General features: G+C 53.7%; 37 protein-coding genes and 1 other annotated feature (2 of these 38 running past the window's edge). Of the genes, 28 read left to right on the top strand and 9 right to left on the bottom strand.

All coding sequences use genetic code 11. The annotated features are described in order from the left end of the window. Window positions 1-354, top strand: partial view of a lipoyl synthase gene (gene lipA, locus FRY98_RS07595; RefSeq protein ID WP_148451080.1) — the 3' portion only. The gene continues 546 nt to the left of window position 1, outside the view; the window shows 354 of its 900 coding nt (coding positions 547-900); its start codon lies off the left edge, out of view; it ends in the stop codon at window positions 352-354. Window positions 355-375: 21 nt separating this feature from the next. Continuing rightward, a complete protein-coding gene (locus FRY98_RS07590) occupies window positions 376-714 on the top strand; it encodes a YutD family protein (protein ID WP_148451079.1) in 339 nt (112 codons plus the stop codon). A gap of 51 nt (window positions 715-765) precedes the next feature. Here FRY98_RS07590 and FRY98_RS07585 read toward each other — a convergent pair whose 3' ends face one another. The 3 genes from FRY98_RS07585 to ylbJ all read right to left on the bottom strand — a co-directional run bounded on the left by FRY98_RS07585 (window position 766) and on the right by ylbJ (window position 4390). Beyond that, window positions 766-2235, bottom strand: a complete 1470-nt coding sequence (locus FRY98_RS07585) for a S41 family peptidase (RefSeq protein WP_148451078.1) — start codon at window positions 2233-2235, stop codon at window positions 766-768. Between the two features lie 24 nt (window positions 2236-2259). After that, complete coding sequence (locus FRY98_RS07580) at window positions 2260-3063, bottom strand: NAD kinase (RefSeq protein ID WP_148451077.1); 804 nt, start codon at window positions 3061-3063, stop codon at window positions 2260-2262. 67 nt (window positions 3064-3130) lie between these two features. Then, window positions 3131-4390 carry a sporulation integral membrane protein YlbJ gene (ylbJ, locus tag FRY98_RS07575; RefSeq protein ID WP_148451076.1) on the bottom strand — a complete coding sequence of 420 codons (1260 nt, stop codon included), beginning with the start codon at window positions 4388-4390 and terminating at the stop codon, window positions 3131-3133. A gap of 375 nt (window positions 4391-4765) precedes the next feature. Between ylbJ and FRY98_RS07570 the strand changes: the two genes are divergently transcribed. Together FRY98_RS07570 and FRY98_RS07565 are read left to right on the top strand one after the other, a co-directional pair. Further along, window positions 4766-5149 carry a globin domain-containing protein gene (locus FRY98_RS07570; RefSeq protein ID WP_148451075.1) on the top strand — a complete coding sequence of 128 codons (384 nt, stop codon included), beginning with the start codon at window positions 4766-4768 and terminating at the stop codon, window positions 5147-5149. A 46-nt stretch (window positions 5150-5195) separates the two neighbouring features. Further along, entirely contained in the window at window positions 5196-5894 is a 699-nt protein-coding gene (locus FRY98_RS07565) for a DUF2225 domain-containing protein (protein WP_148451242.1), read from the top strand. Window positions 5895-5927: 33 nt separating this feature from the next. Here FRY98_RS07565 and FRY98_RS07560 read toward each other — a convergent pair whose 3' ends face one another. Both FRY98_RS07560 and FRY98_RS07555 read right to left on the bottom strand, forming a co-directional pair. After that, a complete protein-coding gene (locus FRY98_RS07560) occupies window positions 5928-6164 on the bottom strand; it encodes a hypothetical protein (RefSeq protein WP_148451074.1) in 237 nt (78 codons plus the stop codon). Then, window positions 6161-6334, bottom strand: coding sequence for a YycC family protein (locus FRY98_RS07555; protein WP_148451073.1), 174 nt, complete (start codon window positions 6332-6334; stop codon window positions 6161-6163). Before FRY98_RS07555 ends, FRY98_RS07560 begins: the two co-directional genes overlap by 4 nt. 135 nt (window positions 6335-6469) lie before the next feature. Between FRY98_RS07555 and FRY98_RS07550 the strand changes: the two genes are divergently transcribed. The 3 genes from FRY98_RS07550 (at window position 6470) to FRY98_RS07540 (ending at window position 10548) form a co-directional block, all read left to right on the top strand. Beyond that, window positions 6470-8272 (top strand): M3 family oligoendopeptidase, encoded by a 1803-nt coding sequence (locus FRY98_RS07550; protein ID WP_148451072.1) that lies wholly within the window; start codon window positions 6470-6472, stop codon window positions 8270-8272. A gap of 165 nt (window positions 8273-8437) precedes the next feature. Then, window positions 8438-9451 (top strand): copper amine oxidase N-terminal domain-containing protein, encoded by a 1014-nt coding sequence (locus FRY98_RS07545; protein WP_148451071.1) that lies wholly within the window; start codon window positions 8438-8440, stop codon window positions 9449-9451. 671 nt (window positions 9452-10122) lie between these two features. After that, window positions 10123-10548 (top strand): O-methyltransferase, encoded by a 426-nt coding sequence (locus FRY98_RS07540; protein ID WP_148451069.1) that lies wholly within the window; start codon window positions 10123-10125, stop codon window positions 10546-10548. A 68-nt stretch (window positions 10549-10616) separates the two neighbouring features. Here FRY98_RS07540 and FRY98_RS07535 read toward each other — a convergent pair whose 3' ends face one another. Together FRY98_RS07535 and FRY98_RS07530 are read right to left on the bottom strand one after the other, a co-directional pair. Next, on the bottom strand, window positions 10617-10844 hold the full coding sequence (locus FRY98_RS07535; protein ID WP_148451067.1) for an alpha/beta-type small acid-soluble spore protein: 228 nt from the start codon (window positions 10842-10844) through the stop codon (window positions 10617-10619). 159 nt (window positions 10845-11003) lie between these two features. Continuing rightward, the gene (locus FRY98_RS07530; protein WP_148451066.1) at window positions 11004-11981 is read right to left on the bottom strand and encodes an aldose 1-epimerase; all 978 of its coding nucleotides are present in this window, start codon (window positions 11979-11981) and stop codon (window positions 11004-11006) included. A gap of 139 nt (window positions 11982-12120) precedes the next feature. Next, window positions 12121-12358, top strand: a binding site (T-box leader). Between the two features lie 85 nt (window positions 12359-12443). Here FRY98_RS07530 and trpS point away from each other — a divergent pair. The 3 genes from trpS to FRY98_RS07515 all read left to right on the top strand — a co-directional run bounded on the left by trpS (window position 12444) and on the right by FRY98_RS07515 (window position 15209). Further along, window positions 12444-13433: a tryptophan--tRNA ligase gene (gene trpS / locus FRY98_RS07525; protein ID WP_249043347.1), complete on the top strand. Its 990-nt coding sequence runs from the start codon at window positions 12444-12446 to the stop codon at window positions 13431-13433. Between the two features lie 215 nt (window positions 13434-13648). Beyond that, window positions 13649-14596, top strand: a complete 948-nt coding sequence (cyoE, locus tag FRY98_RS07520; RefSeq protein WP_148451065.1) for a heme o synthase — start codon at window positions 13649-13651, stop codon at window positions 14594-14596. Window positions 14597-14609: 13 nt separating this feature from the next. After that, window positions 14610-15209: an SCO family protein gene (locus tag FRY98_RS07515; protein WP_148451064.1), complete on the top strand. Its 600-nt coding sequence runs from the start codon at window positions 14610-14612 to the stop codon at window positions 15207-15209. An 18-nt stretch (window positions 15210-15227) separates the two neighbouring features. Here the strand turns inward: FRY98_RS07515 and FRY98_RS07510 are convergent, their stop codons facing one another. Together FRY98_RS07510 and FRY98_RS07505 are read right to left on the bottom strand one after the other, a co-directional pair. Beyond that, window positions 15228-15575 (bottom strand): toprim domain-containing protein, encoded by a 348-nt coding sequence (locus FRY98_RS07510; protein WP_148451240.1) that lies wholly within the window; start codon window positions 15573-15575, stop codon window positions 15228-15230. A gap of 394 nt (window positions 15576-15969) precedes the next feature. Then, on the bottom strand, window positions 15970-17142 hold the full coding sequence (locus FRY98_RS07505; RefSeq protein WP_148451063.1) for an MFS transporter: 1173 nt from the start codon (window positions 17140-17142) through the stop codon (window positions 15970-15972). Window positions 17143-17365: 223 nt separating this feature from the next. Between FRY98_RS07505 and FRY98_RS07500 the strand changes: the two genes are divergently transcribed. From FRY98_RS07500 to FRY98_RS07415, 18 genes are all read left to right on the top strand, one after another. Continuing rightward, window positions 17366-17806, top strand: a complete 441-nt coding sequence (locus FRY98_RS07500; RefSeq protein WP_148451239.1) for a hypothetical protein — start codon at window positions 17366-17368, stop codon at window positions 17804-17806. Between the two features lie 28 nt (window positions 17807-17834). Beyond that, a complete protein-coding gene (locus tag FRY98_RS07495) occupies window positions 17835-18992 on the top strand; it encodes a transglutaminase domain-containing protein (protein ID WP_148451061.1) in 1158 nt (385 codons plus the stop codon). A gap of 101 nt (window positions 18993-19093) precedes the next feature. After that, window positions 19094-21133, top strand: a complete 2040-nt coding sequence (locus FRY98_RS07490) for a peptidoglycan D,D-transpeptidase FtsI family protein (RefSeq protein WP_148451059.1) — start codon at window positions 19094-19096, stop codon at window positions 21131-21133. 198 nt (window positions 21134-21331) lie between these two features. After that, entirely contained in the window at window positions 21332-22306 is a 975-nt protein-coding gene (locus tag FRY98_RS07485; RefSeq protein WP_148451057.1) for a metal ABC transporter solute-binding protein, Zn/Mn family, read from the top strand. A gap of 39 nt (window positions 22307-22345) precedes the next feature. After that, complete coding sequence (locus FRY98_RS07480; protein WP_148451055.1) at window positions 22346-23104, top strand: metal ABC transporter ATP-binding protein; 759 nt, start codon at window positions 22346-22348, stop codon at window positions 23102-23104. A 5-nt stretch (window positions 23105-23109) separates the two neighbouring features. Further along, window positions 23110-24078, top strand: coding sequence for a metal ABC transporter permease (locus FRY98_RS07475; protein WP_148451053.1), 969 nt, complete (start codon window positions 23110-23112; stop codon window positions 24076-24078). Further along, window positions 24078-24959: a metal ABC transporter permease gene (locus FRY98_RS07470; protein WP_148451051.1), complete on the top strand. Its 882-nt coding sequence runs from the start codon at window positions 24078-24080 to the stop codon at window positions 24957-24959. The genes FRY98_RS07475 and FRY98_RS07470 overlap by 1 nt, the downstream gene beginning before the upstream one ends. 462 nt (window positions 24960-25421) lie before the next feature. Beyond that, entirely contained in the window at window positions 25422-26474 is a 1053-nt protein-coding gene (locus FRY98_RS07465) for a DUF5050 domain-containing protein (protein WP_148451050.1), read from the top strand. A gap of 71 nt (window positions 26475-26545) precedes the next feature. Next, window positions 26546-27370 carry a thioesterase II family protein gene (locus FRY98_RS07460; protein WP_148451049.1) on the top strand — a complete coding sequence of 275 codons (825 nt, stop codon included), beginning with the start codon at window positions 26546-26548 and terminating at the stop codon, window positions 27368-27370. Continuing rightward, a complete protein-coding gene (locus tag FRY98_RS07455; RefSeq protein ID WP_148451047.1) occupies window positions 27364-28071 on the top strand; it encodes a 4'-phosphopantetheinyl transferase family protein in 708 nt (235 codons plus the stop codon). Before FRY98_RS07460 ends, FRY98_RS07455 begins: the two co-directional genes overlap by 7 nt. A 101-nt stretch (window positions 28072-28172) precedes the next feature. Continuing rightward, on the top strand, window positions 28173-28490 hold the full coding sequence (locus FRY98_RS07450; RefSeq protein WP_148451045.1) for a PadR family transcriptional regulator: 318 nt from the start codon (window positions 28173-28175) through the stop codon (window positions 28488-28490). Next, window positions 28487-29029 carry an HAAS signaling domain-containing protein gene (locus FRY98_RS07445; RefSeq protein WP_148451044.1) on the top strand — a complete coding sequence of 181 codons (543 nt, stop codon included), beginning with the start codon at window positions 28487-28489 and terminating at the stop codon, window positions 29027-29029. The genes FRY98_RS07450 and FRY98_RS07445 overlap by 4 nt, the downstream gene beginning before the upstream one ends. A 6-nt stretch (window positions 29030-29035) precedes the next feature. Beyond that, window positions 29036-29812 carry a DUF4097 family beta strand repeat-containing protein gene (locus tag FRY98_RS07440; RefSeq protein ID WP_148451042.1) on the top strand — a complete coding sequence of 259 codons (777 nt, stop codon included), beginning with the start codon at window positions 29036-29038 and terminating at the stop codon, window positions 29810-29812. Window positions 29813-29843: 31 nt separating this feature from the next. Continuing rightward, window positions 29844-30620, top strand: a complete 777-nt coding sequence (locus tag FRY98_RS07435) for an ABC transporter ATP-binding protein (RefSeq protein WP_148451040.1) — start codon at window positions 29844-29846, stop codon at window positions 30618-30620. Window positions 30621-30623: 3 nt separating this feature from the next. After that, window positions 30624-33035 (top strand): ABC transporter permease, encoded by a 2412-nt coding sequence (locus FRY98_RS07430; RefSeq protein WP_148451038.1) that lies wholly within the window; start codon window positions 30624-30626, stop codon window positions 33033-33035. Window positions 33036-33384: 349 nt separating this feature from the next. After that, complete coding sequence (gene fabD / locus FRY98_RS07425; protein WP_148451037.1) at window positions 33385-34632, top strand: ACP S-malonyltransferase; 1248 nt, start codon at window positions 33385-33387, stop codon at window positions 34630-34632. A 27-nt stretch (window positions 34633-34659) separates the two neighbouring features. Further along, window positions 34660-50508, top strand: coding sequence for a non-ribosomal peptide synthetase (locus tag FRY98_RS07420; RefSeq protein WP_148451035.1), 15849 nt, complete (start codon window positions 34660-34662; stop codon window positions 50506-50508). A gap of 76 nt (window positions 50509-50584) precedes the next feature. Beyond that, on the top strand, window positions 50585-57671 hold the 5' portion of the coding sequence (locus FRY98_RS07415) for a non-ribosomal peptide synthetase (RefSeq protein WP_148451034.1). It continues 689 nt past the right edge of the window; 7087 of the gene's 7776 nt are visible here — the first part of the coding sequence; it begins with the start codon at window positions 50585-50587; its stop codon lies off the right edge, out of view.

The following is a 57671-nucleotide window of genomic DNA, read 5'->3' as shown; positions in this document are numbered from 1 at the left end:
CGCTCGCTAGAACTTTTGCAACGCGCCAAATCCATGAATCCCGACATTCCAACCAAGTCCAGCATCATGCTCGGTGTTGGGGAGAATTGGGACGAGATCCTGCAGGCGATGGATGATCTTCGGGCCGTGGACTGCGATATCCTGACGATCGGTCAGTATTTGCAGCCGTCTCCGCAGCATTTGCATGTGGAGAAATACTATACGCCCGAGCAGTTCGCGGAGTTGAAACAGGAGGGTTTGAAGCGCGGCTTCAGCCATGTGGAATCGGGTCCGCTGGTGCGCAGTTCCTATCATGCCCATGAGCAGGTGAAATCGGCGAAGAGCCGTAAAGAAGGTGTGCCCGCTTCCAGTTAAGCGGTGAAGGAGGGAAAGCCATTGATTCAAATCGGCGGCAGAACATACGAATTAATTCAGAACTACAAGGATGCCTGGGACCCCGAGGCGTTTAAGCAAAGGTACAGCGAAGTGCTGGACCGATATGATTACATTATCGGGGACTGGGGCTATGAGAAGCTGCGGTTGAAGGGCTTCCTGCGGGACAATCATCCGAAGGCCAACAAGGACACGGCTTTTTCCGGAATTACGGATTATATCAACGAGTACTGCAACTTCGGATGCAAATATTTTGTGCTCCAGAAAGTCAAGGATCCTCAAAAAGAACAGGCGCACGGCAAAGCCGCGCCGAGCGAAGAAAAAACGGTTCCCGAGTCGTAAGGGAACCGTTTTTTCTTTATAGATAAAATATAAGTTCGGGAAGCGAGGGTTCTACTTGCAAGATAAGCGAATGTTGCCTTGTTGATAGGACCAGGTGAGGCCCGGAAACTTGTTCGCCACTTGATGGATTTCCACATAGGTTTCGCCGTTCACCAGCTTCACGCTCTTTGCTCCGATCGAGAATCCGGCCGTTTTTCCGTTACCGTCCGTGACGGTCAGCTTTTGGCCGTTGGCGGTCCAGGCGACATTTCCTTTTAACAGCGCGCCTATCATGCGCGAGGGCACATAGATGTTGTTTCCGTCTTTCAAGGTATCGATATATCCGCGGAAAGGAACGCCGTTTACGCTCAACGCGGCGGGACTCCCGCTGATATCCAGGGTCCTTGCCCCTCCTTTGTACAAGCCGGTGATCAGTTGGGCGACGGCGTTATTCTTCACCTCGATATCCGGCTTGAGGCCGACATGGTTGAAGTCTTCGCGGTTCGGCGTAAGGTACCGCTGAACCGTCAGCTTCAGGGAACTGCCGTTGGACAAGTTGAACACATTCTGGATGCGGGCTTTGCCGTAGGTCCTCGTCCCGACCACCGACGCGATTCCGTTGTCCCGGAGGGCCCCGGTCAATATCTCGGATGCGCTCGCCGTCAGCTCGTTGGTCAAAATGACCACCGGCATGCCGATGTCCTGTCCGTCCGAGATCGTAACGGCCTCCAGCTCGTTGTTCTGGCCGGAGGTATACATCAGGGTTCCGCTTTTCATAAAATACTTGGCGATATTCGCCGCCGTTTCCACATATCCGCCGAGATTATCCCGCAGATCCAGAACGAGCGACCTCATCCCCATGCCGCGGAGCTTGTCCAGTTCGGCCGCGAATTCCCGATCCCCTTGTTCGGAAAAAGAGGAGATCGCGATATATCCGATCCGGCCCGAGGGCAAGTAACTTCCGGTTACGGCCGGAATCGAGACGGGATTGCGGGTGACGGTGATGCTCTGGGCTTTGCCCCCGCGGGTGATGCCGAGGACCACTTTGGTATTCTCCTCTCCCTGAATCCGCAGTATATCCTCGTTTCCGGTGACGGGTTGACCGTCGATTTTGGCGATAACGTCGCCTTTTTGAAGCCCGGAAGCCAGGGCCGGCGAGCCGGGAAGAACTTCGGTTACGAACAGCTTGTTTCCCGAGAAGCGAAGCGTTACCCCAATCCCGACAAACTCCTGGTTGACGCTGTTCTCAAATTCTTTCAGTTCCTCGGCGGTAAAATAATCGCTGTAGGGATCATCCAGGGAATAAACCATTCCACGAATGGCGTTCTCGAGCAATTCCTCCCTCTTTACTCCCTCGATGTTATAAGCATCCAGGTAGTCCAAAACCTCCTGAATCACTTGCAGTTCCGAAGCCTCCGCGCCGGTTTCCGTACCCGCCTGATCTTCCGCGGCCCCGGCCGTATGCGGGAGAGCCAGGAGCGGAAAGGCGAGCAGGGGCACCAGCGCTCTTCGGCATAATTTGTTGAGCTTATTCCATTTCATAGTAACAAAGTCCTTTGCAGTGGATTATCCCAGGAACGCGTTGCGGACCCGTTCCCAGAAAGGGAAGGGGCGGTAACGCACGAAGCTGATCTTCTGCGCGGCCACTTGGCAGCGGACGGAGATCAGATCGTTCATGGGAAGGTTAATGTGATCGACGGTAAGCAGCAGGTTTTGCTCCTTCCGTGAGTAAATGTCGCAATGATGATGTTTGGGCAGCACAAGGGCCGAGCCCATCGTCCGGAATACGCGGTTATTGATCGAAGCGATCTCCGAAATTTGCAGCGCTTCGATGGAAGGGTGAATCATCGCCCCGCCAAGGCTCTTGTTGTACGCCGTACTACCTGAGGGCGTCGACACGCAGATCCCGTCACCGCGAAACATTTCAAACATGCGATCGTTTATATCAACCTGGGCGACGACGGTGCCGTCGACGCTTTTGAGAGTAAACTCGTTGAGGCAGATATAGGAAGTCGTTCCCGATTTCTTGCGGATTTCCAGCTCCAATAGCGGATACCGCACGATGCGCGGGGCCAATTTCCCTTCCTCCCGATGATTGCTCATCATCCGTACCAGCTCCGGGATCTCGTCCGCTTTCCAATCGGCATAGAAGCCGAGATGGCCGGTATGTACGCCAACGAACGCAATGGAGGGAATCCGGTCGATAAAGGTGTGAAAAGCGTGAAGCATAGTGCCGTCGCCGCCGATCGATACGACGATATCCGGGGATTCGGCATCCAGTTGCAAGCCTTGCGCCGCCGCTAATTTATGAAAGGATTCGCTTAAGTCGACGGACAGTTGATCTCCTCGGTCCAGAACGTAATATCTCAAGATGAAAGGCTCCTTTATTTTTCCTTTTGTAACGATCATAATCAATTCCGAAACAGAACACAATCTTTCATTTTCCCTTCTTGGCGCCCGTTCCCGGGGGGATGCGGCGGAGCCATGCGGTCAACAGCGATATGATGATCAACGAGGTGAGGATTACCGCCGCTATCAGCAGGCTGTCCCGAAGCGAGCTCCAACCCGAAAGACCGGAACCTCCGGCGATCGCCAAGGGCAGCAGGACCGGAGCCGTACCCATGAGCGGTTTCCAGAACAGGATGGCCAAAATGGCGGCCAAGACGGCGTGGATCAGCCTGGCGACGAGGAACGGGAGGTAGCGGAGGTCCGCTCCGTTGAGAATGCTGGCCACCTGGGCGTGTACCGACAAGCCCCCCCAGGAGAGGATAAAGGCGGCGGCAGCGGCTTTGAACATCGAGGGGACGCCCTCAGGGGAAGCGGCGGCCTTGGCGCCGAGCGTCACTTCAAAGAGGCCGCCGACCAGGGGTTCCGCGAGTTCTACGGGCAAGCCGGTCACCGGCAGCAGCGCCCGGACGCCGGCGTAAAAGGCGCTCATCACGTCGGAGACCGTCAGCACCTCCAAAATAACGGAGAAAAACACAACCAGTCCGCCCACAACGGTCATCAACTGAAGCGAGGAGGCCACGGCCTGGCGCAGCAGTTCACCGAGGCTTCGCCCGTCTTGCAGGCGGGCTTCATGCATCGCCCGCAGCGCGGCCGGCAGGCTGAAACGGTTGACGGCGGCCGGCTGAGCCGCGATCCCCGAGGTAGTCGTGGCGTCCGTGGGATGCGCCCCCTCCCTGGCTCCATAGAAGCGCATCAGCAATCCGACCATCAGGGCACTGCCGTAGTGGGCCGCCGCGAGGAGTCCGGCGAGCTTGGGATCGCCGAAAAAGCCGATCGAGACGGCGCCGATCAAAAAGATCGGATCGGACGAAGTGGTAAAGGAAACGAGGCGTTCCCCTTCGACGCGGCTCACCAACCGCTGCTCCCGCAGCTTGGTCGCGAGTTTGGCGCTCACCGGATATCCGGAGGCGAACCCCATCGCCGCAACGAAACCGCCGCTGCCGGGAATACGGAACAGAGGCCTCATCAGCGGGTCCAGCAGTTTTCCGAGAAAGTGGACGATGCCAAAGCCCAGCATCAATTCCGAGATGACGAAGAAAGGGAACAGGGACGGAAACAGCACGTCCCACCAAATGGCAAGCCCGCGGACGCCCGCTTCCCAGGAAGCGCGCGGATAGGATACCATCATGATCGCCAGAATAAATGCCATAAATAACAGGAGCGGAGCGCTCCAACGCTTTAGACTCATATATAACGCCCCCATAAAGATCATAGTGAATTGTATGAGTCCAGCGGGACAAACAGCACAAAAAAACAAAGAAAGCGATTACAAATGGGGCTGTATTTTTTGCATCTTTATGATAAAATGTGACTATAAATCGATAATGGATGGAGTGTTGAATATGAGTTTTGTCGCTGGTGTTCTCGTATGCGCCTTCGTATACGTCATTCGCGCCTCTCTCGTCCATTCCGGTGAAGAGGATTGGCGCAGCTATTAAACATCCTCTTTGTTGAAGAGGTCACCTTATACGTAGAAGCTCCTTTCGGAGCTTTTATTTTTTTTTGACCTGAATTTGGTATAATTAGAGTGCAGTTTAAATTAAGTGAAAGATGGAGATCGCCCGTGAATCCAAGTTTAAGCATCTACGACAATTTAGGGGGAGCCGAAACGGTCCGTAAGCTGGTCGAGGCGTTTTACCCGAAAGTTCAAGCCGATCCCCTGCTGGGGCCGCTGTTCCCCGAGGACATCACCCCTGTCATGGAGAAGCAGTACATGTTTTTGAGCCAGTTTTTCGGCGGTCCTTCGCTGTATTCGGATGCCTTCGGACATCCGATGATGCGGGCGCGCCATCTTCCGTTTCCCGTGACACCGGAACGGGCCGAAGCCTGGCTTGCCTGCATGTCCGCCGCCCTGGAGGAAATCGGCGTGGAGAAGCAGCTTTGTGACTTCGTGCTTCAGCGCCTGTCCGGACCCGCATTTCATTTTGTCAACACCACGGAAGAGTAAATTTTTTAATAGTCGGATATGAAAGGATGTTAGTCCTGTGGAGCCAGTGGAGTTAGAACCGCTTTACCAGATCAAGGTGGTATGTATCAATTGTGAAGCCAATTTTTCGACCTCTCGCGTGCGTCCGAGTTTTAAGCGGGCGGTACGTACCGATACTGACTTTTGCGGATATTACCGCAACGAGAATCCGGATTATTATGTAGTTCGCATTTGCCCCTCCTGCGGATTCGCTTCGACGGAGAACTTCAATCCGAGGCTTACGGAACAGCAGCGCGCCAAGTTTAAAGAGCAGATCGGCAAACGGATGAATCACCGTAACTACGGGGGAGCCCGCGACTGGGATGCGGCTCTTGAAGCGTACAAGCTGGGGCTGTTATGCGCTCAGACCATCGGGGAGAAGGATCGCATTATCGCGAGCCTATTGCATCATATCGCCTGGTTATACCGTTATAAGGGGAATGAGGAACAAGAGCAGCGGTTTTTGAAATACTCCTTGGACTCTTATATCCGTGTTTTTGAGAATGAAGATACGCAAGGAAGCGATGCCCGTCTGATGTATCTCATCGGTGAGCTTCACCGCCGCACGGGAAATAATAACGATGCGGTCAAATGGTTCTCCCGCGTCATTAACGACAAACGGATTATGGATGCCGCGATGATCCGGGCCTGCCGGGAACAGTGGAACCTGCTTCGTGAGGAAATGCTGAATAAAGGCCAGGAACTGCCGGAGGAAATGCGGGGTTGATGGACCCCGCGATTCCGGCTTGGCCGGTAAGTTTTAGGACCGGCGGAGTACGGTATCCGTGAGCAGATAGTCGGCATCGCTGTCCAAAATGGTAACCTTGTTGCCGCAGCAGGGAAATACGAGCAGCTTTTTCTTTCCCTCGCGCGCATGCTGGATATCCCGAGGTTTGATGGGAAGCAGGACATTACTGCTGTTGCAGTAAGGACATTCATGTACATAAACATCTCCCATGATGATATCGTAGGGCAGCGTTTTTTCGAAAGGAATCATGTCGGTTGGCCCGGCTCGTTGTTTTTATTCGTATCGGCGTCCCGCTTCGCCAGCTCCGCGATTTTTTGCAGTAATATATGTTGGGGCATATGCATAAGATGCTCGATCGGCACCTTAAGCTCGGCAGCCAGTTTGACCGCGGTATCCGGTGAAATTTGCAGCGGCTTCATGGAAATACCTCCTAGAATTTTTTTACCCTATGGTATTGAGTATTGAACAAACTTGGATCAGGGCGAACTTGTACTTATAGTTATACACTTTTAATCCACCCCGTATCAATAAGGCGGGAGGAAAGGACGAGATTTATGGAACAATTGAAGAATCCGGTTAATCCGACATGGGAGCTTGATTCCGTTTTTCCGGGAGGATCGGCTTCCGCGGAGTTTCAGCATTTTCTCCATCAATTGGGCGAGGACTTGAAGACTTTGCATGAACGGCTGATAAGCATGAGCGCTCCAGCCGATGTAGAGGAAACCAAGGCTTTCGACGAGGTGATCGAGGGACTGCAAAGCGCCAACGCGCGCATTACGGAAGCGGACAGCTTTGTCGGCTGTTTGGCTGCCCAGGATCAGCATGACAAGAAAGCGGTTCAGCTTGCCGCTAAAGTGACCGGCCTGCGGGCGGCGTATGAAAACGCGATGACCCAGTTTCAAAGCGTGCTGCGAATGACGGAAGATCCGGTATGGGAAGCCTGGATGGGGCGGGCGGAAATTTCACCGATCTCGTTCGTTCTTTCCGAGAAGCGGCAGGCCGCCCGGGAGAAGCTCGCGCCCGAATTGGAGAGCCTGGCCGCCGAATTGGCGGTTGACGGCTATCACGGCTGGGGGCAGCACTACGATACGATCGTCGCCAAAGTCGGCGTTCCGTTTACGGATGCGCAGGGAGAGACCGCGCTCCTGTCCGTGGGGCAGGCTGCCAACAAGCTGAACGATCCGGACCGCGATGTCCGCGAAACCACGTTCGCCAAGTGGGAAGAGGCCTGGAGCCAGGTAGCCGATTACTGCGCGGATACGTTGAACCGGTTGGCGGGTTTCCGTCTGAAGATGTACGAGAAACGCGGATGGGACGATATTTTGAAGGAGCCGCTGAACATTAACCGGATGTCGCGGGAGACGCTGGATACGATGTGGCAGGTTATTCAGGAAGCGAAGCCGACATTGGTGTCTTATCTGGAACGGAAAGCGAAGCTGCTCGGCGTGGATCGATTGAACTGGAGCGACGTGGATGCCCCTTTGGGCGAGGTGACCGGTAAAATTACTTACGATGAAGCGGCGGCGGAAATCGTAAAGCAATTCCGGAAATTCAGTCCCAAGCTGGCGGATTTTTCGGTCACGGCGTTTAATCGGCGCTGGGTGGAAGCGGAGGACCGCTCCGGCAAACGGCCCGGCGGGTTCTGTACCTCTTTGCCGGTCAGCCGGGAAACCCGCATATTCATGACCTTTGGAGGGACCGTTTCGAACATGGCGACACTGGCCCACGAGCTCGGGCATGCCTACCATCAGTATTTGATGGATGAGCTGCCGCAGTTCAACCAGGAATATGCGATGAACGTGGCCGAAACCGCCTCGACTTTCGCCGAGATGATCGTTGGCGATGCGCTGGTCAAAAACGCGGCGGGCGAGCAAGAGAAGATCGCGCTGCTGGCGGACAAAATCAATAACGGCGTTGCTTTCTTCATGAATATTCACGCCCGCTTCCTGTTCGAAACGCGGTTTTACGAGAAGCGTAAGCAGGGAATGCTGGAACCGGAGCAGCTCTGCGCCTTGATGGAGGAGGCGCAGCGTGAAGCGTACATGGACGCTTTGGGCAACTATCACCCGCATTTCTGGGCATCCAAGCTGCATTTCTACATTACGGACGTTCCGTTTTACAACTTTCCGTACACATTCGGTTATTTGTTCAGCACCGGCATTTATGCTCTGGCTTCGCGCGAAGGGGAAGACTTTGCCGTGAAATATGACGCGCTGCTGATGGATACTGGGCGGATGACGGTGGAAGAGCTGGCGGCCAAACATTTGAACGTCGATTTGAAGAAGCCGGATTTCTGGCGGGAAGCCGTCAATGTTGTCGTCGAAGACGTCAAGCTGTTCCTGAAGCTGACCGAGTAGGCCGTAATAAATCAAAGGCTGTCCCTAATCATCATAAAAGATGATGGGGGCGGCCTTTTTTTATTTAATGCTTCCGAGCTTGCTGCTCCTGTAAGGAATTGGCTCTGAAATCGGAATAAATACCATCCGATATATAGATTAACATCCCTTAAGGAGGCATACAGCATGAGAAGAAAATGGTTAGTCGCACTCTCCTGTGTTTTGGCGATCAGCCTGGTGAGTGCCGCATCCGCATCCGCCAAACCCGGAAACGGCAAAGGTCCGGACAAAGCGAATACGGCCGCCGAGCCAAGCAAGAACGAGACGAAAAAGGAGAGTACGTCGGAAAGCAAGGCGCAGGGCAAACCGGAGTCATCGCCTTTAAATTCCACCGAGGAGAAATCCAAAGGAAAGTCCGACTCCCCGTCCCAAAGCAACTCCAAAGGCAACTCCGAAAAAAATAAGGAACAGGGTAAGGATAAGCAACAGAATGCCAAACCGGCTTCGGTCACCGATGATACATATAAAAACAGAGGTCCGCAGGGGTACAGAGGGCTTTTGCACGCGATTGAAAACGTCAAGGATAAACCGGCGGGAGCGGTCCTCGCGGATCTTCTGCTGACAAAGTATGAAGCGCAGCTTGATGATGAAACGAAAGCCAAGCTCGAAACGATCGTTAAAGCGGACGACGCGTTGTCCGAAGCGGCGGACCTTTTGGATCGTCAGGGCAGCGTGACCGATGCGGTTTATGTACAGAAGGAAGCGATTTTGGCCGATTGGACGAACCTGAATTCCTACAAAAAGCTCGGCAAACTTTATGAGAAGTTGGGTAAGCGGGGCCTCAAGCTTTATGTAAATGGTGAAGAGCCGGCTTCGCAAGTGGCTCCGGTTGTGCGAAACGGAAATACGCTCGTACCGTTCAGAGTCATCGCCGAGTCGCTCGAGGCGGAAGTGACCTGGAGCGCGAAAGATCAGACGATCACGGTAACGAAGGACGGGGTGACCGTCAAGCTTGTCGTCGGCGCTAAAAATGCGACGGTCAATGGCAAAAAGCAAACCCTGGAAGTGCCTGCCCAAGTGGACTCGGGGAGTACGCTGGTGCCGGCGCGATTTGTAAGCGAGTCGCTTGGGGCCGTCGTGAAATGGGAGGCGGAATCCCAATCCGTCGTGGTGTACGAAGATCAAGACAAGAAGGAATAAGTGCCAGCAAAACAATCAACAAGCGGACCGGTGTTATGGCGCCGGTTCTTTTTATTACGGTTTTAGCCAGCTGAGTTCGCGAAGCGTGCGAAACAAAAAAACACCCGCGGGTGGTGTAGTGATGCTTATAGCAAAAAAACAGCTAATGTTTGGGGCGTTATCATAGGAGTGTTCAAGCCACTGTGTATAACGAAAAGGTGGCTTAATGGCTGATCGAAGGGATATATCACATCCAAAGGAGGCGCCTGTGTGCTTCCAAACGTCCAACTCCAAAAAGATGCAAATCTGCAGGTATTTTAGGAAGATTCCCGAGGGAATGCGAAAAAAGATGCAAATCTGCAGGCATTTCCAGTGATTTTAAAGAAACGAGCCGGTTTCGTCGAAAATTCCTGCAGATTTGCAGGAATTTTGAAATTTTTGGCCCCAAACAAGAAAAAACATGCACATGTGCAGGAATTTTATGTTATCAAGGTTGGCTGACGGGTGGTTTGCTTTAAAGTGTAATCGGGAGAGTTAAAGGGAAATCTACATATGGACTGGACCGGAATCCAATCAACAAGTAATATTTAACCAAATATGTTGTTTATTGTTGAATGATATATAAGGATGACATATAATGAGACATAAGTCCTATTACCCAATAGGCCATTTTATAGGAAGGGAGGGTGAATATGCTGAACGCCGATCAGCTTTCACTCGCTAGACAGGTGGATCTTGTTTTTAAGGAACTGGAGACCGAGTTGGGGGGAATGACATCGGGGACCGTATTCATCCAAATCCGCAATAACGTCATCGGGAAATTCGGGATCCGGCATAATCCGATCGCGGGTCGGAACGGCAAGTTGACGGAGGAGGAGAAAGGGCTCTCCGCAAGCCAGTGGCAAGCTTTCCGGACGATGGCGATCGAAGCTCTGAAGTTCAAGAAGTACTGGACTCATGGTGAAATCAGCTATGAATTTGCGCTTAGGCAAGATACCGTGGTTGTGGACGCCGTATTGGAGTCGAATTACAACATGGCTAATCTGATGATTCAGCGTTATCCGCGCAAGAATACCGCTAATACATACCAAGATATGCGCACTGATTTGTCTTCATAAAACATCACAGGCGACCTGCTTATTGCAGATCGCCTGTCTCCCTACTGGTCAATAGGGATATTTACGGATTACAGGTTCGAACGACCCGACAATTGCTGCTCTGCCAATTGTACCAGACGTTTGGTGATGTAACCCCCAAGAGAACCGGTTTCACGGGAAGTGTAGTTTCCATAGTAACCGTCTTGCGGGATCGTCACGCCCAATTCTTGAGCTGCCTCGAATTTCAATTGTTGCAATGCAGCATTTGCTTGAGGAACGATAAGGTTGTTACGGCTGCCGCCGCGTCCTTGTGCCATGTTTGTCACCTCCTTCGGGCTTTGTGATGTTAGTATGGTTTTCGGAACGTAAAATATGCGGTAAAACTCTAAACTAGAGCAGTGGAAATTATTGCATTTCTCCTTAGCAAACACAAAAAAGCCGCCCGTGCCATCACGAGTCGGCTCTTTGGATCCATATCAAGATTCTTCGGTAGGATAGATCATATCCAGATGCACGTTCAGCTCCAGTTGCTGCCCCGGCTGGAGATCGATCAATCCGGTTTCGGAAGGGGCAAGGCCCGTATTCGGTGCATCCGGCAACCAGGTATAGGGCTCAATGCAGAGGAATTGATTCGCTTCACCTTTGGTATAAAGAACCCAATGCTTGAAATATTCAGCATCGGCGGAATAACGAAGTCCATATCCGTCACCGCGAATTAAGTCGGCTTCCACCGGTTTGCCTCCGATGTGCAGGAGGGTGTCGAAATTTGTCCCTTTTAGGTTCAACCCTTCGTTCAACGCTTCGAGATCGCCGAGCGGAGCGGTCTTCCCGGTCGGAATTAATTCCTGATCGGAAGTGTAGATTCCCGAGACCGGAAGCTTGAGCTTCCATTGTTCCGGCTCGCCGTCCAACAGAAACCAGGTATGCAGCCCCAAACCGAACGGGGCGGGCCGATCACCCAGATGGCTCACTTTAAACGTTTGCTTTAGAGAGGAGCCCTGAAGCCGGAGCGTCATTTCCAGCTTGAGCGGAACAGGGAACTGCCTCATCCAGTTCGCGTCGTCGCTGGTGATGAATTCGGTCGTAATCGCACAGCCTTCATCGTCCTCGTCAATATCGCTCACGCGCCAAGCTTGCGTACGGTGCAATCCATGGATATGGTTGTCGTTTGCGGTATTGCGGTCAAATTGGTATTCCTCGCCGGCATACGTAAAATGCCCTCGGCGGATACGGCCGGGCGGAATCAGCAGCGGAATTCCAAAGTGATAGGGTTTTTGCAAATAGAAATCAAGATCGCTTTCTTCCGGGCGCCGCAGCACATCGCGCTGTTGAATGTGGTCCCATATGCGAATGACATTATTGCCGAGTCGGGGTAGCAGTGTGACTTCAAGTTCACGGCTATGTAAGATATACGTATCGTAACCGTTCCATTGCCCTTTGGTCACTTTTTTCATATCGTTGCTCCTTTTCCCACATAATAATCGTATCCCTAAGCTTAGACTAATAATAACACTTTTTCTTTGGGACGAAAAATGGATTTGACATGGCACTTTGCCGGGCATTATGATGATCTTATATCAAAGCGTGAATATTGTAAATGCGATGACAGGGACAAGTAAGTATGGTTCTGCTTCCTTCAGAAAGCCGGTGGTTGATGCGAACCGGTGAAGATGCCATGCCGAATGGACCCTGGAGCGCCGTGCAGAACGCGGATGAATTGTCCCCAGTATGCCGGCCGTTTATTCCACGTTACGGAAATCGAAAGGCCGCGGAATAGGATCATCATATGTCCCGGCGAATAAGGGTGGCACCACGGTCTCACGTCCCTTGCGGATGTGGGGCTTTTTTGCGTTTATATACGCGGTTCTTACTTTTTCAGTAAGGTTTCATTATTAATGGGTAACGGAGGCTGATCGATGATGAAGAAAAGAGTACTTTCCGGCATTCAGCCCAGCGGCAAACTGACCTTGGGCAATTATATCGGGGCGTTGAAGAACTTTGTAACCTTGCAGGACGAATACGACTGCAACTTTATGGTGGTGGATCTCCACGCTATCACCGTTCCGCAAGACCCGGCCGATTTACGGGAGCAGTCGGAATCGGTGGCCGCTTTGTATTTGGCCGCGGGGATCGACCCGAATAAAGCGAACGTATATATGCAATCCCACGTGCGCCAACACGCCCAGTTGGGATGGCTGTTGACGACGCTCACCTATATGGGGGAGCTCGAGCGGATGACGCAGTTCAAAGATAAGTCGGAGGGTAAGGAATCCGTAGGAGCGGGCTTGTTCGTATATCCGGCTCTGATGGCCGCGGATATTCTCATTTACAACGCCGATCTGATCCCGGTGGGGGAAGACCAGAAGCAGCACCTGGAGCTGACCCGGGATTTGGCCGGCCGTTTCAATCACCGTTACGGGGAGTATTTTACGATTCCGGAACCTTATATTCCGAAGGTTGGAGCCCGAATCATGTCGCTGGACGACGCGTCGAAAAAAATGAGCAAAAGCAATCCGAACGCGGGCAGCTATATCGGTATGCTGGATGAGCCGGACGTGATTCGCAAGAAGATCAGCCGGGCGACAACGGATTCCGGCCGGGAAGTGAAGTTCAATCCCGCGGAAAAGCCCGAAGTCAGCAACCTCATTTCGATTTACAGCCAGTGCTCGGGCCTCAGCATTTCGGAAGTCGAGCAGCGCTACGAGGGGCAAATGTATGGGCCGTTCAAAAAAGATTTGGCCGAAGTGGTCGTCGGCACGCTCGAACCGATCCAACAGCGTTATCGGGACATCCGGGAATCCGGGGAAATCCGCAATATTTTACGCCAAGGGGCCGAGCGGGCCGCGGAGATGGCGGAGAAGACGCTGCGTGATGTGCAGGAGCGAATGGGTTTTTTGGCGGAATAAACATCTAATAACGGGGATCCATCCGGACAGAGTTCTGTCCGGATTTTTTTATGTCACTGAATTGTCATAAAATCAAGCAAAGATCAAACGATTGTCAAACACTTTCGCATTTTGATATGATAAAGTTTATAGCGAAGGGAAGATTTCATGAATTTTTGAATGATTTTATATAGATGTAACCTCTATCTCAATCATTTAGGAGGCATAATTTTAAAGTGGATAAACAAATCAGTTACCATGCACCTGCGGATTCTGCGGCGCTGTCCGTGAGCGACAGGCCACCCGGAGAAGCGGCAACATGGAAGGATTTTGTTGCGCTGACCAAGCCGGGAATTCTGCGCTCCAACCTGATCGCGGTGTTTGCCGGGTTTTGGCTTGCATCGCAGTGGCAATTGGACTATTTGAAGCTGGTTTTGACCTTGGTCGGAACCGTTTTGATCATGGCGTCATCCTGCGTTTTTAACAACTATTTCGACCGGGATTTGGATACCAAGATGGCACGGACGAAAAATCGCGCTCTGCCGATCGGCAAGCTGTCGCCGAGAACCGTACTCTGGTATGCGGTGATATTAGGGATCACCGGAGCGGCGGTGCTGTTTTCCTTTTCCGGGGGTTTGGCCGGAATTTTCGGACTCGTCGGTATGTTTGTTTACGTTATCATCTACACGTTGTGGCTTAAACGGACTTCCACCTGGAGCACATCGATCGGCGCCATCTCGGGAGCTATGCCGCCTGTGATCGGCTATGTGGCCGCTTCGGGAAATATAGATTTGGGCGCGTTACTGATCTTCGCCCTGCTCTTTTTGTGGCAGCCTCCTCATTTCTGGGCACTGGGCATTCGCCGGGTTGAGGAATATCGGGCTGCGGGCTTCCCGCTGCTCCCCGTTGTGAAAGGCATCCCGAGAACCAAGCTGCAAATGATTCCTTATCTGGTTTTGCTGATCCCGATCCCGATCTTGATGTATGTATTCGACTATACCGGGATATGGTTTTTGGTGATCGGCACGGCATTGTCGGCGGCCTGGCTGTTGATGGCGCTGAAGGGGATTTCCTCCAAAGAGGAGGAAGCCAATGAGATCTGGGCCAAGAAAGTGTTTCTGTTCTCGGTAAACTACCTGACCATCGCTTTGATTGTGATGATTCTGGATACTGTACGGCTATAATGGAGGATCGATCATGACCCTTTTGAAGAAATACAAATGGACCTGGATTCTACTGGCGATCTGCGTCGTTTTGGCGGGGTATCTTCTTTGGGATTCGTTTGCCAAACCGAAGCTGCCGGTGATCCGGCCGGTGGAACATTTCAGCATGGAAAATGTCGACGGGAAGACCGTAACACTGGAGGATACCAATGGCAAGGTGAGGCTGTTTTACTTTTTCTTCGCCAATTGCCCCGATGTATGCCCTATAACCACTTTCCGGCTCAGTCAGGTGCAGGATGAGTTGAAGGAGAAAGGGCTGTTCGGTAAGGACGCCTCCATCGTTTCTATCACCTTCGACCCCGAGAGAGATTCGCTTGAGAATATCAAGGCTTTCGGGGACAAATTCAAAGCGGATTACTCCGGCTGGTATTTCTTGCGAGGGGATCAGCAGAAAACGATCGATCTCGCCATGAACTCATTTAAAATTTTAATCAACAAGGACCAGGACGGAAATTTCGTCCATATGGACCTGATCGGATTGGTCGACCGGGACGGCAATCTGCGTGAAATCTACCGCCCCGAGGCGACGGCGGCCGAAATCGCCCAAGGTGTGGCGGATCTGGCCAAAGAATAAAAGTAACGGGTTGTCGGTTTAGTAAAGGCTGGCCGGGGGATATAGGATGTATTCCTCCAGGCCGGCCTTTTCCAATTGGGCGATGACATACTCGTCAGGGGTTCCTTCTACCCCGGCATAACCCCGGCGGGTATATATCTGTTCCGCGTCCGGGAAAGCATCCCGCAAAACGCCGCGAATTTTTTTGCCGGAAGCGTCGTTATCCATGAACAGATAAACTTCGTCATCCTTTACCTTTTTCCGCAGCGCCTCCAGTTTAAGGGAGTTGAGCGTTCCGAAGGTGCAATAGATCCGGACGTCTTCGCTCAAAAGCCGACGCAGCTTGCTCCGGTCGTTTTTTCCTTCAACGATAACACAGATGGACAACATCATCACTCCAACATGTTCACATAGCAATCAAGATGAAATTTCTCCGTATATGTAGTGTATACCCCGAAGGAGGCTTCATGCAAAACGAGATTGCGACATATTTCCCGGGAAAAGGTAAAGGTCCGCCTTTTGCGGACCTTGGTTGAAGCGGTTTAGCAGTAAAAAAAGGGAGAGCGCAAGATGATCACCAGCAAAATATACAGCACGAGAATGGTTCCGGTCGAGGTCCATATCCCTCCAACAGCCGGTCCCTTTCCGCAAGCATCGATTTGACCCATAGGTTCACCCCGCTTTCGAAGTCGTTGAGTAGTTTCTACACGATATCCTATGTGGGGGGATACCCTATGCCCTGTACTGCTGCCTATAGCCGAAAAAAAGTCCATGCTGCCGCTTACAGGTGGTGCGTGCCGATATTTGCGGGAGATGCGGGCGTTTCCGTAGGTCTCCGCTGCGGGGCAAACAACAGGGCGATCATCAGCAGCAAAAAAGCAAGGAAATAAGGCGAATAGACGCCATGGATCATCCCGGCCGAGATGGGGCCGATAAAGGAGCCGATCGACATCGCGATCGATTGCAGGGAGAAGACGGTCCCGAGCCGTTTTCCGCCGCTTAGATCGATAAAGACGGAAGCGATGGCCGGGAAGGTTACCCCTTTAGCCATCCCAAGCGCAAAGAGCGAGACGGACAGCGGGATGAATTCCAGTGCCGCCAGCGCGAAAAAGGAAAGGGCGATGCCCAAAATACCCGCGATCGCCCGGAGGTAAGGGGAGTAGCGGTTCAGGAAGAGCATCGACAGCGTCGCAAGCGCCCCTAGGCTGATGAGGGAGAAATACAGGCCGGTATGCAAAATGCCGGATGTCCCTCCCGCCTGCAAGGGGAGCTCAAAAAACAGGATTCCTTGCGAACAGGCTACCGCCAGCGGAAGAATATAGTATCTGAGCGGGATGACATTGAGTTTGACGGGAACACCGGCTGGGGAAACCCGGCCCGGCCCGGAGCCGCCGGAAAGGGCGTTCTTGGGCTCGTGAATCGTAAAAATGGCGATGATGCCGGTCGCGATTAAAAGCCAGCCCAGCGATTGAAACGTAAGCGTGTAGCCTGTATTGGCGACAAGAAACGCTCCGGCCGCGGGCGAAACGACAGAGGCGAGCGTATGCATCACCCCGTGGCCGGCCATCAGCTTTCCTTGCTGTACGGCGTTTTTGCCGAGGGAAGCGAGCATCGCCAGGCACGCCGGGGACAAGAAGGCGAGGACGAAGCCGCTGATGGAGCGAAGCACCAGCAACTGCCACGGCTGCGTGACATGCGCCTGCAGCAGCAGGATGGCCCCCGCCCCCAAAAGGCTGAAAACCATGTAGCCTTTGCTTCCGTGCCGGTCCACGCCTTGCCCCGCCAGCAGATTTCCGGGCAGATGCGTCAAGGCGTAGATGCCCATCATCCAGCCGATAAAGGCGGGGGCGGCTCCGATCGAGAGCGCAAAAGGCGTCAGGATCGGGTACTGGGCGTGAAGGTCAAAGAAAGCGAGGAACATAAAAAAATAAAGCCAAAACGCTGCCATCTTCATTGCCTTGCCTCCCCTGGGAAAGTCTTTATGCTCTACTTGTACGTTTTAAGGGACGAACTTATTACCCCGGAATGATTTTATGTCCTTTATTTCACCGTCTTTTCCCGGGAAAAGGGGTTAAGCTGACACTGCCCCTGGCCATCATGTATAATGGGGAAAGTGCATGTATGTTGAACAAGTTGTGACGAAAACGGATGGTAGGAGTGTATAAGTAATGTTCGATTTGAATCTAGAGGTATGGACGGAGTTTTTAAAGCAGAATTGGCTGGTGATCGTCGTTGCGCTGGTCGTGCTGTTCCTGATTCTGAATTTCGTGAAGACGCTTGTCAAATGGGCGCTTGTGCTAGTCATCGCGGCGTTTGTCATTATTTATAGCGGAATTTCGCTGAAGGATATCGGGGACGCCATCACCACGGTAAAAGATCAGGCGGTGGACATCAGCCGCAGTGAAGCCATGAATATGATGAAGAAGGAAGCGGCCGAGGCGAAGATGAAGCGTAATCCGGACGGCACATTCACGATCACTACCCCTAACCTGGAAGTCAGCGGTAAAGAGGGGGAAGATAAAGTCAAAGTGATGTTCCATGGCGTCTCCTTGGGCGAATGGAAAGTGAGCGATACGCTGCAAGCGTTTATTCAGCAAGCGAAACAAAACACCCCTTAACTAAAGGCATCGAGAATGGAGGGTGACGATGACGGAGAGTTGGCTGCAGAGCTTGTTCGATTTGAATCTGGTTTCCGCCTTGTTGTTGGTCATCCTGCTGTTTTCCATTGTGCAGGGTTTGCTTCGAGGGGCTTCGCGCAGCGCGGGCAGACTGGTGTCGCTGGTCAGCGGCGGCGTTCTGTCGGTGCTCGGTTTGCTGGCTTCGATCCCCCTCACAGTTTGGCTGTCGCCGATCGTACAGAGATGGCTGGCCGGCATCGCGCTTCCCGAACGGGAACTCTCCCGGTGGGAGCAGGTTTATTATACGCTTCTGTCGGCGGTGCGGGATTTTCCGCTTATGCGGTTCGCCGTGCTGTTTATGATCAGCTACTGGCTGATTCGCACGGTGCTCGGGCTTGCTTCGGCGTTTGCGCTGGGAGGCAAGAACAGTTCGTTCTTGGGGCGGCTGATCTTCGGCGGAGAGCGCCCGGCTTCCCTGCTTAGCCGTGTCGCGGGTGCGGGGATCGGTGCGGTCATAGGCCTGGCGCGGTGTTTGATGGTGATCGCCGTCTTGTTTATTGCCGTAACGCTGTTCCCGGATAGCGGGTTTAGCCGGTACGTCCAGGCTTCCCCGGTTTATCAGCATGGAGCGCGGACGGTTATTGAGCCGCTGTCGGGCAACTTGATCAAAGAGAAACTGCCCGTATTCACCCGCAGCGTCGAAGAGGAACTGAACGGCATTCTTCAGCAGAGGTACGAGGTCATCGACGCCAATATCCCGCAGGATATCGAACTGGCGGCGGCAGAAATCACGAAGAAGGCCGGGAGCGATGAAGAGAAGGCCCGGATTCTGTATGATTGGGTCGGTTCCCGCGTGACTTATGATTATGACAAGGTCCGTGACTATGAGGACAATGGCCATTGGCGGGAACAGACGCCGCAGATGACCTTCGACACCAAGCGGGGGGTATGCATCGACTATTCCCGCTTGTACGCGGTGATGGCCCGTTCCCAAGGGCTGGATGTCAAAGTGGTAACCGGCCTCGGTTACGACGGCCGCGGCGGCTACGGCCCGCACGCCTGGAACGAGGTGTATCTGAAAGAGCAGAAGAAATGGGTTCCGCTCGACGCGACTTGGGCGAGCAGCGGGGATTGGTTCAATCCGCCCGCTTTTGAGGAGACGCATATTCCCGACAAATTGGTTTAAAACCTGGGAAACGCTGTAACTTCACCATACCCTTTTTCGTTATGTTAATATAAGAGTTACGGAGTTTTTAGAATCAAAAGGGGTAAAGAGGGGAAACGGAAATGAAAAGTGTGTACTCTGACGATCCGCGCGAACAAGAAGCTGCGATGCAGCGTCATTTTAATATCCGCTTGAATTTGTTTTTCTTCAGCGCGTTTGCGATTTTTACCGTCATTATCGTTCGCCTGGCGATCCTGCAGTTTGTCGAAGGGCCTACGTTATCCAAGCAGGAAACGGCCATGCGGATTAAAGACGTGCCTATGCCGCCTACCCGGGGAACGATCTATGCGGCCGGCGGCGAGAAGTTGGCTTATTCCACGCCGGTGCAATCGTTGTATATTACCTTGCAAAAGAATTACAGCTTAAGCAGCGGTCAGAAGAACCGCCCCGAAGCGATGGCTCTGGTCGACAAGCTGAAAGAGGTCTTCGACAAATACGGCGATCCCAAAGCCGAGAAGATGACCAAGGAAGACATCATTAAAGCGATGGACCTGGAGTACAAGAAGAACGGAGGCTTCAGTCCCCGCCGGATCAAAATGGGGCTGACCCCTCAGGAAGTGGCTTATTTCCTCGAGCGGAAGAACCAGTTTCCGGGGATTGAAATCGTCGAGGAGAGCATTCGTCATTACGATAAAGATACGGTGGCGGTTCAGGCGATTGGGTATTTAAAAAAATTCAGTTCTACGGAAGATGTTAAGTTTTATGATCCCATCCGGGAAGCTCAAGGTAAGGATCCGGCACTTGAATATACGCCGGAGGAGTTTGTCGGCTACGACGGACTGGAAATGTACTACCAAGCGGAGCTTCGCGGCAAAAACGGCTATAAGAGCGTGCCGATCGACCCGCGCAACATGGCGAACGGAATTCCGGAAGTGACCCCGCCGGTCAAAGGGTATGATCTGCATACCTCCATCAACAAGAAGGTCCAAATGGTCGCCGAGCAGGCGATTATGGACCAGATCAATTGGGTCCACCGCAATGCCGTGTCGGGCCGGACGCATCCGTATGCCAAAACCGGTTATGCGGTTGCCATGGAAGTGGATACCGGCAATGTGGTGGCGATGGCCAGCATGCCGGATTACGATACGAATCTGTGGCAATCGGGAAGCATGCCGACGGAAGTATGGAACAAGATTATGACGAACTATCAGAACGGCACGATTACCCCGTTCAGTTCGGGGCGCTCGGGGCATGATTTCGACTCCGCCGTTCTCCTTGGTTCCACGATCAAGCCGCTGTCGGTTTTAATCGGGTTGAATGAAAATCTGTTTACAACCCGTTCGACTTATACGGACCGGGGGATCGCTTATTTCGGCAGAAACGACTCCTCCAGCGTACGCAACTCGGGCAGTCATGCTTACGGTCCTCTGTATCCGTCAACGGCCATCTACAAGTCCTCCAATACCTTTATGGTCAAAATGGTCGGCGAGAAGCTATACAAGAAGTATGGCGACGATGGGATTGATGTATGGGACCGATATATGAAGAAGTTTGGACTGGGCGTTTCTACGGGCATTGATCTGCCGAAGGAATATCTGGGGAAACTGAGTTATACCGATAAAAAAGAAACCGCTCTTGCCCGGCTCGTATACGCCTCCTTCGGGCAGCAAGGCGGGTATACGGCGATGCAGCTGGCCCAATACACGACGACGCTGGCCACCCGCGGGAAGCGGATGCAGCCGCATCTGGTCACCAAGATTACGGATGCACAAGGGAATATCGTTAAGAAATTCGAGCCGACCGTACTCAACGAAGTGAAGTTCAAGGACGAATACTGGGATGAAGTGCTAAAGGGAATGAGAACCGACGTAACCGCGTTTTCCGGTTTCCCGTATGATTTCGCCCGGAAAACGGGAACTTCCGAACAATGGGGGGCCGGGGCTACTCGGGATAACGGCGTATTTATCGCCTTTGCGCCGCGGGAGAAACCGAAGCTCGCGGTGGCCGTCATTATCCCGGAAGGCGGCTTCGGGGCGCAGAGCGCGGCTCCCGTGGCCCGCAAAATCTTCGATGCGTACGATCAGGAGTATGGGCTGGACGGCGTACCTAAGAAATCTTTGAACCAGCAAAACGGACAGAACAACGGGAATAAACAGGATTAAGGCGCTATTCCAAAATCAAAATATACGGCATCCGCAAAGCAAGAGGAAAATTCCTCTTGCTTTTTTGTATGTTTATCCCTTAAAATTTGCCTTAGGGAAACATTTTTATATGACACTAAAAATTAAGATATAGGGAAACAAGTATTTACTTGTACAACAAATGGGCGTTAACGCCGAAATTGTGGGAGGAGAGAACAAATGAACGAAATTAAAGTGAAGAAAAGCCCGTTTCAGCGGGCAAAAATGACGCTGGGCGTATTGGCCCTGATCGTGTTGGCGGCCTGCTCCAAGGTGGAAGGAGGCGCGGATCAGGCGAAGAGGCCGGCCGATGACGACAAAATTCAAGTCGTGGCGACGATCGGTATGATTACGGACGTCGTGCAGGTAATCGGCGGCGATGAAGTGGAGGTTCACGGGCTCATGGGACCCGGTGTAGATCCGCATTTATACAAGGCATCCCAGGGAGATATCCAGAAGCTCGACGATGCGGAAATGATTTTTTACGGGGGGCTGCATCTGGAAGGAAAGATGACGGAGATTCTGGAAAAGCTGGAGAAACATAAACCGACCGTCGCCGTTTCCAAAAATATTGACCCTTCCCGGCTCAGAGCCGGGGACAAGGAGCAAGGGACGCAGTACGACCCGCATATTTGGTTTAATGTGAAATATTGGATTGCCGCAACCGAAACGATTCGCGACACGCTGGCGGAATACGACCCGGCCCATGCCGATACTTATAAGCGGAACGCCGAAGCCTATATCGCGGAACTGACGAAACTGGACGACGAGGTTCGGACGCGGATCGCCGAAATTCCGGAAGCCGGGCGCGTGCTGGTCACCGCTCATGATGCCTTTGGTTATTTCGGGGACGCCTACGGCATCCAAGTCATGGGCCTCCAGGGCATCAGTACGGCCGCGGAATATGGCTCAAAGGATGTTAGCGAGCTGCGCGACTTCCTGGTGGAGAACCGAATCAAAGCGGTGTTCGTGGAGAACAGCATTCCCACCAAATCGATGGAGGCGGTCATCGCCGGTGCCAAGGAATTGGGGCATGAGGTCAAGATCGGAGGAGAACTGTATTCCGACTCGCTGGGTGAACCCGGATCCGAAGCGGATACTTACATCAAGATGGTCCGCCATAATGTGAACACCATTGTAGAAGCGTTGAAATAGACTGTTAGGGTGTTAGCCCAGCGTAAAGGAGAGCAAGCGATGATGACTTATCCTCTTGAAGTTGATCAACTTACCGTCGCCTATCAGAAAAAACCGGTGCTTCGCTCCGTTTCGTTTCAAATTCCGTCGGGGAAATTGATCGGTGTACTGGGGCCGAACGGAGCGGGAAAATCGACGCTGCTGAAAGCCGTCCTCGGCTTGATTCCCAAGGTGGAGGGCGAAGTGAAGATTTTCGGTCAGCCTTACCGCGAGCAGCGCAAGAGTGTTGGCTATGTGCCGCAGCGCGAGTCCGTGGACTGGGACTTTCCGACGAACGCGCTGGATGTGGTGATGATGGGCCGCTATGGGCATTTGGGCTGGTTTCGCCGTCCCGGCGCGAAAGAGCGGGAGTTGGCCATGGAGTGCCTGACCAAAGTCGGCATGGCGGATTATGCCGGCCGGCAGATCAGCCAGCTGTCCGGCGGCCAGCAGCAGCGGGTCTTTCTGGCGCGGGCGCTGGCCCAGAACGCCAAGTTGTATTTTATGGATGAACCGTTTGCCGGCGTGGACGCGACGACGGAGAAGGCGATCATTCAACTGCTGCACGAACTTAAGGAGCAGGGGAAGACGGTGCTGGTTGTGCATCATGATCTGTCCACCGTTCAGGAATATTTTGACCATGTGATGCTCCTAAACGGAGAACTGGTGGCGTCGGGGCCGACCTCCGACATATTTACACCGGGCTATTTGCAGAAAACCTACGGCGGAAGAATCGCCATGCTGCAGGATTTTGCCGCCGTACCGGCAGGGAAGGTGTAGAACCTATGCTAGCTACTTTGATCAATTGGCTGACCGATCCCAATATGCAGTGGATCCTGATGGGATCCTTGCTGCTGGGGCTTGGAAGCGGGGTAATCGGCTCTTTTACCTTTCTCCGCAAACAAAGCTTGCTCGGCGATGCGCTGGCGCACGCCGCGCTTCCCGGCATCTGCATCGCGTTTATGCTCAGCGGCGTGAAGTCGATCGGGCTCTTTATGATCGGAGCCGTTGTGGCGGGCGTGGTTGCCACCTTCGGTATCCATGCCATCACCCGCTATTCCCGGATCAAGCAGGATGCCGCGCTGGGCATCGTGTTATCCGTGTTTTTCGGGATCGGCGTGGTCATGATGACGAAAATCCAGCACAGCGGCAACGGCAATCAGAGCGGGCTCGATAAGTATATGTTCGGCCAGGCGGCTTCCATGATGCTGTCCGACGTTTATTTGGTCGGCATCGTGTCCCTGATTCTGGTCGCCGTATGCACTCTGCTGTTTAAGGAATTTAAGCTGGTGAGTTTTGATCCCGGGTTTGCCCGGGGCATGGGATTGCGGGTCGGCTTGCTGGAACAGCTGCTGCTTCTTATGACCGTGATCGCCGTCGTGGTCGGCATCCAGGCCGTAGGAGTGGTACTGGTCGCGGCGCTTCTGATCACCCCTGCGGTGGCGGCCCGCTATTGGACGGACGCCTTAAGCGTCATGGTTATCCTGGCCGGCTTGTTCGGGGCGCTCTCGGGGGTGACGGGCACCCTGATCAGCGGCACGCTGTCGAACCTGCCGACCGGGCCGGTCACCGTGCTCGCCGCGACCTCCTTGTTCGTGGTATCGGCGGTATTCGCGCCGAATCGCGGGCTGGTCGCCAAGCTCGTCCGCCGGCTCCGGCAGCGGAATGACCTTCGGCGAAGCTTCGAATCCGCGGTCGTCGACATGCCGGGGATTTCGCAAAGAACGCAAGCGGCGGAAAGGAGTGCGGACTGATGGCGGATTTTTGGATCATATTAACCGGCACCTTGGTTGCCGCAACCTGCGGGGTGCTGGGATGCTTCCTGGTTCTCCGCAAGATGGCGATGGTGGGCGACGCGATCAGCCACTCCGTCCTGCCCGGCATCGCGATCGCTTTCCTGGTCAGCAGTTCCAGGGATTCGCTTCTGATGCTGGTCGGAGCCGCCGTTTTGGGCTTGATCACGGTGTTTCTGATTCAACTGCTGCAGCAGGGCGGCCTTCAATCCGATGCCTCCATCGGCATCGTGTTTACCGCGTTGTTCGCCATCGGCGTCATTCTGATCAGCCGAAACGCGGCGCATATCGATCTCGATCTGGATTGCGTCCTGTTCGGTGAAATCGCCTATGTACAGTGGGATACGCTCATCTGGAACGGCTATGATCTCGGTCCGGTCGCCGTGTGGATGCTCGGCGGAACGCTCGTGCTTGTGCTGGCGGTCATCGGTCTCTTTTACAAGCAGTTCAAGCTGTGCGCCTTCGATCCGGCGCTGGCCGCGGCGGTAGGGATCCCGGTGGCCCTGTTCCATTACTTGCTGATGGGGATGGTGTCGTTGTCGACGGTGGCTTCGTTTGAGAGCGTCGGGGCTATTCTGGTCGTAGGCATGCTGATCGTTCCGGCCTCGACGGCTTACCTGCTGACCGACCGGCTCAGCGTCATGCTGCTGTACAGCGTGCTGATCGGTGCCGTCAGCTCCGCGGGCGGCTACTACGCCGCCAAATGGCTGGACGCCTCCATCGCGGGTGCGATGATCACGGTGGCGGGCATCCTGTTCGTGCTGGCGTTCGTCTTTTCGCCGCTGCACGGGTTGATGGCCCGTTACCAAAAGCGCCGCAAGCTGAAGACGGCGTCGGCCTGACCGACATAAGCTTCGGCCTGAGAGGCCTAAGCGCCGACCTGCCAAGGTACCGCGCGGAAAATAGGACATATTATTATGCAGCTCAGGGTCCCCTAATGTCTAAGGGACCCTTTGTTCGTTACGGCTCCGTCAGATTTGTTTAGGCCCGGCTTTTTACGGAATTTTTCAAATTCCTGCAAATCTGCAGGCTTTTTTTGCATGTTGGGCTATTTTTTTGAAATTCCTGCATAATTGCAGGCTTTTACATTGAAAAGGGCCCATTTGGCGAAAACCACCGAAAATTCCTGCACATTTGCATCCATTTGATGAGATGTTCCCGGATTGGCGGAAATTCCTGCAGATTTGCATCTTTTTACAGGCACACTTCGTACCTGGGGAGGAAAATAATCCCTTTAATCGAATAGTTGTAAGAGGCAGGCGCTGTCGATTTAGCTGCTAATTCATTTATTTAGGGAGAAGTGAATGATATTGCGTAAACGTCAAATTATGGTTTTACTTACGGCGGTGTTGATTTGTATACCGTTAATGGGGGCAAGCCGAAGCAATCTTAATCTGGAGCAAGCCTCCGAATTGACCCTTAGAATTCAAAACATTCCTCGTCAAAAAACAACGGAACCTTTGACGATCTTTTGGGCAAAAGCTGGTGACGGCTTGTACAAAACGGTCGTAAACGGAGATAAGACGAAGACTTATTCAATCCTTAAGGGGAATTTCAGCAATGTCCTCTATCAAGACTATGAGACGGTTTATTTTCTTAAGCAGGGAGAGGGCCAAACCGGTGGTATTTACAAGTTTACCATGTCCTCCAAAAAATTAACGCGCTTGACCAACTTGGGAGAGATCGATCAATTTTTCCTCAAGAACCAAAGTATTTATTATACAACCAACAGCATGACCATCGACCGGGGCGTGTATCGAATGTCGCCCGACGGGAGGTCGAAGAAAAGGGTAAGCCCGACCGTATTGGATCCGCAGGATAAAAAGTATCATTATTACATCGGCTACGGAATTCAAACCCTTGGCGATCTCTATTTTCCACTGATGAGACAGCCGTTGCCGTCCACGGGCGAGATGTATATTGAGGAGAACGTTGACGATGGAACGGCCTTCGATCGGATTTTCAAGAAGACCAAGGAGGAACAGCTATCTTCTTACTCCTTCTTTATGACGGATTACATAGGTGACGCGGATTCGGATTCGTTCTTTTTTGTAGAACGTGATAGGGATAAGCACACGACTTACCTTCATCTTTTCCAAAAGGGGGATGAAATTGTGCGTAAAATTATCGGTTGGGATCTCGAGCCCCTGGATGTTTTGGATGGATGGGCATATTTCACCGTAAGTGATGAAGATAGGGAAACCGGGGGAGTATTCGCCATCCGAATGGATGGTTCAGGGCTGCGCCAGGTCGGCGGCAACGAATTTTTCTATTCCGACTATCTGGGCAGTATTAAGCGGCATCTCGTTTTCCAGAACCGGAACGACGACTCCTTTGCGACATTAAAGGGAATATGAAACTCTATTAAAATAAGATTTTGGCTTCCAGAAAAGCAGATACATGTGAGAGATGGGAGGGCAAATATTAGATGATCCAAGAGGTCCAGCGATGGTTTATGTTCAAAAGAAAACGAAGTAAGTCCGAAATCCGGTTAAGGTTATTTCTGTTCCCTCCGGCGGGAGGCGATGTTGCTACCTATTTGCGTTGGGAAGAGGACATGCCCGAATTTGTGGAGACTTGTTTCGTGCGGCTTCCCGGCAGGGGCGCCAGATTCGCGGAACCTTCCATCGACCGGATGGACAGGTTGATCCATTCACTGTCGGAGGAGATAAAGGAGTATACGGATATCCCCTATGTATTGTTCGGGCACAGTATGGGAGGACTGGTCGTTTACGAACTGGCGCGGAGGATGCAGCATTTGGGATGGCGACTGCCGGAAGGCTTGGTTATTTCTTGTGTCAGAGCTCCCCATCATATGAACCGATTTACGGAAAGCTTGACGGATAACAATGATGACAAACTATATATGAAAAGCGATGCGGAGTTTCTCGATAACATCGTCCAATTGGGGGGGATACCGGGGGTGCTCCGTCAAAATCGGGACTTCTTGGAGATGATTTTGCCCACATTTCGAAGAGATATGAAGTTGTGTGAAACCTACCAGCCGGAAAATGCCGCACCGCTGCCGATTTCCATAGAAGTTTACGGGGCCAGCAGGGACCACCTGGCTAAGGGGGATGAGCTGGAGGGCTGGAAGCGGTACACTTCCAAAACGTTTGCGCTGACAATGTTTCAAGGCAACCATTTTTATTTTGCGGATCAGCCCGGACCCGTCCTGGCGCATCTGCGGAATAAACTGATCGAGTTGGATGAACGGTCCGGCGCGGAAAGGACGAGCGAGGGAAGATGGTAGAGATCTATTACATCGATATTGAAGAAGAAATCTCAGGCCTAGACCATGATGCCTTGCTGGGAATCTGCTCCCGGGAAAAACGCATGGAGGCGAGCAGATTCCGCTTTGAGCCGGATCGCAAACGAGCCGTTTACGGAGAAGCCTTGGCCCGTTATATGATCGCCGGGAAAACAGGACTGTCGATGAACGAATTGATCTTCGACAAAAATCGATACGGAAAGCCCTATATTCGTGGGCAGCAGCGAATTTTTTTCAACCTCTCCCATTCGGGAAGATATGTGATCTGCGGTTTGGATCAGGAGGAAATCGGGATCGATCTCGAAGAGGTCAAGAGCATGGACTTGGGGATCGCCCGTAAATTTTTTCACGCCAATGAATATATATATCTTCTTTCCAGGGAGCCGGAGCAGCGGATGGATGCGTTATTTGAGCTATGGACCCTGAAGGAAAGCTATATCAAATATTTGGGGGTCGGCTTGCAAAAACCTTTGGACGCTTTCTACTTCAACTTGGAGGGTCCTTCGGTCGAACTGCATTCGAATGATCGAATCCCCGCATTCATACAGAGCTGTACGATCAAGGGGGGCTACAAGCTGGCGGTTTGCGCCGACAGCCCAGGCCCGATCCGGGTGCGGCAAATGGCGGTCAAGGACATCGTGTCGGACATCGGAAGAAGAGGGCTGCAGCACATGCAGAAATAAATTAATAACAGGTACCTTGCATTAAACAGTACCGCATGTTAATATTTGGTTATCCAGCTACTGCACAATGCACAGTACTAAACAAAGCGTGGTGGAAGATATTGAATATTCAATTCAAGAAGGGTGTGTTGGAGCTTTGCGTCCTGGTGTTAACGGCCAAGAAGGATCGCTACGGATATGAGTTGGTGGATCAGATTTCGCAAAAATTTGAAATCGCCGAAGGTACGATTTATCCGTTGTTAAGGCGGCTGGCTGCGGAAGGACTATTTTCAACGTATCTGTTTGAGTCGGATGAGGGCCCTCCCCGGAAATACTATAAGATCACGGATGAGGGAAGAAAAGTCATGGATGAATTGATTGAGGAATGGAATAAGTTTGCCAAAGGGGTTCAGGAGATGATTGAGGAGGGTTCAGAGTGAAGAAAGAAACCTACTTGAACGAACTGTCCCAATATCTTAAGTCGTTGCCTCCCGATGAACGGGCTGAAGCTATGGCTGACTACCGAGAGCATTTCGAGATGGCCGAATTAAACGGACGGTCCGAGGAAGAAATCATCTCCAGGTTGGGGGAACCCCAATTGGTCGCGCGAGCCGTGCTTGCCCAATTTCAAATTCGATTGGCGGGAAACTCTCCGTCCCTGGCTAGCGTGACCAAGGCGGTTCTGGCCACCGTGAGTCTGGGGTTGTTCAATCTGGTTATCGTCCTGATCCCTTTTGCCGCCTCGTTGGCTGTCCTTGCCGGTCTATTCGGCATCGCCCTCTTTTTGATGATTTCACCGCTTTTGCTGATCATGCAGCATCCGATCCTCACAGTTATCATCAGCGACTTTTTCCTGATGCTGGGGCTGGTCGGTACGGGTCTGCTGCTTCTGGTCGAGACCATCCAATTAACCCGGTTGTACTATCATCTTGTGATCCGGTATCTGAAATACAACCTGAAAATGATGAGAAGGGAGTGACCCGAGTTGACCCGGAGATTACGAAATATAACCAGACTCGCCCTGCTGCTGATCGCTGTCTCGGTGATGGGAAACGCGGTCATGTATCTGCTGGGCAATTCTCCATTTAACTTGGGCGATCTCTCCGTCGAGCGGACTGTCGGTGCGGAGTTGGCGGACCAAATCCGCATCGAAACGGAAACGGAAAAGATGGAGGTGATTCCGATCAAAGGAGATGAAATTCGGGCAGTTTTGAGAGGGAAGACGACGAAGAAATGGCTGGAGGACTATCGGATAGACATTGTGGAAGACCAAGGGAGCATTCGGATTAAGGTAATTCAGGACAGTAGATTCCGCTTTTTCGACTTCTATACGGATCTTAAGCTGACCGTGGGGATCCCGGAGAAAAAATTAAGCCGGCTGCAGGTCGTTTCGGATACGGGAGATATTTCGATTGACTCCGTTTCAGCGGACATCTATTCGGCGGCGAGTGATACGGGCTCGATCCGCTTGGATATCCAGGAGGGAGAAATTCAGGCAAGGACGGACACCGGCACCATAGCGGCCTCACTCCACCACATTGCCCACGACATCCATGCCGAAACGGATAGCGGTGACATTACGATACAAACGGCCCTGATCCCACGAGCGCTGCGAACGAAATTATCCGCGGGTTCGGGAAAGACCGACGTTTCATTGCCGAACTATCGGGACGGTGGGATCGGAGAAGGGGGACCTTGGATGGAACTGGTCTCCGATACCGGCAATCTAATCGTGAAACAGAGCAACGAGCTTCAAAAATGAAAGACGATTCCACTTTTAGGAGGGCGCCTTGATGATAACCCCAAATGCCAGCAAAGTCGTTTTGATCAAGACGGAGGATTTGTGCAAAACTTACTCGACCGGAACCGAACAATTTCACGCGGCAAAAAAGATCGATCTGGAGGTCTATAAAGGCGATTTTACGGTAATTATGGGAAGCTCGGGGTCGGGCAAATCCACGTTGTTGTACCTCCTCAGCGGATTGGATACGGTGAGTTCCGGAAAAGTGTTCTTCAAAGGACAGCGGATTGATGCTTATTCGGAGAAAGAAATCACGGATTTCCGCTCCAATAAAATCGGCTACGTGTATCAATCGATCAACCTGATTCCGGATTTCACCCTGCTTGAAAATGTGGCCTTCCCGGGCTATGTGGCCGGGCGAAGCAAGAACGATGTGAATAAACAAGCCCTGAAGCTGCTGAAAGCGATGGGCATCGGGGAGCAGGCCGACCGCTTGCCTTCCCAGGTATCCGGCGGTCAGCAGCAAAGGGCGGCGATCGCCAGAGCCCTGATCAACTCGCCCGAGGTGATATTTGCCGATGAGCCCACCGGGGCGCTTAGTCAGGAGCAGGGAACGATCATTCTAGACCTGTTGACCGACATGAACCTGACCGGTCAATCCATCGTGATGGTGACGCACGATATCAAGGCGGCCTGCAGGGCGGACCGGCTGATTCTGGTCAAGGACGGGATGATCGACGGGATTTTGGAGCTCGGCAAGTATGCGCCGGAACAAATGAAAGCAAGAGAAAGCCAAATCTTCATGTTCATGTCAGGGAAGGGGAGATAAGGCATGTATGCGGTTTGGAAGCTCTGCTGGACGAATCTGAAGAACAAAAAAGTTCAAAACAGCTTCATTGCGATTATCATCATGCTTGCGGCCCTGCTTCTATCGACGGCTGTCCTGGTTCTTAACAACACGAATCGGATGTATGAGAATATGCACGCCGAGACCCGCGGCGCCCATCAAATATTACGGCTGGAGAACGGGATTTACGACCCCAATCGGGTTCAGCAGTGGTGGGCGGGGCAGGAGGGGGTTACCGTCTCCGAAGTCATGCGGTATCGCTATTTGTCCAGCATGTCGCATGCCGGGGAAGAGATTCCCAACGTCGATTTGTACATGATGGATACGCCGAACGGCCCTTTTCCCGTTGACCGCCTGTTGTTTGCGGAAGGAGAAGAAACAAGCTCGCCCGAGGCCGGAACGGCCTGGATCCCCACATCTCTCGCCTATTCCAACAATATTCGTGTCGGAGACGCGATCGAATTCAAAACCGACGAAGGAAGCTTCCGGCTTCACGTTGCCGCCGTGGTCGTGGACATTTCCTATTGTTCCCCCTTCGCGACCAGCGGCCGGATCTGGCTGAACCATCAGGACTACAATACAAATCTGTCGGCTCTGCCCGGAGACGATAAATACATGACGGGCTTGCGGTTTGACGATTACAGTCAAAACAGGGCCTACTGGGAGAGGTTCGAGCAGTTTCTGGGAACCCCTTACCTGGAATCGGTGAAAGATTTCGAGAGTCTGTCGTCCTATTACATGATAGCGAATCAGGTCATTAGTTTCGTGATGATCTTTCTGGCCGTCGTCATGATCGCGGTCGCGCTTTACACGCTGGGATTCACGATTTCCGACGCGATTCTATCCAGCTATCGTACGATCGGGATCATCAAGTCCGTGGGCCTATCCTCCCGGAAGGTTATTTTGGCCTATGTCACGCAGTATACGTTTTTGGCGTTCGTAGCGGTCATCCCCGGGATTGTGGCCAGTTATGCATTCTCCGCCAAAATCGTTGCCGGCTCCATGGCTTATCTCAGCACAGGCTCCACCGATGATAACGCCGCCTATTCCATGCTCGCCATTTGGCTCGGAGCAGCCGTAGTCGCGGTGATTTTCCTCTCAGCGCTGCTGTTCTCTTACAAGGCCCGGACGGTGGAGCCGGCCCAAGCCGTCCGTTACGGCATGTCGGAGAAGGAGTATTCCCGGAGATCAGGCGGCAGCGGCCGTTGGAAAAGAAAACTGCTTCAGCTGGGCACCCTCCCTACATCGTTAATCATCGGTCTTCGGGGCGTCACGAAGAATGTTCGCGGCTCGCTGCTGATTGTTCTGATATCCGCTTTATCTACTTCCGTCCTGGTGTTCGGGTTTCTGTTCGTGAACAGCATCACGTCCATTCATGGAACCATTGCGAAATGGGGATATGATTCGGCCGACTTGTCGGTAAGAATCGATAATCCCGCCAAATTGACCTTCGAGCGGCTGCAGGAAGAGGTGTTGTCGGATCCCCGTGTGAAAAACTATTCCCGCTACGGGGACGCGAACGCGGTATTGCCGCTGGATCAAGGGTCCTCCGCGAAAGGGCAGGCGGATACGATGGGGGTGCTGCTGACAGTGGCCGACGGAAATTACGATGATATCGGCTATGAAAATGTGGAGGGGCGAAACCCGGCCGGCGTCCGGGAAATTTCCATCGGCGTGAACGTGGCACGGACTTTAGGCATCCAGACAGGAGATTCGCTGGATATTTACATTGAAGGCGAGAAACATACGCTGGAAGTGACCGGGATCTATCAGGCGATCGCCAATATGGCCTTTACGGGGCGGATTACCGCCGATGTCATCCGAAGTGTCAATCCGGATTACGGCAGCACGATGAACACCACGTTTATCAATCTTAACGAAGGCGTGTCGGTCGACCAATTCGTAAGCGAACTGCATCAGCGGTACGGAAACGTGCTTTGGACGGCGAGCCAGGCCACGCTGGTCGACGAAGTGTTTTCCCAAGCCTTCACGATCATTGTCCTTCCGATGTCAGTGATGGCGCTGCTGTTCATCGTAATTACGTTTGTGATTATCTATAGCATCTGCCGGATTCATATGAAAAAAGAGAGCCGAACTTACGGTATCTACAAATCCATCGGCATGACCTCCCGGCAGATTCGTCTGTCGGAAACGACGGGAATCCTGTTCCTGTCGGCGATCGGCGCTTTGGTCGGAATTCCGTTAGGGCTGCTGGGCCTTCCTCCTCTGTTGAACCTCGTCCTGGCGGACTACGGTATCGTTGAAGTCCCGCTGATCATGAACGGAGGCGGCATAGCCTTGATGATTCCGCTAAGTATTGCGGCGGCTTGTCTCGGGTCCTGGACCGCATCCAAATCGGTTCAAACCACGTCTCCAAGGTTGTTGACGGTGGATTAATCAGCAGGCTTCCGGCTCGTTCCGGAAGCCTTTTTGCGGTTTCGCAAAATGTAAAGGAAGTAGAGTTTTACTAAAATATTACATGAAATATACAATAATTGGATTGACATGTAAAAAGTATATAGTATATTTGACTTTAGATGTTAATTACTTAATTATCATTCACTTCTATTTAATTACCTCTATGTAAAACATATCCTTTCATTTCATAGGCTGCGTCAGAAGCTTCACTTCAAGACTTACACTTCAGAGTTCTTTCACATTATCCACTACTCAAAATCAATCGCTAAAACTCCTACATCCTGATTCACTTCTATCCAACTAAATATTTTCGAATTGAGGTCTGCGTATGACAAATACCGCCTTTTTGTTCCCGGGGCAAGGGTCGCAATATGTCGGCATGGGAAAAAGGTTGCACGATCAGTTTACCGCGGCAAAGCTGTTGTTCGAAGAAGCTAACGACACGTTAGGTTATGATCTTGTCAAATTGTGCTTTGAGGGCAGTCATCAAGAACTGATGCAGACCATGAATACGCAGCCGGCGATTTTGGCCGTAAGCGTCATTGCCTTCGAAATCGGCCGACAAGAACTGGGCTGGGAGCCCCGTTTTATGGCGGGACACAGTCTTGGCGAATATTCGGCCCTTGTGTGCAGCGGAGTTATGTCTTACCGGGACGGATTAAGCATTGTAAGAAAACGGGGGATGCTGATGCAAGCGGCGGTCTCCTCCAGCCTCGGTGCGATGGCCGCCGTGACGCATGTAACCGCGGATCAACTGGACGAATGGTGCCGCAGGACAACGACGGAAACCTCGCAGGTGGTCATTGCCTGCTATAACTCCTTGCGGCAGCATGTCATTGCCGGCCACCAGGAGGCTGTCCGGGCCGTAGCGGATCGGGTGCTGGAAGCGGCGCCACATGCGAGCGTGAAATATTTGAACGTGAGCGCTCCTTTCCACAGCCCGCTGATGCAGTCCGCGGCGGACAAGCTGGCGCTGGAATTGCGGAATGTGGAAACCGGGCCCGGGCGATGGCCGATTATCTCGAATGTCACGGCCCGGCCTTATGGGCGGGAAGAGCTGGTTGAGCTGCTCTATCGCCAAATGACTCATCCGGTTCGCTGGCGGGAGACGATGGAGTACTTGCACCGGAACGGCATGGACCGGGCGGTGGAAGTCGGGCCTCGCCAGGTGTTGACTCAGCTCATGAAGGAGACTTATCCGGCCGTACAAACCTTCCATGTGGAGCATCCGCAAGAAATGAACACGCTGCGTCCGTTATTCGCTGCGGACGAGACTCGGCGCGAAGCCGCGATCGCTGCGGCACAGGCGGCTTTAACGGCCGCCCTCATCGCCCGAAACCGGAATGAGGATGCTGAGGCCTACACAACCGGCGTTGTCGAGCCCATTCGGCAAACCCGGGAACTGATCGAACAAATGCGTCGTCGGGACGGGAATTTGGACGTCATTCAAATCCTGGACCGGATAAGGGAATTGCTGCAGCAGATCTTGAACACCAAACAACTGCCGCCGGACAAGCAGAACGACATTGTCGGCAAACTTCAAGCCATCGGACAGCCGGCCGTCGTATTGCATTGATAAACTTATTTTTTGGGGGGGAAATGGGTGTACACCAAGCAATTTGCAAGTCTGACCGACGTCATGAAAGAGAGAGGAACATCCGAAAATCGAGGCATTACGTTCATTGATGGTGAGGATCAGGAGGTTCGCCTTTCCTATAAGGAGCTGTATGAAGAGTCCTGCCGATTCCTGGGATACCTGCAGCAGCAGGGGGTTAGCCCCGGGCGGGAAATCGTGTTTCAAATCGAGGACAACCGCCGGTTCGTTACGGCTTTCTGGGCGTGCATCCTTGGCGGCATGATCCCGGTCCCCGTCAGCACGGGCAACAATGATGAGCACAAAAGCAAGGTGTTTCGCATCTGGGAGGTACTGAACGACCCTTATCTGCTGTCCGATTCCAGAATTCTGCTGGATTTGGAGACCTTTACGGAGAAGAGCGGACAAGTTCATTTATTCGATAAGATCCGCGGAAACGTAACTCTTATTGACGACGAGACGGTATTTGCCGGATCATACGACCCCAAACTCCATACCGCCCATCCCGACGAAATCGCCTTTATTCAATTTTCCTCAGGATCGACAGGCGATCCCAAAGGGGTTATGTTGACGCACCAAAACTTGATTCACAACGTTTGCGGGATACTCAACAGTTCCAAAATCACGGCGGAAGACTCCTATTTGCAATGGATGCCTCTGACGCACGATATGGGACTGATTTGCAACCACATCTCTCCGTTAACCGCCAATTTGGATCAATGGATCATTCCGACGTCCCTTTTTATAAGACAACCTCTCTTGTGGATCAAAAAAGCGAGCGAGCACCGGGTAAGCATCATCTCCTCGCCGAATTTCGGTTATAAGTATTTTCTTCAGTTCTTTAAACCGGAAAAGGCAGATTCCTGGGATTTATCCCGGATTCGCATTATTTATAACGGAGCGGAGCCGATTTCCACCGATCTGTGCCACGCCTTTTTGGAAACGCTGGCTCCTTACGGTTTGAAGCGGACGGCGATGTGTACCGTATACGGACTGGCTGAGGCCTCAGTAGGTGTTGCCCTTCCCCCCGTGGAGGATGAATATGTGACCGTCTATGTGGACCGCCGGCACCTGAACCTGGGGAACCGGGTCGTTGAGGTGGACCGGGAATCGGCCCATGTGCTCTCATTTGTCGAGGTCGGCTATGCGATAGACTATTGTCAGTTCCGGATTTGCGACGAGGAAGATGTTGAACTGACGGAGGGGACGATAGGCCACATCCAGATCAGCGGACCCAACGTAACCCGGGGCTATTACAACAATCCGGAAGCGACAGGAAAATTGTTGACGGCGGACGGCTGGGTACGAACCGGCGATTTGGGATTCCGCCGCAACGGTCAGCTGGTCATTACCGGGCGGGCGAAGGATATTATCTTCGTTAATGGACAGAACGTGTATCCTCATGATGTGGAGCGGATCGCCGAGGAAGTGGACGGCGTGGAACTCGGCCGGGTGGCGGCCTGCGGGGTCTACAACAAGGATCTCAAGAAGGAAGAGATCGTGCTGTTTGTCGTTTCCAAAAGAAAACTGGATAAATTTTATCCCATCGCACGTGAACTTAAGCGGCTATTGAACGAACGCGGCGGCTGGGAAATCGCCGATATCGTGCCGATCAAGCGAATGCCGAAGACGACCAGCGGAAAGGTGCAGCGCTATAAGCTTGCCCAGCTGTATAGGGACGGCGAGTTTATCGAGGTATCCCGGGAAATGGAAGAGTTGGCACGGGCCCGCAAGGCGGACCAAACGGAGCGAACGGAGGAATTGCGGGAATTCCGCGGTCCGGAGCTTACGCAAACGCAAATCGAGCGGGATATTCAGCAAATATGCCGTGAGGTGCTCGGAAAAGACGAGATCGGCATTCGTGACAGTTATTTTGAAATGGGAGCCGGCTCCCTGCATCTGGCACAAATGGCCGACCGGATCGAACAGAAATTCGCGATCAAGCTGGCGGTCGCCGATTTGTTCGCCTACCCTTCGATCGCCGCTCTGGCCAAATACCTGAAGACGGAAGAAACGTTGCTCCGAACTTCGGAAGCAAAGGGAGCCGGAACATCCAGGCGCGATGACAGAGATATCGCCATTATCGGCATGTCCGTCTATTTGCCGGGCTCGGCGACACTCCGGGAGTATTGGGGCAATTTGGCGGAAGGCCGCCATCAAATTGGCGAACTTCAGGCGAACCGGCGGGAGGACGCCAAGGACTATTTGTCGGTCATCGGGCTGGAGCGCCAGGAATCCGACTTTAGACCCGGCGGCTATTTGGAGGAAATCGATAAATTCGATTATTCGTTTTTCAAAATTTCTCCCAATGAAGCCAAACTGATGGACCCGAATCAGCGGTTGTTTACACAGCAAGCCTGGCAAACCCTGGAGGATGCGGGGTATGCGGGCGACAAACTGCGCGGCAGGAAAGTGGGAGTCTACGTCGGCTTTTCAAAGGTAGGATACGATTACGAACGTCTGATTTCCAAAAATGAGCCGGACCGGATTTCCAATTATATTGTGGGGAATCTGCCGTCCGTTTTGGCCAGCCGTATCGCCTATTTCCTCGATTTAAAAGGCCCGGCGGTCACCGTGGACACGGCCTGTTCTTCGTCTTTGGTCGCTGTTCACATGGCCTGCCAGGCCATTCGCCACGGCGAATGCGAAATGGCGCTGGCCGGCGGGGTCCGAACATCGCTGCTGCCCCTGTCTTTAGGATTGGATATGGAATCCGGAGACGGCTGTACCCGAACCTTTGCCGCGGATTCCGACGGGACAGGGGTGAGCGAGGGGGTCGCTTCGGTATTATTGAAGCCGCTGAGTCGAGCCGTGGAGGACAAAGACCATATCTATGCGGTGATCAAGGGCAGCGCCGTAAATCAGGACGGGACGACGGTAGGGATTACCGCGCCAAACCCGGTTTCGCAAACGGAAGTGATCCGGGCGGCATGGCGGGATGCGGAATTGGACCCCAAGGACCTTGCGTTTATTGAAGCTCACGGAACGGGGACGAAACTGGGCGATCCCGTAGAATTTTCCGCGCTGGAAAAAGCTTTTGCCGGGTATACGGACAAGAAACAGTTCGTCGCATTAGGTTCCGTAAAAGCAAACATCGGTCATACGTTCGAAGCGGCCGGAATCGTCAGTTTGATTAAATCGGCGCTCATGCTGAAGCATCGGCAAAATCCGCCGCTGATTCATTTCAAAGAGCCGAACAAAAACATCCGCCTGGAACAGTCGCCTTTCTATATTAATACGGAGCTCGCTCCGTTCGACGAGTCCGAACCGCTTAAATGCGGAGTCAGCTCGTTTGGCTTCAGCGGAACGAATTGTCATGTGGTGATGGAGGAATATGTCGATCCGGCCTCGGAAACGCCTGTTCAAGAGAAAGGGCAAGACCTGGTGTTTGCTTTATCGGCCAAAACGGAAGGCTCCCTTCGGGAACTGCTGCAACGGTACGTGAACCATTTGGATCTGTACCCGCACCAGACCTTGGCCGATATTTGCTACACGGCAGGGACGGGGCGAGCCCATCTGGAGCATCGAATCGCTCTTGTGTGCCAAACGCGGGAACAACTGTCCCGCAAGCTGTCCGACCTTTTGGCCGATGCAGGACAAGAGGGCGTCTACCGGGGCGTTTACAGGGTCGTTTCGGATTGGGGACGGGAACGGAAGCCCGGTGAAATTACGGAAACGGAATTGGCCCGAATCAGTGATGAAGCGGCGGCCATCGTATCCAAGAGCGACTCGGGAGATGCAAAAGCCCGGGGTCGGCTTGAACGCTTGTGCGAGCTGTATGTTCAAGGGGCGCGTATCGACTGGGACCAGCTCTATGCCGAGCTTTCCCCCCAGAGGGTCCCTTTGCCGTTATATCCTTTCGAACGCAAACGCTGCTGGATCGATATAGATCGCACGGAGCTCCGGGCAACGGAGAAGTACTCGAATACGAATCAGGGTGAGTGGACGATGACAATGACGGAAACGACCAGCTTGACGGACGATGTGGAACATGCAGTCAAGCGGATGATAAGCGCCGCTTCGGGTCTAGACTTGACGGAGATTGACGACCACGCCCACTTCCTGGAAATGGGGCTGGACTCCATTATGCTTGTGCGGATTCGCAAGGAGATTGAGGAAGTGTACCATTTGGATATTGCGATCGAAAGGTTTTTCGATTCCATTACCAATGTACAAAGTTTGACCGCGTATATTATCGAAAATGGAGATTCGCAGCCGGCGGTTCGGCCGGAGCCTCGACATCAGGATGAACCGGTGCGGGAGGAGCAATCCGTGCTTCGGGAAGCGGAGGATCAGCAGCTTCAAGCCGCGGCGGCGGTTTCCGTGGAAGCCGGGGAGTGGGCGGTTCCCGCTGCGGAGAGCACGGAATTGGAGCGCATTCTGGCGCGGCAGATCGAGCTGATGAGCCTTCAACAGCGGAGTGTGGCCGATATCCTTGGACAGCAGCTGGAGCTCCTGAGCGGAAGCGCGGGAAAGAAAAGCATGTCCCAAAGGGGCGCGCAGCAGCTTCGTGTGGTCCCGGGGGTGAAGCCGGGAAAAGTCGATGACGCCGAAAAGATAGCGGCGATCAGACCGGAGGACACGGCTCTTCCGGTAGCCAAAGCTGGCGTTGCGGCCAAAGCGGAAATCGCGGCTAAAGCGGAGAAAGATTCGCAGGAGCCGAAGCCGTTCATCCCTTATCAGCCGATGATCATCGGAGAGGCCGGGGAATTTACCGAAATGCAGCGGCAGTATCTCGACCGCTTCCTCTCGGAGTATGCAAGGAGAACGCAGGGGTCCAAAGCTTATACGCAGCGAACGCGTTATGTGCACGCCAACAACCGTAATGTTTCGGGTTTCCGCTCCTACTGGAAAGAGGCGATATATCCGATCATTGCCGAGCGTTCCTCCGGGTCGCGGATGTGGGATGTGGACGGAAATGAATATATTGACTTAACCATGGGATTCGGTGTGAATCTGCTGGGCCATAACCCGGATTTCCTCGTGGCGGAAATGAAAGCGGGCTCGTCCCCTACGCTGCCGCCGTTGGGTCCGATGTCGGACCTGGCCGGGGAAGTGGCGGAGCGGATCAGCCGGATCACGGGAGTCGATCGTGTAGCTTTCTACAATTCCGGCACGGAAGCCGTCATGGTGTCGCTGCGTACGGCCAGAGCGGCAACGGGACGTTCGAAGGTCGTCATCTTCTCCGGGTCCTACCATGGTACATTCGACGGAGTTTTGGGCGTGGCCGATCCGGAATCGGACGAAGCTTCGGCGCTGCCGATGGCACCAGGTATCCAGGAGAATTTTGTCCGAGATGTGATGATGTTGGACTACAATAAGCCCGAATCCCTGGAAGTGATCCGCAAGCATGCCCATGAATTGGCCGCCGTGCTCGTAGAGCCCGTGCAGAGCCGTCGGCCGGATTTGCAGCCGGGCCGGTTTTTGCAACAGCTCAGGGAGATAACTTCCCAGTCGGGAACGGCGCTGATCTTCGACGAAGTCATCACCGGTTTCCGTATTGGACTGGGCGGCGCCCAGGCCTGGTTCGGCGTTCAGGCCGATCTGGTGGTGTACGGCAAGGTGGTGGGTGGAGGACTACCGATCGGGATCGTGGCCGGGAAAAAACATTTTATGGATCCGATCGATGGCGGGACCTGGAATTTCGGCGACGATTCCTATCCGCGGAAGGCAGCCCAAAAAACGTTCGTCGGCGGAACGTTCTGCACCCATCCGCTGACGATGCGCGTAGCCTTAAGAACGATCGATTTTTTGGAATCGCAAGGCTCCGCGTTGTACGAGGAATTGAACAGCAAGACGGAGAGGCTCGTCCGCGAGCTGAACGCCTTCTTTAAAGCAGGCAACGTACCGATTTATATGGTGAATTTCGGTTCGTTGTTCCGGTTTGTATCTTTTGGCGACATTGAACTGTTCTTCTATCATTTGATTCATAAAGGGCTGTATGTGTGGGAAGGACGAAACTGTTTCCTGTCCGCCGCGCACACTCAGGAAGACATCGACGAAATCATCCGAATTGTAAAAGAGAGCGTCGGCGATCTGCAGCGGGGCGGCTTTTTGCCGGGAAGTCCATTGCCGCCGGATGATGACGGCGGAGGGAGGAGCGTCCGGTTATCCAATGAACAGAAGCAGCTGTGGATGTCCTCCGTTTCCGGGGGACCCGCCTCCGCTTCCCTGAACGAATCCGTTTTGCTCCATATGAAGGGGGCGCTGAACCTGGTAGCCTTGCAGCAAGCGGTAGATCTGCTTGTTCAGCGCCACGAAGCTTTACGAACCGTCATCGATGCAAGCGGGGAATGCCAAGTCATTCTGCCCCAAGCGCATGTTCCGGTTCAGGTTCAAGGATTGCGCGGCCGTTCCGGCGCCGAGGGCAAGGACGAGCTGGATCGTTGGATGGCCGAGGATGCTTCTCGAGCATTCGATCTTCATGCCGGGCAGCCTTTGTTCAGAATTACCGTACTCCAACTGGCCGAACAGGAATCGATCCTGGCACTTACTTTTCATCACATTGCCGTTGACGGTTGGTCCATTGCGGTGTTTGCCGGCGAATTGGAAGAAGCCTACTCGGCTATCTGCCAGAAACGCGAACCTAGGCTCCCTCAGCCTGTCCAGTTCCGTGAGTATTTACAGTGGCAGGAAAGGAAGCTGAAGCAGCCGGAAGCCGATGAGGCCGCGGTGTTCTGGACCGCGCAGTTCGAGCGGCCCGTCCCCGTCCTGCAGCTGCCGTCGCCGAGCGGACATCTCGTCAAGAAGACGTTTAAAGCCGGCAGACAAACTGTAACACTTGATCGCGATATCACGAAAGAGTTGAGAGCGCTAAGCATCCGCAGCAAAAACAGTTTGTTTATCACGATGCTCGCGGCTTACGGTTTGTTTTTGCATCGGCTTGCCGGACAAGGACAAATTGTCGTCGGCATCCCGACCGCGGGGCAATCCCATATGGGGGAAACCCATCTGGTAGGAAATTGCGTGAATATGCTTCCGGTGTATACGGAAATCAACGGTAGCGAGACCGTCGCCGATTACATGGATGCCGTAAAGCAGGCTATGCAGCGATTGGACCGGCATCAAAGCTATTCCCTGGCAAGCCTGGTCGAACGCATGTCCGGGGCCCATATGCCCGCGATCAACATTTTATTCAATATGGACCGTCCGGTACGCCGCCTGAACTTCAGCGGATTGGACACCGAAATGATCCCTTATCCGGTACAGCATTTGCATTATGACCTGTTTCTCAACGTGACGGAGATTAACCAGGAATTAAGATTGGATATCGATTACAGTACCGATTTGTTCGAACCCCGGGTGATGGAGCTCTGGGCGGAAGGATACCGCCAATTGCTGCTGGCCATGGCGCAGGATTCATCCCGGAAGGTGTCGGAGCTGTCGCTGATGACGGAGGAGCAGTCCCGGTTTGTCTTGCAGCTAAGTCACAGGCATGGAGCGCATATTCTCGACGCCTTCCGGCATCCGCTCCCTGTAGGCGCTGTGGGCGAACTGCACATTAGCGATCCAGAGGCGGGGGCCATGGTACCTTCGGGGAAGCTGGCGATGTTCACACCTGCCGGAGCTTTGAAAATTTGCGGCGAGCCCCAACGCATAGCGGAGATCCGCGGATATCACGTCAATCTGTCGCAGTTGGAAGAGAAGCTGCGGGAGTTCCCCGGTCTGGAGGAGGCCCGGGTGCTGGTTCGGACGGTTGAGGGGCGGCTTATGCCGGAACTTGCGGCCTACATCGCCTCCTCTCCGGGAAGGGACGCCTCACAAGTAAGAGCCGAGATGACGGAGCGTCTGCCCGAATACGCAATCCCTTCCCATGTGGTTATGCTGGAGTCGTTTCCGCTGCTGGAGGATGGGGCCGTTGACGTAGGCAGGCTGCCGGAACCGGCTGCATTTTCGCGGAATGCCGAGCCGCTAAACGGAACGGAAGCGGGAATTGCCCGGATTTGGAGCGAGCTCCTTGGCGTTGAGAAGATCGGTGCGCAAGATCATTTCTTCGCCCTGGGCGGGAATTCCCTGAAAGCCACCGTGATGCTGTCGCGAATTTATCAGGAGTTCGGCAGGCAAATTCCGATCGGACCATGGTTCCAGCAACCGACGATTCGGCAGCTGGCGCGTATGCTGGACAGCGGCCCGGAAGACTCGTACGAACCGATTCCGCTGCAGGAGAGGCGGGATACTTATGAAATTTCAGCCGCCCAGAAGCGCATTTATATTTTGGAGCAGCTTGATGAAAATCCATGGGTCCATCATATTCCGGGCCGGATTACACTCCAGGGCAAGCTGGACCGCGAGCGGATTTTGAAGGCGCTGGAGCAAATTGCCGCCAGACATCAGGTGTTCAGAACGACCTTTGAAATTCAGAACGGGGACATCGTCCAACGGGTCGGCGAACCGGCTGCCCTGAAGATCCCGTACACGGAGCTGTCTCCAACGGAAACCTTGGAAGACCGGTTCCGGCATTTTATGAAGCCGTTCGACCTGACCCGAGCCCCGCTTTTCCGGGCGGAGCTGGTTAAGGTATCCGAAACGGAGCATGTTTTGTTTGTGGATACGCATCATTTGATCTCGGACGGTTATTCCATGGCCGTATTTATGCGGGAACTGGTGGAACTGTACCAAGGCCATGTTCTGCCGGAGTTGAAGGTGCAATATACCGATTTCTCCGTTTGGCAGCACCGCGTGACGGACGAACAAAAAATAATGAAGCAGGAAGCGTACTGGCTTCATCAATTGGAAGGGGAGCCGCCGGTTTTAAACTTGCCGACGGACTATCCGCGCCCGGGTCAGTTGAGCATGGAAGGCGAGCGCTTGCGCCTGGTCCTGGACGCGGGCCTGACAGAGCGGCTCCGCCGTCTTGCGGCGGAAACCGGAACGACGCTGTTTATGGTCTTGCTATCCGCTTATAAGGTGCTGTTGCACAAATATACCGGGCAGAATGACCTCATTGTCGGTACTCCGGTTTCCGGGCGCAATCATCCCGACATCGAGCCGCTGATCGGCGTGTTCATCAATACCGTCGCCATTCGCAGTTACCCGGCCAAAGACAAAACGTTCCACGCCTTTTTGGAAGAGGTCCGGCGCAGTTGCCTCGGTGCGTTCGACCATCAGGATTACCCGTTCGAATGGCTGGTCGACAAGCTGAACATCCGGAGAGATACCAGCCGGAATCCGCTGTTCGATACAATGTTCATTCTGCAGAACATGGAGATGGAGGATATGTCCGCGGCGGGCGTGACCTTCAAACCGGAAGAGATCAATCCGGGAGTGTCGCCCTATGATCTCACGCTGAGCGCCGAGGACTGGAGCGAGAAGTCCGTCGCGTTGAACCTGGATTACAGCACCGCACTGTTCAAGCGGGAAAAAGCGGAGCGGATGCTGTCCCATTATGCGAATATTTTAAGCGTCGTGGCGGATCGCGCGGATGTGCGTTTATCTCAAATCGACCTTTTGTCCGCGGAGGAGCGCCGGCAGCTGCTTGTTGATTTTAATGCGACCGAGATGACCTACGACCCGGAGTTGACGGTCGACCTGCTGTTTAAGCAGCAGGCGGAACGTACCCCGGATGAGGTTGCGATTGTCTGGAACAGCGAGCCGTATACCTATCGTCAGTTGGACGAGAAATCGGACCGGCTTGCCTCTTCGCTTCGGAACAAGGGGGTCGTGCCGGGAACGATCGCGGGTGTCATGGTTACGCGTTCGGTCCATATGATCGTTGCCTTGTTAGCGGTGTTGAAATCGGGAGCCGCGTACCTGCCGATTGATCCCGACTATCCGGCGGACCGGATTGAATATATGCTGACCGACAGCGAAGCGGAAGTGCTGCTGACCGAGCCGGGATTGACCAACCCGGTGGCTGACCGCGTAACCACGCTGTTCGTGCAGGATGAAAGTTTATATCGGGAAACGGAACACAATAGCGGCGGCCTGGAGCGGATGCATACGGCCGAGCATCATGCCTATGTCATTTATACCTCCGGCTCCACGGGTAATCCCAAGGGTGTCATGATCACGCACCGGGCGGTTCATAACTTTATCGAGGCGATGGCCCAAAAAATCGACTTTGTCCCCGGGAAGAGCATGCTGGGCCTAACGACGATTTCCTTTGATATCTTTGTGCTGGAAACCTGGGTTCCTTTGGCAAAAGGACTCACCGTCGTCATTGCGAACGAGGCGGACCAGCTCGATCCCGTAGCGCTCCACCGCCTGATTGCGGATCATCGCGTGGAAATGCTGCAGATGACCCCGTCCCGGTTAAAGATGCTGCTGGCCGCGGATCCGCCTATGGCATTTCTGCGGAACGCGAGCGATCTCATGCTCGGCGGAGAACCGCTTCCGGTACATTTGCTGCACCGGCTGCAGGAACTCCCTCATTTAAAAATTTTCAATATGTACGGTCCGACGGAAACCACGGTTTGGTCCTGCGTCAGCGAGGTGACAGCCAAGAAGCTGGTGGATATCGGCGGGCCGATTGCGAACACGCAAATTTATCTTGTTGATGAAAGCGACCAGCTGGTTCCGATCGGCGTTCCCGGCGAACTATGCATCGGCGGAGACGGTTTGGCGGCGGGCTACTGGCGCCGGGAGGATTTGACGGAACAGAAATTCGTCGATAATCCGCACGCCGAAGGACGCAAGATGTACCGTACGGGAGACCTGGCGAAATGGAGGGAAGACGGGAGCCTGGAATACATCGGAAGAACGGATTTCCAGGTGAAAGTTCGCGGGTACCGGATCGAGCTGGAAGAAATCGAAAGGACGATGATCCGGCAGCTCCCGGTGAAGGAGTCCGTGGTGGCCGCCAAAGAGGATGAACGGGGCAATGCCTATTTATGCGCCTATTATGTGCCTCTGGCCGGGGCGGAGCTCGGATCGATTCGGGAAAGTCTGTTGAAGACGCTGCCCGAGTACATGGTGCCGTCCTATTTTATCCCGCTCGAGCGCATGCCTTTGACCCCGAACGGAAAAACCGACAAGAAGGCTTTGCCTGAACCGGAAGCGGAAGCGGGCCAGCATTCGCACGAGACCTATGTGCCGCCGGGAAATGCGATCGAAGAGCAGTTGGTTCGCATATGGCAGGAGGAACTGGGGGTAGCGCGAATCGGCATTTACGATAACTTCTTTGAACGCGGCGGCCATTCCCTGAAAGCGACAGTGATGATTGCCCGAATCAATCGGGAAATGGGCGCGGACATCCCGGTGAGAAGCTTTTTCAAATATGCCACCGTTCAGGGATTAGCCCGGCTGATTCAGCAAGCGGAGCGCAGCGACTTTGCCGAAATTCCCGTCGCGGCGGCGCAAAGCTACTATTCCTTGTCCCCGGCGCAAAAGCGCTTGTTCATGCTGGATCAGATGAACGGGGGCGGTACCTCTTACAACATGACCGCGGCTTTTGAAATCGCGGGAAAACTGGACCTTGAGAGAATGGAAGCGAGCTTCCGGGCTCTGATGCAAAGGCATGAAGCGTTTCGCACCTCCTTTCAAATGATCGACGGGGAGCCGGTGCAGATGATCCACACCGACTCGCCGTTTAAGGTCGAACATGCGGGATGGGTGAACGAGGCCGACTTGCACCGGATGGCCAAGCGTTTTGCGGCCCCATTCGATTTAAGCCGGGCCCCGTTGTTCCGGGCCACTCTGGCGCAACAAGGTGTGGACCATTATATTTTGCTGATCGATATGCACCATATTATTTCGGACGGCACCTCCATCGAAGTGTTCATTGAGGAATTCAATACGCTTTACAGCGGAGGGGAACTGCCGGAACTTCGCATTCAATATAAAGATTATGCCGTGTGGCATAATGAACAGTTGGCCAAGGGGGCATACGAGGAGCATAAGCAGTACTGGCTGGAGCAATTTGCCGGTGAACTGCCCGTGCTCAACCTGCCGGCCGATTTCCCGCGGCCCCAGGTTCAAAGCCAGAACGGAGCCGCGCTGGAGGCCGCGGCCGGCGGTGAGCTAACGGCCCAATTAAAGCGGTTGGCCCATGAGACGGGGACGACGCTGTATATGATTTTGCTGGCCGGCTACAGCGTCCTTTTGTCCAGGTACGCTGGGCAGGAGGACATTATCGTGGGCTCCGCGGTCGCCGGGAGAGAGCATGCCGATCTGCGCAAGGTGATGGGGGTATTCGTCAATACGCTGGCGATGCGAACCCGGCCGGAAGGTCGGAAGAGCTTCCGCACCTATCTGGAGGAAGTCAGAGAGGTCTGCTTGAACGCTTACGACCATCAGCAGTATCCGTTTGAGAGCTTGGTAGAAGCGTTGGCGGTTCCGAGAGATCTCAGCCGCAGCCCGTTGTTTGACGTGATGTTAACGATGCAAAATGCCGGAGAAGACGACTTTCAAGTGGAGGGCTTATCCGTCAAGCCGTATCCTCTGAGCCTGAATTCGACCAAATTCGATATCTCCCTGCTGGCCCGGGTAACGGAGGACGATATTTTTCTGGAATTTGTCTATTGCACGGCTTTATTTACCGCCGATACGATGCAGCGGTTTGCCCGGCTTTTGGTTCATGTGCTGCGGACGTTTGCGGATTGCCCGGATCTGGCATTGGCCCGCTTGTCCCTGCTATCCGGTGAGGAGAGGGCGGAACAACAAATGCCTGCCCTCCTTAGTCAGGAAGGCGAGGGTGGAGCCTCAGGCACCCAGCCTGAATACGCCACGGTCGTCGAATGGTTTGAAGCGCAGGCACAGCTTACGCCGAATGAAATTGCTTTGGTTTATGGGGAGGAGAGATGGAGTTTCTCCGAACTCAACGCGAAAGCGAACCGGCTGGCGAAAATGATGCTGGAAAGCGGTTTTTCGGAGGGAAGCGGCATAGCCGGAATCATGATGGAGAACCGGCCCGAGACGATGGCGGCATTGCTGGGTGTATTCAAAGCGGGGGGAGCCTACATGCCGATTGATCCCGAATTTCCGCAAGAGCGGATCAGGTTTATGCTGGCCGACAGCGGTTCGCAATTCCTGCTGACGTATGCCGACAGTTTAGCGGGATTGGAGAACGTAGAGCAGCTCTTCCTTTTGGATCAGCTTAAAACGACCGAAGGTCTGGAGTCTAACTTGAACATGCCTGTCCGTGAGGACGATCTGGCTTATGTTATCTACACCTCGGGCACAACCGGAACGCCGAAAGGGGTCATGATCGAACACCGGAATTTAACGAATTATGTACATTGGTTTGTCACGAGCCGGGGAATCGGCCGGGAGGACCGAACGATGCTGCTTTCTTCGGCCGGCTTCGATCTCTGCTATACCGCATTGTACCCCGCGCTCGTCAGCGGATGCGAACTGCACCTGCTTGACCGTCAGGATATTGTGGATCCGCAGTCTGTGCTGGATTATATATCGCTGCACCGAATCACCTATATCAAGGCGACGCCATCATTATTTCATCTGCTGGTGAACCATGAACGCTTCGACACGGTGGGAACCCTGGATTCGCTGAAGCTCATCGTACTGGGAGGGGAGAAGATCAAGATTCCCGATGTAGAGCGGTATTTCGCGCGATACCCGCATACGCGGTTCCTGAATCATTACGGCCCTACGGAAGCGACGATCGGGTGTGTTGCGCATTCGGTTGATTTGGACGGATTTCCGGCATTTTCACGGCAGCCGGTCATCGGCAGGCCGATCTTCCATGCGGAAGCTTATATTTTGGACGCTTACGGCAATTTGCTTCCGGACGGGGTGCCGGGAGAGCTTGCGGTCGCCGGCCGCGGGGTTGGGCGCGGTTATTTGAACAAGCCGGAGCTTACCGGGGAAAAGTTCGTCCCCCATCCGTTCAACCCCGAGCAGCGGCTTTACAAAACGGGAGATCGGGCTAAACGGCTGCCGGGCGGGGATATCGAGTTTATCGGGAGAATCGACCACCAATTGAAAATCCGCGGCTACCGGGTCGAACTGGCCGAAATCGAAGCTCAGCTTGCGGGTCATCCGGGGATCCGGGAAGTGGCGATTACTGTCAAGGAAGGCGGGGACGGCACCAAGTTTTTGTGTGCCTATGCGGTTACGCCTGAACCTCTGACAGCGGCGGAGATACGAAACTATTTGGCCTCCAGGCTGCCCGCCTACATGGTGCCTTCCGCTTACGTCTTTCTCGATCACATGCCGCTGAACGAGAACGGAAAGGTGAACCTTAAGGTCCTTCCCGAGCCCGTGATTGAATTGGAGCCATCCGATCCGGAATCGGCCCCGGTGAATGAAGCCGAGGAAATCCTGGTCCGGGTATGGGAAGAAATCCTGGGTGTTAAGGGAATCGGGACGAGCCATCACTTTTTTGAAAGCGGCGGAGACTCCATCAAGGCCTTGCAGGTATCTTCAAGATTAATGTCGCATGGGCTGAAAATGGAAATGAGAGATCTGTTCAAGTATCCGACCATCCGGGAATTAGGCAGATACGTACAGCCTCTGGCCCGCAAAACCGCTCAGGAACCGGTGACCGGGGAAGTCGGGCTTACTCCGATTCAAAGCCGGCTGTTTGAACAGCGATGGGAGCATATCCACCATTACAATCATTCCGTGATGCTCTTTCGGCGGGAAGGATTTGATCCGCTCATCGTCTCGCAGGCCTTCGATCGCTTGGTGGAGCATCATGATGCGTTGCGGATGAAATACCGGCAGGAGGAACATGGGGTCGTGCAAGTCAACGAAGGACTTGAGGGTCAAGGGTTTTATAACTTGCAAGTGATCGATGTAACGGGATCTGCCGATGAACGGGCCGAAATCGAGCGGCAATCGGCCGAGCTGCAGACGAAGCTGCATGTCGAAAGAGGCCCGCTTAGCCAACTGGCCGTTTACCACACGGCAGCCGGAGATTATTTATTGATCATTATTCACCATCTGGTGGTTGACGGGGTGTCCTGGCGGTTCATCCTGGAAGATTTCTCAACGGTCTATAAACAATTGCTTGAGCGGATTCCGGTTCGGCTTCCGGACAAAACCGATTCCTTCAAGGACTGGTCGGAGCGGCTCGCGGCGTATGCCGTGAGCGCCGGATTGCTGAAAGAAGCCGGATATTGGAACGCCGTTGAGCGGACGCCCGTGATTGAATTGCCCGTCGACCGCGCCATCTCGTTGAATCTGGCCGGGGATCATGCCAAAATGCAATGGACGTTGGACCCCGATTTAACGCGCAGCCTGTTAACGGATGCCCACCATGCCTACAGCACGGAGATCAACGATCTCCTGCTGGCCGCTCTGAGCCGGACGCTGCAGGAATGGGCGAGGGCCGGTTCCGTCCTGATCCAATTGGAGGGCCATGGCAGGGAAGACATCGTGAAGGGGCTGAATGTATCGAGAACGGCAGGTTGGTTTACCTCGATCTTCCCGTTCGTGCTCGGTTCGGCGGACACGGTGGATTTGGCCGGGCTGATCAAAAGAACCAAGGATGATTTGCGGAGGGTCCCGGGCAAAGGACTGGGCTATGAGATCATGAAGTATTTAACGGTCAAAAAGTCGAACGCGGAGCTTCCCTTGGAATTCCGGTTGAAACCGGAGGTCATCTTCAATTACCTGGGGCAGTTTGACCACGATGTCGCCCGGACGGATCTGTTCGAATTGTCCGGATTATCGACAGGACCCGAGGTCGGTGCGCGGATCGAAAAGGCCTATAAGCTGGAATTCAACGCCATGGTATCGGGCAAACAGTTCACGATGACCATGAATTACAACAGGCATCAATACCACACGGAAACGGTGGAATGGCTGGCCCGCCGGTACAGGGATCATCTGACCGAAATCATCCGTCATTGCTGTCGTAAAGAAGCCAAGGAAGTGACACCAACGGACTATCAGTACAAAAAACTTACGCAAAAACAATTGGATTCGATTTCCCAAAAGCTGAAAAAGAAGCTGTAATCTTTGCCTGATTGCGGAAGCTGCCGGATTTTGATCGAGAAGATCCGGCAGCGAAATAAATGGGGAGTGTGTGAATTTGAGCGAACATGAAATCGATAAGATCTACCCGCTTTCGCCGACGCAAGAAGGGATTTTATTCCACTCCTTGCTGGAACCGGACTCCGAAGCGTACTTTGAGCAGGTTTCGTTCACGCTCAAAGGGGAACTATGTCCCGAAACGCTGAAACGCAGTTTCGCGAAACTGGTCGACCGCTATGATGCGCTGCGAACGGTATTTATATTTACGGAAGTGGAACAGCCCTTGCAAATCGTGCTGAACCAGCGTGATCCGCAAATCGACTACATGGACGTAACCGGATATCCCCAAGACGAACGGTCCCGAAGGGTGGAAGCTTATCAAGACCAAGACCGGGAGCGGAAATTCGATTTGGAAACCGGACCGCTGCTGCGGATGGCTGTTTTTAAAATGGACGAAGAAGTCCATAAGGTCGTCTGGAGATTTCACCACATTATTATGGATGGTTGGTGTATGGGGATCCTGGCTCAAGATTTATTCCGGATTTATGAGGCGCTGGCGGGCGGTCTTCCGCTTCAACTGGACCCCGCTTATCCGTACAGCGACTATATCATGTGGCTGAGTGAGCAGGACCAGGAAGAGGCGCTGCGGTATTGGGGCGGCTATCTGGGAGATTATGAACTGCAGGCTCGGGTTCCCTCCGTTGGAGGCGAGGCGAAAGATGGGTTCGATCATCGAAGATATCAGTTTAAATGGGATGAGAAAACGACCCGGCGTCTCCAGAGGCTGGCTGTAAACAACCAAGTGACTTTAAGTACGGTATTTCACGCCATTTGGGGTATCTTACTGCACCATTACAACCATTCCGAAGATGTGGTATTCGGCTCGGTCGTCTCGGGAAGGCCGCCTGAACTACCGGGAATCGAGAGCATGGTAGGCTTGTTCATCAACACGCTTCCTTTGCGGGTCAAGAGCGGCGCGGGCACTTCGTTTCGGGAACTGCTTCGTCAAGTGCATGATTCGATTCTGGAGGCGAACCGCTACAGCTATGTTTCCCTGGCGGATATTCAAGCGAAAACCGCGCTTAAGCATCATCTGATTAACCATATTCTCGTTTTTGAAAATTATCCGCTGGAAACGACGAACGGCGACGGAGAGAAAGCTCTTTCCGTGACCGATAGCGAAATGTTGGAGCATACCAACTATGATCTGGATATTACGGTGTTTCCCGAACGGGAACTCGAAGTACTGTTTACTTATAACGGGCTCGTCTATGAGGAAAGCTTGCTGCGGAGCCTGGAAGGCCATTTGAGGCGGATCGTGGAGACCGTCCTGGAGAATGAGCGGATTTTGGTTCAAGACATCGATATCATTACGGACCAGGAAAAAGAGACGATCCTTGCCGACTTTAACCGCACGGACAAAGCGTTCAGGCTGGACAAGCCCGCCCACCGGTTATTCGAAGAAAACGTTCGCCGTCATCCCGATAAAATCGCGCTGCTCTATAGAGAGGAGGCGATTACGTACGCCCGGTTGAACCGGAATGCGAATCGCCTGGCGCGCATTTTTAGGGAGCGCGGCCTGGGTCACGGCGATTTTGCGGCCGTTATGCTGGAGCGCTCGCCGTTGATGGTTGAAAGCATTTTGGCGATATGGAAACTCGGAGCCGCGTACATCCCGGTAGACGTTTCTTACCCCGAGGAGCGAAAGGCCAGGATTGTCGCCGACTCGGAGGCCAAAATCATCGTGACGCTTTCCGACTATGCGGATGAAGGCTTATGTCACCGGTATCCGGGCCGGCTTGTCGAGATGGACCTTCTGGTTCGCCCGGCGGATCAGGAAGCGGAGAGCGATCTTGACCTGCCGGTGGCCATGACCGACCTGGCCTATACGCTTTTTACTTCGGGCTCCACCGGGAGACCGAAAGGCGTCATGATCGAGCATTTGGGCATGCTCAATCATATTTGGGCGGAGGCGGACGATCTCGGCTTAAACGATCAACTAATCTTTGCCCAGACGGCAAATCACTGCTTCGACATTTCGGTATGGCAGTTGTTCGGCGCTTTGATACTGGGGGGAACAACGGCGATTTATCCGGACGAGCTGATCCTGGAACCCGGTTCATTTATTCATCATGTGATCCGGGATCGGGTAACTTTGCTCGAAGTGGTCCCCTCTTATTTGGGGATTTTGCTGGACATCGTGGAGGAGCGGGTAATCCGCTTCGAACATTTGCGGCATCTGATGATTACCGGTGAGGCGGCGACGCCGGCCCTGGTTGCCCGCTGGTTTGAGCTTTGCCCGGATGTCAGAATGGTCAACGCCTACGGACCCGCGGAAGCATCCGACGACATCTGCCAATACGTGATGGATCGGACGCCGGAGAATCGCGGGTACATTCCGGTCGGAAAGCCGCTGCCCAATATCCGCATCTATATCGTGAATAGCCGGATGCGGCTGTGCCCTGTCGGGATCGTGGGAGAAATCTGCGTGGCCGGCATCGCGGTCGGAAGGGGCTATCTGAACGATTCGGAACGGACGGGTCAAGTCTTTATGGAGGATCCGTTCGGTCCGGAATCTGGCGTGCGGTTGTACAAAACCGGAGATTTGGGCCGATGGCTCCCGGACGGAAATCTCGAGTTTGTCGGCCGGAAAGACCATCAGGTTAAAGTCAGAGGCTTTCGTATCGAACTGGGCGAAATCGAACACCGGTTGAGCGAGCACGAACAGATCCGGGAAGCCGCCGTTCTTGTGAAGGAATCCGGTGAAGGCGAAAAATACTTGTGCGCCTACTATACTGCGAACCACGCCCTTCCGGTGTCCGGACTGAAGGATTATTTACATGGTTGTTTACCGGAATACATGGTGCCCGCCGTCTTTGTCCAATTGGAAGAGATGCCGCACAATGCCAACGGAAAAATCAACCGCAGCCAGCTGCCCGATCCGGTTGATCTCCGGTCCGACGAAGGTTTTGTACCGGCCCGCAACGGGACGGAAGAGACCTTGGTTTCCATTTGGTCGGAGGTTTTGGACGCCGGACGTGTCGGTACGCACGATAATTTCTTTGAATTGGGCGGCCATTCCCTGAAAGCAACGGTGATCGTGTCGAGAATACACGGAGAGCTTGGCGTGGACGTGAAAGTGAAGGACGTGTTCCGCTTCCCGACCGTGGCGCTTCTGGCTGAACGGATTGGGGAGTTAAACGACGGGAGGAGCCCAACCTCGTCCATTTTTCCGGTTCCGGCCAGTATCCATTACCCGGTCAGCCCGGCGCAAAGAAGAATGTATGTGTTGAACACCCTGGAGGAGTCGGGCTCAACCGCCTACAATATGCCGTTCGCCTATCGCGTTGCGGGGGAAGTAAACACGGCGCATTTGCAGCGGATTGTCGATCAAATGGTGGAGCGGCACGAGGTTTTCCGCACCTCATTTCACGTCGTGGACGGTGAACTTGTGCAAAAGGTTCATCCCCGGGCGCACTGCCGGGTGGAAACCGTGGAGATGCTTGGCGCGGCAAGAGAGGAGGTTCAGCGGCAAATCTCCTCCTTCATCCTTCCCTTTGACTTGGAGGAAGCTCCGTTGCTGCGAATTCGTCTGCTGCAAACCGGACAAGAAGAGAATGTGCTGTTCATCGACATGCATCATATTATTTCCGACGGCCTGTCTGGGGACCTGATGCTGCGTGAACTGGAACAGTTGTATCGGGGTGACCGGCTGCCGCCGCTGGAAATTCAGTACAAGGATTATGCGGCCTGGTTGAACGGACGGCTGTCGGGCGAAGAGATGAAGGCGCATGAGGCGTATTGGCTGGAGCACTTCAGCGGGGAACTTCCCGTGCTGAACTTGCCCTTGGATTACAGAAGGCCAGCTATGCAAAGCTTTAACGGCGAAACCCTGCCGTTTTCGCTGCAATCCGAACTTTCCGGTGCGCTTCGGGAGCTGTCCCGAGACACGGGCTCCACTTTGTTTGCCGTCATGCTGTCCGCTTATTATGTACTCTTGTCGAAATATACCGAGCAGGAGGATATCGTAGTCGGATCGCCGGTCGCCGGACGCCAACACCGGGATGTCCAGGACATGTTGGGGATGTTTATCAATACGGTGGCGCTGCGCGGTTTTCCGGAACGGCAGAAGACGTTCCGCCAGATTGTGCAGGAGGTCCGGGACCATACCTTGTCGGCGATCGATCATCAGGATTTGCCGTTCGAACGGCTGGTCGAGCTGCTCAATGTCGACCGGGACACGAGCCGCAACCCGCTCTTTGATACGATGTTCAATTTGACGGACCGGGAGAAGCCGCAAGTTCAGCTCGGCGAATTGCTCCTTACCCCATACGAATTGAAGCATGAAATCTCCAAGTTCGATCTCATGCTGGATGTGTATGCGGATGAAGCGGAGATTCATTTTGATCTGCAATATAATACCGATCTTTTTAAAAAACCAACCGCTGCGCAAATCGGCCGGCACTACGTAGAGCTTCTGCAAAACCTGGTTGTTCACCCGGATCGCCCTTTGGCCGCAGCCGAATGGCTCTCAGAGAATGAGCGGGAGAAGTTGATCGAACTGGGCCGGGGGAAAGCCGCGGATTACGATTTCAGCTTGACGTTGCCCCGCCGGTTTGAGCGGTTTGTCTTGGAGCAGCCGGAAGAAACGGCAGTGAAATGCGGCGGGAACGTCTGGACTTATGCGGAACTGAATGCCCAAGCGAATCGGATCGGCCGCTATTTGCAAAGACGTTTAGGGGAAATGCCGGCTGATACGGTTGCCGCGGTCATGCTGGAGCGTTCCCCCGATTTTATCCAGAGCGTGCTCGGAATTTGGAAGGCGGGCGGGGCTTATGTGCCGATAGACATCGAGTACGGGGTAAAGCGGAAAGCTCGTATCCTGGAGGATTCCGGGGCACAAATACTCATTACTCATTCGGAATTTCTGCAGGATGGTTTGGAAGCCCTGTACGAAGGGGACATCTTGTGCCTGGACCAAGTGATGGATGAACTGATGCGCGAAATTCCGGAAAATCTGGAACATACCCATGATCCGGACAGCCTGGCCTATATCCTGTTCACCTCCGGATCCACCGGAAAGCCGAAAGGCGTAATGATCGAGCACAAGGGTCTGTTGAACCACGTCCTTGCGGAAGCCGATGAGCTGGGTTTGGACCGCCGCCTGGTCTTCGCCCAAAACGCGAATATCTGTTTTGATATTTCGGTTTGGCAGTGCTTCGGAGCTTTGGCTTTGGGCGGAACGACCGCTATTTACCCGCAGGAATCCGTATTGGAGGTCGAGCGGTTTATAGAGGGGATTATCGCAGACCGGGTCGCGCTTCTGGAAGTAGTCCCTTCCTATCTGGCGGTCATGCTGGACGTGCTGGAGCAGACCGGTGCGAAATTGCAAGCCCTCCGTTACTTGATGATTACGGGCGAAGCGATCAAGCCGGATCTGGCCCGAAGATGGCTTGCCTTATATCCCGGGATTCCCGTCGTGAATGCCTACGGGCCCGCGGAGGCGGCCGATGATATCAGCCAGCACGTGATTCGCGAACTTCCCGAGGGAGTGGACAACGTCCCTATCGGCAAACCGCTGGCGAATTTGAATCTGTATGTGGTCGACGAGCAGATGAACCTATGTCCGGCAGGCGTGTACGGGGAAATCTGCGTATCCGGAGCCGGGGTCGGCCGCGGTTATATTCACGATCCGGAAAGAACGGGCCAGTCGTTCATGGAAGATCCCTTTAGAAGGGGGACAGGGGAGTCGCTGCGACTGTATAAAACCGGTGATTTGGGACGCTGGCTTCCCGACGGGAATCTGGAGTTTGCCGGACGTAAAGATTTTCAGGTGAAAATCAGGGGCTTCCGCATTGAGCTGGAGGAAATCGAAGTTTGCATTCAGCAATCCCCTTTTATCCGGCAAACGGTCGTCTTGGCCAGGGAAGATGAAACCGGGAGCAAATATTTGTGCGCTTATTTGGTGCCAGACCCTTCCATGCTCGGCCATGAGGAAGATTGCATTCATAAGCTGAAGGAAGAATTGGCGGCCGCGCTGCCCGGCTATATGATCCCCGCTTATTTCATCACCCTGGAGCGGATGCCGCTGCTGGCCAGCGGCAAGGTTGACCGGGCCGCCCTGCCGGCTCCCGAGCGGGACAACGCTTCGGCGGACGATTACGCCGCACCGCGCGATGAAGTGGAGCGCATGCTGGCTTCGGTTTGGGAGGAGGTTCTAGGCGTCCGTCAGGTCGGCATCGACCACAATTTCTTCGAGCTTGGGGGAGACTCAATCCGCGCGATTCAAATATCCTCCAAGCTGAGCAGTCAAGGTTATACGCTGAAAATGAAGGACCTGTTTCAGAATCCGGTAATCCGGAAGCTGTCCAAGTATGTGGAAGCCGATCATCGTGAGATCGATCAAGGGCCTGTCGAGGGATTTGTTGAATTGACTCCGATTCAACGATGGTTCTTCGCATCCGGGTTCACGCCGGCGAATCATTGGAACCAGGCCGTCGTTCTCTTTAAGGAGGATGGGTTCGATCCAGAGATTCTTGCGGAAGCCTTCCGCGGGCTGGTCCGCCATCATGATGCATTAAGAATGGTCTATCGGCCGGATGGCGGAGGATGGAAGCAATACAACGAAGAGGCGGCCGGAGAGGATCCGCGTTCCTGGTTCGATCTGTTCGTAGCGGCCGTGCCGGAAGGGGAAGAGGGCCGGCTGGAAATCTCCCGTCAATTGGACCGGCTTCATGGCAGTATAGATCTGGAGCGGGGGCCGCTGGTCAAAGTGGGCTTGTTCAAGACCGGCTTGGGCGACCATTTGGCCGTCATCGTTCACCATTTGGTGATCGACGGCATTTCCTGGCGTATTTTGTTCGAGGATTTGACGCTGGCCTATCATCAAGCTCTCTGCGGCGAGCCGGTCGCGCTTCCGGCCAAAACGGACTCATACCAAACCTGGGCGAAACGGCTGAAAGAGTATGCGAACAGTGAGGCGATGCTACAAGAACGGCAATACTGGAAGCGGATCGAATCCGCGAACATAAAAGCGCTGCCGAAATCGTCACCCTACACGGGACAGGCGGCCAGGGTCGCGGATAACATGATCTACTCCTTCCGGTTATCCCAATCCGAGACGGAGGAACTACTCGGCAAAGTTC

The sequence above is a fragment of the Paenibacillus faecis genome (assembly GCF_008084145.1).
In the GTDB taxonomy this organism is placed as follows: Bacteria; Bacillota; Bacilli; order Paenibacillales; family Paenibacillaceae; genus Fontibacillus; species Fontibacillus faecis.
This window is presented reverse-complemented; position numbering and strand designations above follow the sequence as displayed.

Coding starts and splice junctions, on each gene's coding strand:
- FRY98_RS07585 (WP_148451078.1), bottom strand. CDS start 2,235: ATGAAATGGAATAAGCTCAACAAATTATGCCGAAGAGCGCTGGTGCCC.
- ylbJ (WP_148451076.1), bottom strand. CDS start 4,390: ATGAGTCTAAAGCGTTGGAGCGCTCCGCTCCTGTTATTTATGGCATTT.
- FRY98_RS07560 (WP_148451074.1), bottom strand. CDS start 6,164: ATGATTCCTTTCGAAAAAACGCTGCCCTACGATATCATCATGGGAGAT.
- FRY98_RS07555 (WP_148451073.1), bottom strand. CDS start 6,334: ATGAAGCCGCTGCAAATTTCACCGGATACCGCGGTCAAACTGGCTGCC.
- FRY98_RS07550 (WP_148451072.1), top strand. CDS start 6,470: ATGGAACAATTGAAGAATCCGGTTAATCCGACATGGGAGCTTGATTCC.
- FRY98_RS07545 (WP_148451071.1), top strand. CDS start 8,438: ATGAGAAGAAAATGGTTAGTCGCACTCTCCTGTGTTTTGGCGATCAGC.
- FRY98_RS07540 (WP_148451069.1), top strand. CDS start 10,123: ATGCTGAACGCCGATCAGCTTTCACTCGCTAGACAGGTGGATCTTGTT.
- FRY98_RS07535 (WP_148451067.1), bottom strand. CDS start 10,844: ATGGCACAAGGACGCGGCGGCAGCCGTAACAACCTTATCGTTCCTCAA.
- FRY98_RS07530 (WP_148451066.1), bottom strand. CDS start 11,981: ATGAAAAAAGTGACCAAAGGGCAATGGAACGGTTACGATACGTATATC.
- trpS (WP_249043347.1), top strand. CDS start 12,444: ATGATGAAGAAAAGAGTACTTTCCGGCATTCAGCCCAGCGGCAAACTG.
- FRY98_RS07515 (WP_148451064.1), top strand. CDS start 14,610: ATGACCCTTTTGAAGAAATACAAATGGACCTGGATTCTACTGGCGATC.
- FRY98_RS07505 (WP_148451063.1), bottom strand. CDS start 17,142: ATGAAGATGGCAGCGTTTTGGCTTTATTTTTTTATGTTCCTCGCTTTC.
- FRY98_RS07495 (WP_148451061.1), top strand. CDS start 17,835: ATGACGGAGAGTTGGCTGCAGAGCTTGTTCGATTTGAATCTGGTTTCC.
- FRY98_RS07490 (WP_148451059.1), top strand. CDS start 19,094: ATGAAAAGTGTGTACTCTGACGATCCGCGCGAACAAGAAGCTGCGATG.
- FRY98_RS07485 (WP_148451057.1), top strand. CDS start 21,332: ATGAACGAAATTAAAGTGAAGAAAAGCCCGTTTCAGCGGGCAAAAATG.
- FRY98_RS07480 (WP_148451055.1), top strand. CDS start 22,346: ATGATGACTTATCCTCTTGAAGTTGATCAACTTACCGTCGCCTATCAG.
- FRY98_RS07475 (WP_148451053.1), top strand. CDS start 23,110: ATGCTAGCTACTTTGATCAATTGGCTGACCGATCCCAATATGCAGTGG.
- FRY98_RS07470 (WP_148451051.1), top strand. CDS start 24,078: ATGGCGGATTTTTGGATCATATTAACCGGCACCTTGGTTGCCGCAACC.
- FRY98_RS07465 (WP_148451050.1), top strand. CDS start 25,422: ATGATATTGCGTAAACGTCAAATTATGGTTTTACTTACGGCGGTGTTG.
- FRY98_RS07460 (WP_148451049.1), top strand. CDS start 26,546: ATGATCCAAGAGGTCCAGCGATGGTTTATGTTCAAAAGAAAACGAAGT.
- FRY98_RS07455 (WP_148451047.1), top strand. CDS start 27,364: ATGGTAGAGATCTATTACATCGATATTGAAGAAGAAATCTCAGGCCTA.
- FRY98_RS07435 (WP_148451040.1), top strand. CDS start 29,844: ATGATAACCCCAAATGCCAGCAAAGTCGTTTTGATCAAGACGGAGGAT.
- FRY98_RS07430 (WP_148451038.1), top strand. CDS start 30,624: ATGTATGCGGTTTGGAAGCTCTGCTGGACGAATCTGAAGAACAAAAAA.
- fabD (WP_148451037.1), top strand. CDS start 33,385: ATGACAAATACCGCCTTTTTGTTCCCGGGGCAAGGGTCGCAATATGTC.